Origin of the sequence: Laspinema sp. D2d, from assembly GCF_025370755.1 — a bacterium.
Taxonomy (GTDB): domain Bacteria; phylum Cyanobacteriota; class Cyanobacteriia; order Cyanobacteriales; family Laspinemataceae; genus Laspinema.
Genome location: NZ_JAMXFC010000035.1, coordinates 1 through 57671, shown reverse-complemented (window position 1 = coordinate 57671; position 57671 = coordinate 1). Strand labels below are relative to the sequence as shown.

The 57671-nt window shown below is 46.2% G+C and carries 38 protein-coding genes (1 of these 38 running past the window's edge); 28 read left to right on the top strand and 10 right to left on the bottom strand.

Features of this window, described 5'->3' with window-relative positions; all coding sequences use genetic code 11:
• Positions 1-2979, top strand: the 3' portion of a protein-coding gene (locus NG796_RS20415; RefSeq protein ID WP_261208858.1) for a PAS domain S-box protein. Its footprint begins 81 nt before the window's first position; only the last 2979 of its 3060 coding nucleotides appear in the window; its start codon lies beyond the left edge, outside the window; the stop codon is at positions 2977-2979.
• A gap of 231 nt (positions 2980-3210) precedes the next feature.
• A complete protein-coding gene (locus tag NG796_RS20410) occupies positions 3211-8664 on the top strand; it encodes an ATP-binding sensor histidine kinase (protein ID WP_261208854.1) in 5454 nt (1817 codons plus the stop codon).
• 6 nt (positions 8665-8670) lie between these two features.
• Here NG796_RS20410 and NG796_RS20405 read toward each other — a convergent pair whose 3' ends face one another.
• Positions 8671-9609, bottom strand: coding sequence for an ATP adenylyltransferase family protein (locus NG796_RS20405; protein ID WP_261208853.1), 939 nt, complete (start codon positions 9607-9609; stop codon positions 8671-8673).
• A gap of 184 nt (positions 9610-9793) precedes the next feature.
• Between NG796_RS20405 and NG796_RS20400 the strand changes: the two genes are divergently transcribed.
• The 6 genes from NG796_RS20400 (at position 9794) to NG796_RS20375 (ending at position 16471) form a co-directional block, all read left to right on the top strand.
• Positions 9794-11191 carry a DNA phosphorothioation system restriction enzyme gene (locus tag NG796_RS20400; protein WP_261208852.1) on the top strand — a complete coding sequence of 466 codons (1398 nt, stop codon included), beginning with the start codon at positions 9794-9796 and terminating at the stop codon, positions 11189-11191.
• 69 nt (positions 11192-11260) lie between these two features.
• Positions 11261-11554 carry a hypothetical protein gene (locus tag NG796_RS20395; protein WP_261208849.1) on the top strand — a complete coding sequence of 98 codons (294 nt, stop codon included), beginning with the start codon at positions 11261-11263 and terminating at the stop codon, positions 11552-11554.
• Entirely contained in the window at positions 11551-13623 is a 2073-nt protein-coding gene (locus tag NG796_RS20390; protein WP_261208847.1) for an AAA family ATPase, read from the top strand. The genes NG796_RS20395 and NG796_RS20390 overlap by 4 nt, the downstream gene beginning before the upstream one ends.
• 126 nt (positions 13624-13749) lie before the next feature.
• Positions 13750-14709 (top strand): hypothetical protein, encoded by a 960-nt coding sequence (locus NG796_RS20385; RefSeq protein ID WP_261208843.1) that lies wholly within the window; start codon positions 13750-13752, stop codon positions 14707-14709.
• Between the two features lie 227 nt (positions 14710-14936).
• On the top strand, positions 14937-15890 hold the full coding sequence (locus NG796_RS20380; protein WP_261208842.1) for a hypothetical protein: 954 nt from the start codon (positions 14937-14939) through the stop codon (positions 15888-15890).
• Between the two features lie 110 nt (positions 15891-16000).
• Entirely contained in the window at positions 16001-16471 is a 471-nt protein-coding gene (locus tag NG796_RS20375) for a DNA phosphorothioation-associated protein 4 (RefSeq protein ID WP_261208841.1), read from the top strand.
• A gap of 148 nt (positions 16472-16619) precedes the next feature.
• On the opposite strand, the gene aqpZ is transcribed toward NG796_RS20375, so the two are convergent.
• Positions 16620-17354 (bottom strand): aquaporin Z, encoded by a 735-nt coding sequence (aqpZ, locus tag NG796_RS20370; RefSeq protein ID WP_261208839.1) that lies wholly within the window; start codon positions 17352-17354, stop codon positions 16620-16622.
• A gap of 78 nt (positions 17355-17432) precedes the next feature.
• Positions 17433-19031, bottom strand: a complete 1599-nt coding sequence (locus NG796_RS20365; protein ID WP_261208835.1) for a DGQHR domain-containing protein — start codon at positions 19029-19031, stop codon at positions 17433-17435.
• 269 nt (positions 19032-19300) lie between these two features.
• Here NG796_RS20365 and dndB point away from each other — a divergent pair, with 269 nt between their 5' ends.
• Positions 19301-20368, top strand: coding sequence for a DNA sulfur modification protein DndB (dndB, locus tag NG796_RS20360; protein WP_261208834.1), 1068 nt, complete (start codon positions 19301-19303; stop codon positions 20366-20368).
• A 76-nt stretch (positions 20369-20444) separates the two neighbouring features.
• Here dndB and NG796_RS20355 read toward each other — a convergent pair whose 3' ends face one another.
• On the bottom strand, positions 20445-21620 hold the full coding sequence (locus tag NG796_RS20355) for a DNA sulfur modification protein DndB (protein WP_261208832.1): 1176 nt from the start codon (positions 21618-21620) through the stop codon (positions 20445-20447).
• 274 nt (positions 21621-21894) lie between these two features.
• Between NG796_RS20355 and dndC the strand changes: the two genes are divergently transcribed.
• The 6 genes from dndC (at position 21895) to NG796_RS20325 (ending at position 30297) form a co-directional block, all read left to right on the top strand.
• On the top strand, positions 21895-23523 hold the full coding sequence (gene dndC, locus NG796_RS20350) for a DNA phosphorothioation system sulfurtransferase DndC (RefSeq protein WP_261208831.1): 1629 nt from the start codon (positions 21895-21897) through the stop codon (positions 23521-23523).
• Positions 23524-23638: 115 nt separating this feature from the next.
• Positions 23639-25621, top strand: a complete 1983-nt coding sequence (gene dndD / locus NG796_RS20345) for a DNA sulfur modification protein DndD (RefSeq protein WP_261208829.1) — start codon at positions 23639-23641, stop codon at positions 25619-25621.
• A gap of 30 nt (positions 25622-25651) precedes the next feature.
• Positions 25652-26065 (top strand): DNA sulfur modification protein DndE, encoded by a 414-nt coding sequence (gene dndE, locus NG796_RS20340; RefSeq protein WP_261208820.1) that lies wholly within the window; start codon positions 25652-25654, stop codon positions 26063-26065.
• A 25-nt stretch (positions 26066-26090) separates the two neighbouring features.
• A complete protein-coding gene (locus NG796_RS20335) occupies positions 26091-26654 on the top strand; it encodes a DUF1499 domain-containing protein (protein ID WP_261208817.1) in 564 nt (187 codons plus the stop codon).
• Positions 26655-26772: 118 nt separating this feature from the next.
• The gene (locus NG796_RS20330; protein ID WP_261208815.1) at positions 26773-29724 is read left to right on the top strand and encodes a DNA phosphorothioation-associated putative methyltransferase; all 2952 of its coding nucleotides are present in this window, start codon (positions 26773-26775) and stop codon (positions 29722-29724) included.
• A 30-nt stretch (positions 29725-29754) separates the two neighbouring features.
• Positions 29755-30297, top strand: coding sequence for a Uma2 family endonuclease (locus tag NG796_RS20325; protein ID WP_261208813.1), 543 nt, complete (start codon positions 29755-29757; stop codon positions 30295-30297).
• 97 nt (positions 30298-30394) lie between these two features.
• Here NG796_RS20325 and NG796_RS20320 read toward each other — a convergent pair whose 3' ends face one another.
• Entirely contained in the window at positions 30395-30970 is a 576-nt protein-coding gene (locus tag NG796_RS20320) for a hypothetical protein (RefSeq protein ID WP_261208812.1), read from the bottom strand.
• Between the two features lie 270 nt (positions 30971-31240).
• Between NG796_RS20320 and NG796_RS20315 the strand changes: the two genes are divergently transcribed.
• Both NG796_RS20315 and NG796_RS20310 read left to right on the top strand, forming a co-directional pair.
• The gene (locus tag NG796_RS20315; RefSeq protein WP_261208888.1) at positions 31241-32689 is read left to right on the top strand and encodes a bifunctional orotidine-5'-phosphate decarboxylase/orotate phosphoribosyltransferase; all 1449 of its coding nucleotides are present in this window, start codon (positions 31241-31243) and stop codon (positions 32687-32689) included.
• 487 nt (positions 32690-33176) lie between these two features.
• The gene (locus NG796_RS20310) at positions 33177-35663 is read left to right on the top strand and encodes an ATP-binding protein (RefSeq protein WP_261208811.1); all 2487 of its coding nucleotides are present in this window, start codon (positions 33177-33179) and stop codon (positions 35661-35663) included.
• Positions 35664-35841: 178 nt separating this feature from the next.
• Here NG796_RS20310 and NG796_RS20305 read toward each other — a convergent pair whose 3' ends face one another.
• The gene (locus tag NG796_RS20305; protein ID WP_261208809.1) at positions 35842-37125 is read right to left on the bottom strand and encodes a phospholipase D-like domain-containing protein; all 1284 of its coding nucleotides are present in this window, start codon (positions 37123-37125) and stop codon (positions 35842-35844) included.
• Positions 37126-37369: 244 nt separating this feature from the next.
• On the opposite strand from NG796_RS20305, the gene NG796_RS20300 reads away from it, so the two are divergent.
• The gene (locus tag NG796_RS20300; protein WP_261208808.1) at positions 37370-37771 is read left to right on the top strand and encodes a hypothetical protein; all 402 of its coding nucleotides are present in this window, start codon (positions 37370-37372) and stop codon (positions 37769-37771) included.
• Between the two features lie 764 nt (positions 37772-38535).
• Here NG796_RS20300 and NG796_RS20295 read toward each other — a convergent pair.
• Positions 38536-41919 (bottom strand): ATP-binding protein, encoded by a 3384-nt coding sequence (locus tag NG796_RS20295; protein WP_261208807.1) that lies wholly within the window; start codon positions 41917-41919, stop codon positions 38536-38538.
• Positions 41920-42691: 772 nt separating this feature from the next.
• Here NG796_RS20295 and NG796_RS20290 point away from each other — a divergent pair.
• Positions 42692-43993, top strand: a complete 1302-nt coding sequence (locus tag NG796_RS20290; RefSeq protein ID WP_261208804.1) for a hypothetical protein — start codon at positions 42692-42694, stop codon at positions 43991-43993.
• A 414-nt stretch (positions 43994-44407) separates the two neighbouring features.
• Positions 44408-45409: a hypothetical protein gene (locus tag NG796_RS20285; protein ID WP_261208803.1), complete on the top strand. Its 1002-nt coding sequence runs from the start codon at positions 44408-44410 to the stop codon at positions 45407-45409.
• A 190-nt stretch (positions 45410-45599) separates the two neighbouring features.
• Here NG796_RS20285 and priA read toward each other — a convergent pair whose 3' ends face one another.
• Positions 45600-48176 (bottom strand): primosomal protein N', encoded by a 2577-nt coding sequence (gene priA / locus NG796_RS20280; RefSeq protein WP_261208887.1) that lies wholly within the window; start codon positions 48174-48176, stop codon positions 45600-45602.
• Between the two features lie 228 nt (positions 48177-48404).
• On the opposite strand from priA, the gene NG796_RS20275 reads away from it, so the two are divergent.
• The 4 genes from NG796_RS20275 to NG796_RS20260 all read left to right on the top strand — a co-directional run bounded on the left by NG796_RS20275 (position 48405) and on the right by NG796_RS20260 (position 53015).
• The gene (locus tag NG796_RS20275) at positions 48405-48920 is read left to right on the top strand and encodes a GUN4 domain-containing protein (RefSeq protein WP_261208801.1); all 516 of its coding nucleotides are present in this window, start codon (positions 48405-48407) and stop codon (positions 48918-48920) included.
• Positions 48921-48968: 48 nt separating this feature from the next.
• Positions 48969-49457 (top strand): GNAT family N-acetyltransferase, encoded by a 489-nt coding sequence (locus NG796_RS20270; protein WP_261208798.1) that lies wholly within the window; start codon positions 48969-48971, stop codon positions 49455-49457.
• A gap of 73 nt (positions 49458-49530) precedes the next feature.
• Positions 49531-50967 carry a cyclic-phosphate processing receiver domain-containing protein gene (locus NG796_RS20265; RefSeq protein ID WP_261208797.1) on the top strand — a complete coding sequence of 479 codons (1437 nt, stop codon included), beginning with the start codon at positions 49531-49533 and terminating at the stop codon, positions 50965-50967.
• A 476-nt stretch (positions 50968-51443) separates the two neighbouring features.
• A complete protein-coding gene (locus NG796_RS20260) occupies positions 51444-53015 on the top strand; it encodes a cell wall metabolism sensor histidine kinase WalK (protein WP_261208795.1) in 1572 nt (523 codons plus the stop codon).
• A 226-nt stretch (positions 53016-53241) separates the two neighbouring features.
• Here the strand turns inward: NG796_RS20260 and NG796_RS20255 are convergent, their stop codons facing one another.
• Both NG796_RS20255 and NG796_RS20250 read right to left on the bottom strand, forming a co-directional pair.
• Entirely contained in the window at positions 53242-53367 is a 126-nt protein-coding gene (locus tag NG796_RS20255; protein WP_261208794.1) for a photosystem II protein Y, read from the bottom strand.
• Between the two features lie 216 nt (positions 53368-53583).
• Entirely contained in the window at positions 53584-54141 is a 558-nt protein-coding gene (locus NG796_RS20250) for a gamma carbonic anhydrase family protein (RefSeq protein ID WP_261208790.1), read from the bottom strand.
• Between the two features lie 120 nt (positions 54142-54261).
• Between NG796_RS20250 and NG796_RS20245 the strand changes: the two genes are divergently transcribed.
• From NG796_RS20245 to map, 4 genes are all read left to right on the top strand, one after another.
• Positions 54262-54771 (top strand): TIGR02652 family protein, encoded by a 510-nt coding sequence (locus NG796_RS20245; protein WP_261208789.1) that lies wholly within the window; start codon positions 54262-54264, stop codon positions 54769-54771.
• Positions 54772-54791: 20 nt separating this feature from the next.
• The gene (locus tag NG796_RS20240; RefSeq protein WP_261208786.1) at positions 54792-55226 is read left to right on the top strand and encodes a VOC family protein; all 435 of its coding nucleotides are present in this window, start codon (positions 54792-54794) and stop codon (positions 55224-55226) included.
• Positions 55227-55531: 305 nt separating this feature from the next.
• Complete coding sequence (locus NG796_RS20235; protein ID WP_261208784.1) at positions 55532-56026, top strand: cupredoxin domain-containing protein; 495 nt, start codon at positions 55532-55534, stop codon at positions 56024-56026.
• A 175-nt stretch (positions 56027-56201) separates the two neighbouring features.
• Entirely contained in the window at positions 56202-57035 is an 834-nt protein-coding gene (gene map / locus NG796_RS20230) for a type I methionyl aminopeptidase (protein ID WP_261208782.1), read from the top strand.
• Positions 57036-57671: the final 636 nt, after the last annotated feature.

Genomic DNA, 57671 nt, shown 5'->3' with positions numbered 1-57671 from the left:
TTTCAGGTGAGCTTTAGTCAAGCCCCGGTGGGAATAGTGCAGTGTGGATTAGATGGTCAAATTTGGCAGGCGAATGAGAAGTTCTGCGAGATTGTCGGATACACTGAGGAGGAGTTGCGATCGCGCAGTTTTGAGGACCTGACCCACCCAGAAGACTTGAATAGAGAATTAGTCTGGGCCAAAAAATTAGTTAATGCCGAAATTGATACCTATTCTCTACAAAAGCGCTATTTGAGAAAGGACGGTGCGATCGCCCGCGTTTCCCTCCAAGTGAATGGGGTCCGGGATGGAAAAGGACGGGTGCACTCAGTCATGGGTTTTATCACAGAAATTACCGATCATCACCGTAAAATTGACCCGATCCCAGAGGAGGTGAGACAGGAGAAAGCCGAACGGGAACGCGCTGAAGCTGCGTTGCATGAATATGAAGCCCGCTTTGAACGGTTAGCAAAAACTTTACCGGGAATGGTTTATCAATACCGTCAGTACCTGAACCAAACTGAGGATAGTTTTACTTACGTTTCCCCCGCTTGTCGAGAGATTTATGAACTCGAACCTGAAGCGGTACTCGACAATTCTCAATTAATGTGGCAAATCATTCATCCGGAGGATAGTACAGAATTTGCTCGCTCTTTCATTAGCGCGGCTCAAACGGGGAAAGAATGGTATTATCAGTGGCGAATTATCACTCCTTCGGGAAAACTGAAATGGCTGCAAGGGGCGGCCAAAAAGTCACCTCAACCCGATGGGGCAATGTTATGGGATGGGATGGTTCTGGATATTACCGATCGCAAGTTGGCTGATGATTCAATGCGTCAACAGATCGAGATGTTAGACCAAGCCAATGACTCTATTCTCATTCGCGACTTAAACGACCATATTCAATATTGGAATCAAGGTGCTCAACGATTGTATGGATGGAGTCTCACTGAGGTTCTAGGACAATCTATTCATGAGTTGTTACACACAAGCTTTCCTCAACCGTTGTCGGAAATTATGGCAAGTTGTTTACGCCAAGGGCATTGGCGAGGAGAGTTGGTTCATCGGAAGCGAGATGGCACTCAAGTGGTGGTAGATAGTCGATGGAACTTGCAACGGGATGAACAGAATCATCCACGGGCTATTTTAGAAATTAACACGGATATCAGCGATCGCAAACAAGCAGAACAGGCTTTAAGAAATAGTGAAGCTCGTTTTAGAACCACCTTTGAACAAGCGGCAGTGGGGGTGGCTCATGTGGATTTTGAAGGCCGTTTTATTCGGATTAATCAACGGTTTTGTGATATTGTGGGGTATTCCAAAGCCGCAATGTTGGCTCTGACTTTTCAGGAAATTACCCATCCCGATGATTTAGATTTAGATTGGGAATTAGCCCAGCAAGTGAAGCAAGAGCAAATTACTCATTACTCCATTGAAAAGCGCTACATTCGTCAAGATAAGACCTGGATTTGGGTTAATTTAACTGTAGCAATGGAGCAGGAGGGGAGTTATTGGATCTCGGTGGTTGAAGATATCACCGATCGCAAGAAAGCTGAAGCAGCCCGTCTTAAAAGTGAGGCCAAACTTCGAGAAAAAGTCGCCCGCGAGGAACTACTCAATCGGCTGACTTCCCAAATCCGCAATTCCCTAGATTTGAATCAGATTTTGCAAACGGTGGTGACTGAACTACAGCGAGTTTTGAATCTGGACCGCTGTTACTTTTTATGGCATCAAACGGAACCTACTCCGGTTTGGTCTTGCATTCAAGAGGCTAAACGGCCCCATTTAGACAGTTTCTTGGGAGAATACCCGATTCTTGACCCTAACTCTTTGTATCGGAAATTGATAGCGGGAGAGATGGTGTGGTGCGATGATTTGGCCCAATCACCGGATCGGGAGTGGCATGATATTTATGTAGAACAAGGGTTTAGTGCGATTTTGTTAGTTCCCCTGCGAAAAAGTAATGGCAAGTTAGGGGTGATTTGTTGTGCCAATTCGGGCCAACCGCGTCCCTGGAAACTATCGGAACTTGACTTGTTAGAGGCGGTCCGGGACTGCATGGAAATTGCTATTTTTCAGGCGGAACTGTATAAAGAAGCAACGGCGCGATCGCAAGAACTGGAACAAACCCTCAAAGAACTCCAAAAAACTCAAACTCAACTGATTCAAAGTGAGAAAATGGCGAGTTTGGGCCAGTTGGTAGCTGGAATTGCTCACGAAATTAATAATCCAGTTAGCTTTATTTTTGGAAATATTGTTCATGCCAGAGAGTATCTGTCCGACTTGCTAGAAGTGGTGGAACTCTATGACCAAGAGTATCCGAATCCCGGACCCGAGATTATTGAAAAAGCAGATGAGGTAGACTTAGAATTTTTGAAGGAAGACTTTTCTAAACTTTTGGACTCGATGGAACAGGGGGCGATTCGCATCCGAGAAATTGTCACCTCTTTGCGGACGTTTTCCCGCTATGATGAAGCAGCGCTCAAAGATATAGAGATTCATTCGGGAATCGAAAGTACCTTAATGATTTTGAAAAATCGGTTAGACTTTCAAGGGAATCGTCCAGAAATTGAAGTAATTAAAGACTATGGAACTCTTCCCAAGGTGGAGTGTTTTGCCAGCGAAGTCAATCAGGTATTTATTAATATTTTGACTAATGCGATCGATGCTATTGAGGAAGCTTATCGTCAAGGTAATCGCCAGGAACCGGGCAAAATTTGGATTCAGACTCAGGTTCTACCCGGCGATCGCATTGCCATCCAGATTAAAGATAATGGCTGTGGCATTCCCGAAAATTCCCTCTCTCGCCTCTTTGACCCGTTTTTTACAACCAAACCCATCGGGAAAGGGACAGGGTTAGGATTGGCAACCAGCTATCAAATTACCGTGGATCGCCACAAAGGTAAACTTCAATGTACCTCCACCCTAGGGATAGGGACTGAATTTACCATTGAACTGCCGATTCACCAGGACCAATTTCACAAAGATGAAAAACGATAAAAGGTATGGATAAATATTAAATATCTCCCCCATCTCCCCTCTCTTCCCCATCTACCAATTCTCCCCCATCTACCAATTCTCCCCCATCTACCAATTTTCCCCTATTTTCCCCATCTCCCCCATCTGTCCTAAAAAAAATGGCAATCCTTGTTAATGGGCAGAGCAAGCGCGGTACAATAGAAGGAAAGCAGAACACTTAAAAAAAGTGTCAGGGACTGGAGAGACTTTATAATGCACGCGATCGCTGACTATTTGATCACCGAAAAAATACATGAAAGTGTTCACACCCTGGTGTACCGTGGATATCGGCCCGGGGATGACACCTCCGTTATGATTAAAATTCCTAATGCGGAATATCCGACGGTAGGGGAACTGGTTCGCTTGCGGAATCAATATGCGATCGCCAAAAATCTCAATGTTCCCGGAATTGTCAAACCCTTAAGCCTAGAACGCGATCGCAATGGATTGGCGCTGATCCTGGAAGATTTTGGCGGCATTTCTTTAAAAGATTATACCACATCTCATCCCCTTTCTATTTCTGATTTTCTCTCCATTGGGATCCAAATTGCGGATGCCTTAGATACTTTATATCAAAATCGCATTATTCACAAAGATATCAAGCCGGATAATATTTTAATTCACCCCCTCACCAAGCAGGTTAAGGTAACTGATTTTAGTATTTCTTCGCGGTTGCCAAAAGAATCCCTGACCTTGGTTAATCCCAATGCCTTAGAGGGGACCTTGGCTTATATTTCTCCGGAACAAACGGGGAGAATGAACCGATTAATTGATTATCGCACAGATTTTTATTCCTTGGGGGTAACATTTTATGAATTATTAACGGGAACGTTACCCTTTGCCTCGACGGATGCGATGGAATTAGTCCATTATCATATCGCCAAACAGCCGGTCCCCCCGAATCGAGTGGTTTCGGATATTCCCGAGGCGATCGCGGAAATTGTCATGAAATTGATGGCAAAAAATGCGGAAGGGAGATATCAAACAGCCCGGGGTTTAAAAGCAGATTTAGAAACCTGTTTAATGCAACTGCAAACTACCGGCAAGATTGAACCATTTGCCATTGCTCAAAAAGACCTGGCCGCGCGATTCCAAATTCCGGAAAAACTGTACGGACGAGAAGGGGAAATCGCACAGTTAATGGGTACGTTTGCATCCGTTGCTACCGGCCCTGCTCAACTGATGTTAGTGGCGGGATATTCCGGAATTGGAAAATCAGCATTAGTTCAAGAAGTCCATAAACCCATTCTGGCAAAACGGGGTTATTTTATTGCGGGAAAATTCGACCAGTTTAAGCGAAATATCCCCTTTGCTCCTCTGATTAAAGCGTTTCAAGATTTAATTCGCTACCACATTCTTACGGAAAGTCCCAAGGCGATCGCGACCTGGAAAAAACAACTCGCTGCCGCCCTAGAAAAACAAGGCCAGGTGCTCATTGAGGTGATTCCCGAACTGGAATTACTCTTGGGAAAACAACCGGCCCTTCCTGAACTTCCAGCGGCTGAATCCCAAAATCGATTTAATCGAATTTTTCAAAAATTTATTCGAGTATTTGCCAATGAACATCATCCCTTGGTGTTGTTTTTAGATGATTTACAATGGTCAGATATCGCGTCTTTAAAATTACTAGAGTTGCTGTTAAGCGACCGGGATTTACATCATGTATTAGTGATTGGGGCTTATCGGGATAACGAAGTGAGTCCGGTGCACCCCCTGATGTTGATGGTGAATCGCTTGCAACAAACTCAGGGGTTGGGGATTAATCGCATTGAAGTTCCCCCCCTGAAGCGTGAGGATTTGAATCACTTAGTGGCCGATGCTTTAAGTTGTCCTGAAACGCGATCGCAACCAATTTCCGAACTGGTGTTTCAAAAAACTGAAGGAAATCCTTTCTTTGTCACCCAGTTTTTAAAATCGCTTTATGAGGATCATTTATTAGAGTATGATGGCGATCGCGGGTATTGGCAGTGTGATCTCACCCAAGTTCGAGCCTTAGCGGTTTCCGAGAACATTGTAGAATTTATGGCAACGCAGTTGCAGCGGTTACCGGACTCAACCCAAACCGTTTTAACGTTAGCGGCTTGTATCGGACATCAATTCGACCTCGCTACCTTAGCGGTTGTATATGAGCATTCCCTCGGGGAAACCTCAGCGCAGTTGTGGGAAGCCCTGCAAGCGGGGGTAGTCATTCCGGTGAGTGAATTGTATAAATTCTTCCAATCAGATTCCGGGTCTGAGGGCGAAGAAATGAAGACGGAAGCCCCCACAGTCCAGTATAAATTTTTACACGATCGCGTCCAGCAAGCGGCTTATTCTCTGATTCCTGATCGTGAGAAACAAGCAACCCACCTCAAAATCGGACGGTTACTCTTAGAAAATATCCCCGCAGAAGCAGTTGAAGAAAAAGTCTTTGATTTAGTCAATCAATTAAATATCGCGGCTGATTTAATTGAGAGTGAATCAGAAAAATATCAATTAGCGGCGTTGAATCTGCAAGCGGGACATAAAGCCAAAGCGGCTACCGCTTACGAACCGGCATTACGGTATTTGGAAGCTGGGTTGGCTTTATTACATCCCATCAGTTGGGGCGATCGCTATGATTTAACCCTTAATCTTTATCTAGCCGCCGCAGAATCTGCTTATTTGAGTACCGAGTTTGAGCGCATGGAAGACCTCGCCCAAATTGTCCTCGAAAAAGCCGAAACTCTCCTGGATAAAATTCAAATTTATGAAGTCAAAATCCAAGCTTATACGGCGCAAAATAAACAACTCGACGCCTTGGCTACCGGGAGAGAAGCCCTGGCTTTATTAGGCGTTAACTTACCCGAACAACCCAGCTTTGAGCATATTCAAAATGGACTGGGAGAACTGTTTTCCCGATTAACGGATCAGCACATCGCAGCCTTAAATGAATTGCCCAAAATGAGCAATCCTGATAAAAAAGCGGCGATGCGAATTCTCAATAGTGCGATTGCCCCAGCCTATCAATCTGCCCCTTTATTATTGCCCTTGCTGGTTTTTGAAGAAGTTAAATTGTCTCTGGACTATGGCAATACCGAGGAATCGACTTATGCTTATGCCTGTTATGGATTAATTTTATGTGGCATTGTCGGAGATATTGAAACCGGCTATCAATTTGGTCAATTAGCCTTAACGGTGTTGGCGCAATTCGAGAATCAGAAACTTAAAGCCCGGACCATGATGGTGGTGAATAATAATGTCCGGTTGTGGAAGGAACCCCTCCACCACACGGTTCCCCCTTTACTGATAGCCTATGAGAGTGGACTGGAGACGGGAGATGTAGAATATGCCGTGTTATGTGCTTATAACTACTGCATTAATTCCTATTTTGCCGGGAAAGAATTGGGGCAGTTAGAAGCGGAAATGTCTTCTTACAGTCTGTTGATGGAAAAACTCAAGCAGACCAATACCCTCAACTATCAAAAAATGTACTGGCAGGTGGTGTCCCATTTAATTCGCGGGGCAGATCATCCAGAACATCTGGTGGGGGAACTTTATAATGAATTTACCATGTTACCCCTCCATGAACAAACTAGCGATCGCTACGCCTTATGTTGTTTATACCTGAATAAACTGATTCTCAGCTATCTATTCAGACAAAGTGAATCGGCCTTAAAAAATGCGGAGATCACCGCTAACTATTTAGATGGCTTGACCGCTGTTTACCCCTTACCCCTCTTCTATTTTTATGATTCTCTGGCTGCATTAGGAGTCTATGGAAATCGGCCTGAAGCAGAACAAGAAGTGCTAGGGAATAAGGTGGCGGCAAATCAAGAGAAGATGAAAAAATGGGCAGAATTTTCGCCTGATAATTTTCTGCATAAATATGAACTGGTGGAAGCGGAAAAAGCCCGACTAGCGGGGGACATTGCTGAGGCGATCGCCGGTTATGACCGGGCCATTCTCCACGCGCGAGAAAGCCAATATATTCAAGAAGAAGCCCTGGCTAATGAACTCGCTGGGGAATTTCATCTCCAGCGGGGAAGTCACCAAATTGCTCAGTTTTATTTAACGGAAGCCTACTATGGATATGTGCGTTGGTCAGCGAATGCTAAAGTAAAATTTTTAGAAAAAAAATATCCGTTAGTGTTAGCCCGAGTCACCCAACGTTCAGTCATTCGACCCTTTAGCATTCAAGAAACGATTTCCTCCTTTGGTACCACCAGTACCAGTATTAACCAAGACACTTCTGCCTTAGATATAACGACGGTGATGAAAGCTGCATTAGCGCTTTCTGAAGAACTGGTTTTGGATAAATTTTTAAATAAGTTAATGCGAGTCATCCTGGAAAATGCAGGGGCACAAACGGGGTTTTTAATTTTAGAAAAAGAGGGAAAACAAGTCATCCAGGCGGCGGGAAATATTGAAGAAGAAATTGTAACCACGACAATCCCATCGGTTGAAATTAGTTGCACAGGGGTTCCCCTAGAAGATTTCTCCTGTTTGCCCTTGACTATAATCCATTATGTGCATAGAACCGGGGAGGTTCTGGTTCTTAATAATGCCGCAGTTGAGTCAGTTTTTACGACCGATCCGTACATTACGGCGAAGAAACCTAAATCAATTCTGTGCTTCCCCATTACCTACCAAAGTCACACGGTAGCGATTTTATACTTAGAAAATAATCTCAGTACCGGCGTGTTTACCCATGATCGCCTGGAAGTTTTACAGTTACTGTCATCTCAGGCGGCTATTTCCCTAGAAAATGCCCGATTATACCAGAATTTACAACAGTCGCTTCAGGACTTGAAAGAAGCTCAATTACAACTGGTTCAGACGGAAAAAATGTCTACCCTGGGACAGTTAGTCGCTGGAGTCGCCCACGAAATTAACAATCCCCTCAGCTTCGTTGACGGCAATCTGAATATGTCCCTAGAATATGCAGAAGATTTACTTAACCATCTGCAACTCTATCAGCAATGCTATCCGGAACCTGTTGCCGATATCAAAAATCATGCCTTGGCGATCGATTTAGAATATTTGCAAGAAGATTTCCCAGAAATGCTGAGATCTATGAATGTGGGAACCGAACGGATCAAGGAAATTGTCAAATCTCTCAAGAATTTTTCCCGCAAAGACCCCGGAGTATTTCAAAAAACTGATATTCATGCGGGAATAGATAGTACCTTGTTGATTTTATCAAATCGCTTAAAAGCGACAGGTTCTAAACCTGCCATCACCGTAATCAAAGAGTATGGAAATCTCCCCTTAGTCCCTTGTTATCCGGGACAACTGAATCAGGTATTTATGAACTTGATTGCTAATGCGATCGATGCTTTAGAATCAGGGGTATCGAGTCATTTATCCCGGGTTACCAGTGGTTCATCGGAGGAGAATTCGCCTGTAGTTTCGCCGAAAGAACCCGAATCTAAAATTATTCGGATTCGGACTCAATTAAAAGATCAGGGCGTCGCCATTCACATTGCAGACAATGGATTGGGGATGAGTGAGGAAGTCCAGAAACAACTATTTCGGACCTTTTTTACCACGAAACCGGAAGGGAAAGGGACGGGACTGGGATTATCAATTAGTCATCAAATTATTGTGGATCGACATCATGGACAACTCCTCTGTACCTCCCAACCGGGGGAAGGCACAGAGTTTACTATTGAAATTCCGATTCGACATGAGAATCGAACGGTTTAATTCGGATTAAGACTGAGGCGATCGCCCGACAGTTTCTAATATTTTCAGGGGACCGACTTCTTTAAGACGCTGCATTTCCTGGGAATTGCGGACAAAAAGGGAACCGGCAAAGGCAAGAGAATTGATGGAAATAGATTCAAAATTTTCCTGCGATCGCGGGACAATCATCATCCAATCTCGGGTCATCAAAAGATTGTAAGGACCCGCTTGCTTCGGACTCATTTTCTCCGGTTTTAACCCTACCGTTGCTAACAGTTTTAAATAGGATTGGAGGGTGATTTGTGCCGCTGCCAAGGGATCGTTAAATAAGTCAGGTTCAAAAAAGGTAACGGCACAATCAAAGGGAAAGGCGGCGATCGTTCCTATCCCATCTACCACCGTCGCTGAGGCGATCGCCTCCTCCAAAGGAATTTTTGGTCCATCAGAGGCGATCGGTAGGGGGACTAATTGCAAATGTTTGTGTCTCTGACTCGCCCCCGCTTCCTTTCCGCCATTATAAAACCCTAACCCATCAAACTGCTGTAAACAGCCCCACATCGCCTCAAAATCGGCTAGAGTGAGTAACATTTCTTGGTCTTCAAACTCCCGTGTTACTAACAATAAATGATAGTCTACAACATTAAATTTATTTAATAAGCAAACATGAGTAGGGGAAATATCAGTGACAAACAAATCGCGGTCATAAGGTAAAAAAGGATTAAATTCTTGCCCTGATTTCCGAGTTTTATCCGCTTCGGATTGTTTCGCCTTCTGCTTGCGAACGAGATTCGACAAAATTCGCACTAAAAAGCGCATTCCCTGGGTTTCTAAAAACTCAGAATCGGTGGGAATCGATTGGAGTGCACCCGATTCTATGCCGTGTTTCGTACAGTGTTTCACCTTAAACCATAACGTATCGGGTTCTAGGGTGAGGCGGCCTTGCAACCTCGCTTTGTCCTCTATCATGATGGCAATGTGATGGATAGGATTACCGGATCTACTGTAGAACAGATTCCGACATTTGACTAGACTGACGCAGGTTGGGTTAATGCCTGGGGTGATGAATTTATCTATTTTATCAGAGTTGGAATAAAAAGTCCAGGATTTTAAGATAAAATAACAAATATTTTTTTAATCCAAAATTTGACGAATGAGTGCATCGAATCCTCCTCAAAAATCGGGACCCGGGGTTCCAACACTGCCGCCCAATTTGACCCTGCGATCGTATCAAAAACAGGCGATCGCCAGTTGGTTTGCAAACCAGGGACGAGGAACCCTGAAAATGGCAACAGGAAGCGGCAAAACCATCGCTGCCTTGGCGATCGCCAGCGAACTCTATCACCGCATTGGATTACAAGTATTGCTCATCCTCTGTCCCTACCGTCACCTGGTCAATCAGTGGGCGAGAGAATGTGAGGGATTCGGGTTGGCCCCGATTTTAGCTTTTGAAACTGTTTATACTTGGCAGAGTCAGCTTTCTACCCAACTTTACAACGTCAGTGCTAATCTCCAGCCTTTTCTCACAATTATTACCACCAATGCGACCCTAATGAGTGAGGGATTCCAATCTCAATTGCGCTACTTCCCCGAAAAAACCTTTATCATTGGGGATGAAGCGCACAACCTGGGGGCACCGCGTCTCGAAGAAAGTTTACCCCGACAAATTGGCTTACGATTAGCCCTTTCTGCCACCCCTGAACGCTATTTTGATGAGACTGGAACCCAGGGATTACTAGATTATTTCGGCCCCGTTATTCCCCCGGAATTGACCCTAGCTGATGCAATTCGAGCGGGGGCATTGGTACGGTATCTTTATTATCCGATTTTAGTAAATTTAACGGAATCGGAAGGCTATGCTTATTTGAAATTAACCAAGCGCATTGGCTGGATATTAAGCCATCAAGAAAAGATGGATCTTAATCATGATGATTTACGAGGATTAATCATGCAACGCACCCGGTTAGTTGGGTCAGCGAGTAATAAATTAAATGCTTTGCGGGAGTTAATGAAAACCCGCCTGCATACCAGCCATACCTTATTTTATTGTGGCGATGGGACCGTTGAGGAGTCTGGTTTTCGGGGCAGCGATCGCCAACTGGAAGCGGTATCCCACCTGCTGGGTTCGGAACTTGGGTATCGGATTAATACCTATACGGCTGACACTGCGATCGAGGAACGAGAAGAATTGCGACGGCAATTTGAAAGCGGAGAATTACAAGGATTAGTCGCAATTCGCTGTTTAGATGAAGGAGTAGATATCCCCGCCATTAAAACCGCTGTGATTCTCGCTTCTAGTGGCAATCCCCGCCAGTTTATCCAGCGTCGAGGCCGGATTTTACGACCCCATCCCAACAAGGATAGAGCGACTCTTTTTGATACCATTGTCATGCCTCCTAAACTCGATCGAGAAGCACTAGAAATCGAACGAAATATCTTAAAAAAAGAATTGCGCCGCTTTATAGAATTTGCCGATTTAGCCGACAATGCCGGGGAAGCGCGAATGCAATTACTCCAACTTCAGAAATCTTACGGATTATTAAGTCTTTGACAGTTGGGGGAAAGCCCGGTAAAATTAATGACAATTGGGTAACACTTCAATCGGGGAGGAAATCATCAAATGTACGCCAGTCACCCGCCAGAATCAGATACAACCGTGGAAGTCGCCTATCCTTCCGGGACAGTTCCTGTCAAAAAGCACCTCATTTTCGCGGAAAATCAGCCTGCCTATCACCCCAGCAATCGACCCCACGAGGAACTCCGTGATATCGAAGAACCGATCCTCAGTGCCTCTCCAGAAGTCCGCACCATTATTGAGCGCGTTTTGCAAGCGGAAAAAGATAAACTTTATATGAAAGCGCCCCGAAATATTAATGATGATATCCTCAAAATTGTTAAGGAAGCAATCCAATGAAATTGATTTCTCTCACGCTTTGTAACTTTCGCCAATTTTATGGGAGAACCCCCGAAATAGTTTTATCCCGAGGGTCGAATAATACTACCATTATTCATGGCAATAACGGGTCCGGTAAAACCACTTTAATGAATGCCTTTACTTGGGTTCTTTATGAACAATTTTCCGCTGCTTTTGCCGGACCCGATCGCCTCGTGAATAAACGCGCCATCACTGAAGCAAAACCCGGTGAACCTGTTGCCTGTTGGGTGCAATTAGTGTTTGAACATGACAGCAAGCGCTATCAAGCAAAACGCCTAATTCGCGCTTACAATACCTCCACGGGAATTACCCACGGGTCGAGTGAATTATTTATGACGATCGCCGGAGATGATGGCAGATGGTCTCCGCCTCCACCCCAACAACATCCCGATGATATCATTGGTCGAATTTTACCGGAAAGTTTACATCAATATTTCTTTTTTGATGGAGAACGGATTGAATATATCGTCCGTTCTGAGAAAAAAGCTGAAATTGCTGAAGCTACGAAGAAATTACTAGGATTAGAAGTTTTAAATCGGGCAATTCGTCACTTAGGCGAAACCCGCAAAAGCTTAGAAACGGAATTAAAAGCGATTGGCGACCCCCAAACCCAACAGTTATTAAAAGAAAAGGCAACCCGAGAGAAAGAGGGAACTCGCCTCCAGAAACGACAAACTGAAATCACCAAAGAGTTAGAAGCACAAGCACAACTGAAGAAAACCATCAGCGATCGCCTCTTGGAATTAGGCGGGGCGGAAGAATTGCAAAAGCGGCGCAAAAACCTAGAGGAACAAAATACTTCCATTCGCCACCAATTAAAACAAACTAAAGAAGCGTTAAAACGGGCTATTTCTAGTCAAGGTTATATCACTTTACTGGGAGAATTTACTAACGAATTTAGAACCTTCGTCAATGATTTACGGAACCGAGGGGAACTACCTGCTGGGATTAAACAACCCTTCGTTCAACAATTGCTCGATCGCCAACGTTGTATTTGTGGGGCCGAACTTAGTGAAGGCAATCCTGCCCGACAACTCGTGCGATCGTGGATGGATAAAGCAGGGATGGCAGACATTGAAGAAACTGCCATTCGCATGAGTACCCAAGTTGAGGTGATCGATAAACAAGTCCCCGACTTTTGGCAAGAAATGGACCGCCAACAGAAGGCGATTGAAGGATTTAGAACTGAACTTTCTGCCATAGAAAACCAGTTGGATGAAATCAAAGATAAGCTGCGAAGCTATCCCGATGAAAACATTCAAGAATTACAAAAACGCCTCGATGAAATTGAGCGAAAAATGAGTGAATTAGACCGAGAATTGGGTTCTAATCAAACTCAGATCGATAGCTTGCAAGGGGCAATAGACCGCTTAAATAAACAACTAGAAAAGCAGAAAACCAACGAAGAGAAACAAGAGTTAGCCAAAAAACGGATATTCGCCACTCAGGATGCGATCGACCGCTTAACCGAGGTGCGATCGCGCCTAGAAAACCAATTTAGATCCCAACTCGAACAGCGAGTGCAGGAAATTTTTAGCGAAATATCCTTTACCCCCTATCTTCCCAAACTCAGCGACAAATACGAACTCACCTTAATCGAAAATACGAGTGGATTTGAAGTCCCCGTTGCTGCCTCCACCGGCGAAAATCAAATCCTCAGTTTATCCTTCATTGGCGGCATTATCGATGGTGTTCGCGAGTGGAGTAAAAAGAACACCCTGATGGGACCGGATAGCAGTACCTTTCCCATCGTCATGGACTCCCCCTTTGGCAGTTTAGACGAAATTTATCGCCGCCAAATTGCCAAAATTCTGCCTCAACTTGCTAACCAACTCGTTGTTTTAGTGACCAAAACCCAATGGCGGGGAGAAGTCGCCCAAGAAATGAAACCTTACATCGGTAAAGAATATGTGCTTGTTTATAACTCTCCGAAACCCGATTGTGAAGAAGATTGGATTGAATTAAAAGGAATGCGCTACCCGTTAGTTAAGTTGAGTCCCAATGAATTTGAATATACCGAAGTGGTGGAGGTAGATGAAGCATTTTAAAAACCTGTAGCTTTTAACCCGGAACCAGAAACCGGGTTTCTTAACAAAATTCCTGCAATTTAGTCTAAACTTTGTTAAGAAACCCGGTTTCTACCCTAAAATAAAAGACCAAAAACTGCTTGACAAATGACTCGCTTTATTCATGACCAATTTGCCAAAGATTACTTAGAAGAATTACTGTCTCCATACGGCGAAGTCAAACCCTCCCGACGAGTCGCTGGAGAAGTCCGAGAAATTGATGTTTGGTTTGCACCTTCCCCCGAAGCGGATGCCAATCTTGCGGGATTAGGATTATTAGGACGATTCGCCCGGACCCCGGCAATCTTTGAACCCTTTCGCAACCCCGCAAACCCCGACGACATCTGTAATTGCCTCTTAAAATTGCTAGAAGTTCGGGGAGATTACCAACGAGAAGCGAACCGGAATCAGACTCGGATTCAAGAGTCTGACTTACCCAAATTATGGGTACTCACCCCGACGGCATCGGCCAACCTTTTAAATGGATTTAGAGCTATACTAGAACCAAATTGGTTGCCTGGGGTGTACTTGATGGGGGACTCTCTGAGAACAGCGATCGTGGTGATTCACCAACTACCCCGGACCGCAGAAACCCTCTGGTTGAGACTTCTAGGAAGGGGAACAGTCCAAAAGCAAGCGATCGATGAACTCGAAGCACTTCCACAGGATAACCCGTTTCGGGCGATCGCCTTAGAAATGCTTTACAACCTGCGGCAAAACTTACAAGTTAATCAAAGTACCGATGCAGAAGAACGGGAGTTAATTATGCGATTAGCACCACTTTATCAACAAGACCGAGAACAAGCAATCCGCGAAGGAGAAGAACGAGGAATTCAAGTTGGAGAACAGCGAGGAATTCAAATTGGAGAAGAACGAGGAATTCAGCAGGGACAGCGCCAATTAATAGAAAATTTCTTGCGGGTACGCTTTGGGGAATTAGATGAGGAACTTTTGACGTTGATTGACCCCTTATTAGCATTACATCCCGAAGAATTGAGCGCCCTAATGTTGCAATTAGCAACCCTATCTCGGGACGAATTATTAGGGACATTTTCTGAAAGGGACTAAATCTTTGATTCCCTGATTTGGGGGGAACATGAACTGCGATCGCCTTTTCATCAGGGGAACGCGATCGCCTTTCTCAACCCTCGATAACCGCCACCCGAATTAAATCATCTCCTGAGAACCCACCGAGGCGATCGCGCCAGATAGAGAAAACTGGCACAATCTTGCTGTAAGTTGACACAATTTAGGCTACAAGTATGTCTTAAGACCGCGTAAAATTTGATAACTCAATGAAAGCAGTACAAATCCTAGCAGGCATTTTAGTCGCCTTCACCCTACCCACTAGCGCCGAGTTGATGCCACCGGGGAGAGGGACCCGGATCCCGGAGTTCGGGGACACCTTCGAGGAAGTCGGGTGGAGTTATAACTTCAATAACCCTAAACTCCACAATCAATATCACAATCCCGGTTCCGGTTGGGTTGAAGTTATCCATGCACGGAATGATCCCACGAGTGTTTCTGTCAATGGCAGATGGATCGAGGGACCGACTCGGGGACATCCGGATATTGTCGAACAAGTCAGAACCCCACCAGGAGGCATCCCGGGAAGTCAATATTCCTTGCGTCTAAGAACTACAAATTCGGGTACTCCTAAGATTACCCAAGGGACAATTCAGCAAGACGATTTACTGAATATTATTCCCGGAAAAACAAACGGGGATATTCCTCTCGGTTCGGGGTTGAGTGTAGTGACCCGAATTTATTTACCTCCCTTGGATGCATGGCAGGATTTGAGTGGATATCATATTGGGTTTCGCGTTGGTGCCACGGGACGGAAACCGGATGGTCAATTGGCGAATTATTGGCCGGGAATTTGGATTTGGATGGACAAAGAAAGCAGTGGTCGTCGGACTTTTCGCTGGGTGGTTCGGGCGAATAATGAAGGCGTAGATATCAATGCCAGCGAACAAAAATTTACCAATACGGGATGGTGGACTTTGGGTATGGCGTTCAATCCCGATGGGTCAATTAGTTATTACGCCAGTCCAGGGGTTGATGATTTAACCCCCAGAGATTTACTGACTTTCCGCGCTGGTTCTCAATCTGTGGCGGCGACTTATACTCCTTATCAATTTAAGTTTGATAATCTGGACTATTTGTTCTTTTCTACGGGGAATACGGATGGTCAAAACTCTACAGAATTTATCATTGATGATGTGGGAGTGTATCGAGTTGCACCGTAAAAGGGTGAGTCTCTGACTCTGAAAATGCCTCCATTTATGCTAGATTAGCAGGATGGGGGCGTTGCTTCCAGAATCCTGTTCATGGTTCAATACAATACAGGCCGATCGCAATGGGTGCATATCGAATTAAGGTTGCCAAAGATAAAGCAGATTTAGTCACATCTTTAACTTCGTCGGATAACAAAACCGGCGTATTTCGCCACTTTACCGATGTGCTGGTTTTTGCTGCTGCCTTGGGTGCTAAACGCAAAAAACGAGTCCCCCTCGGCGCAATCTCCAAAACCGAACCGGGTCCAATAGACATCGATACTTTTGTGACTAAAGGGTATGACTTGGTGATTAAATTACTGGCGATCTCCGAAACCAAAGACTCTAAAATTATCGCCCCCAACGACCCCGATTGTGAAGAAATCCGCGCTCATATCTTTGAAGAATATGCCAACGGGGGTTTAGAAATCCTCCGAGAAGAGTTACGAGGTGCCGTAGACTATACCGAAAGAATCCTGCTCATTCTCCTCTCGGAACGATTCAAAAAAACGACCTCAGAACCCGATGATTTTGACCTCAGTCGATTTTTGTAAACCCCGTTGTTTTGAAGTTTATGTATAAAATTAGTGATTTTAAAAACTAGATTAGGTATTAAAAAACCCGCTCTAAATGAGCGGGTTTTTATTATATCACAAAAGCAAACACAAAAGCAAACACAAACACAAAAACTCACAAATTTAATTAGACCTTTAGTTTCATGCGCCGTAGTTTCACATCACCTACGAGGGTGGAATAGACAAGTCCAGCACAAGCGGCACCGGCAAGGGGTGCTAACAAGAATAACCAGAGTTGTGCCATCGCCCAACCCCCAACAAAGACGGCAGGTCCGATACTGCGTGCAGGATTGACTGAAAGATTAGTAACGGGAATGCCAATTAAATGAATCAGGGTCAATGCTAACCCGATCGCAACAGGTGCGAAACCTTGAGGAGCCCGGCGATCGGTTGCTCCCATAATCACAAACAAAAACATGAAAGTCAAGACAAATTCAGCCACCAAAGCGGCTAACATGGAATAACCACCGGGAGAATGTGCGCCATAACCATTTGCCGCAAATCCATCACTCAGGGTAAATCCAGGTTTACCACTGGCAATCAGATAAAGAATTCCCCCAGCAAAAATCCCCCCACCGATTTGCGCGCTGATATAAGGGACGAGCTCGCTCTTCGGAAACCGCTTCCCCACCCATAAACCCAGGGAAACCGCTGGATTCAAGTGACAACCCGAAATATGACCGATCGCGTATGCCATCGTCATCACCGTTAACCCAAATGCTAGGGACACTCCCAACAGTCCAATTCCCAAAGCATTGCTTGAATCGGGAAACGAGGCCGCAAGTACCGCACTGCCACATCCCCCAAAGACCAACCAGAACGTTCCAATGAACTCTGCAAGACACCGCTTAGTTATTGACATAATTTGCCCTTATTCCTGAATTAAGCAGAAATTATATCACCACTGGGGAGGGAAAGTGGTAACTTAGGGAACAATTCTTTACAAAACCTCCGGCAAACCCACCTCCTTCGGTTTCACAAATTTCCCGTCAAAACTAACTGCTTTCCCTTCAAAAGTCCGCGCATCCGCTAACGCCTTGCGTAGATTGGCGCGTTCATAATCATCCTCGATTCCCCCGAGAATATACACCAACAACTTCGCCGCTAAATCCCGACCCGAAACTAATACCCGCTTTTTACTCGGGTCATATAGAACCCCATACCAGAGGGAATGGGGATATTCCATCCCACTAAATCCCCCATCCACATCAAATTCCTGCAACTTTTCAACCAATTCTTTCAGAGAGAACCCTTTTTCAAATACTAAAATTCCCATTGCTTGCGCTAAGGCAACTTGTCCAATGGGACGAAACAGCAAATTCCCATCACCCCCGCCTTTTTCCTGACTAAACCGGCGCATTTCTGGGGTTTCTGTTCCGGAGTCAAGTTGTTGATAGCTGATTAAGGTGGATAATCCATCAAATAATGCCTCAAATTCCCGCAACCCTTCCTCTAGTTCATCGTCTTCGGGACGAATTGACACTAACCCTTTGTTATTCGCCGATCGCCACTGGGGAAATTTCGGGCCTAAGTAGCGTTCCGACATATCTTTAAGCGCCTGAAGCGTGGTTAATACCGTTGATTTCGCCGCTACAGTCGCACTGTCCCAATTCACCCGAGGATTGCGTTTCTTTTTATCTTTCAATAACGGATGAGTAACGGCAACTTTCCGCGCGATAATCGAAAATCCATCATCTTCATTTAAAACAGCAAGTTGTCCTTTACTCAGGTTAACAGCCATCAGGTTAACATGAACAAAGATAGACCGAACTCTTCGCCTTGCTTCGTCTCGGGTTTCTCCTTCCAAGACTGCGGGAATAAATTCTATCCCGATTCTTTCCGAGGCTAAATTTTGGAGGTGGGCCGATTCTACCTGATATTGTTGTTTTAAATCTTCGACGGTAATTGCCGCACCCACGGCCTTTTTATTTTTGTTGTACCGCTGGAGTCGTCCGGTTTTAATCAGTTCCATTAATCCTTGGACTCCCATCAGTCGATGTTGACCATCCAGAGCAAAAATTGCAACTTTTTCAGACAGTTCTAAAAGTCCGATGGTGTTGTCTTTGTCTAAGGAAATAAAGTCACAACTGGATTGACGCGATCGCCCGGTTTTATCCCACTCTGGCGCATCAGGATTATCCACCCAGGGCGGACTTTGCACCACCAACAAAGCAGGAAATTTATGGTTTTTTCTGGCGACTAAATACAAGGTTAAAGCTGCTTGGCGAGACCAATCCAAGGGACGTTGTAGCAGTTCGTCAATGGTTTCCCGGTCCCGGACGACATTATCGGTTTGAGGGTCATATTTTTTCTGAAAGAGTGGCAGTTGGGAGGCGAAACGAACCCGACTGCTTAACCATTCTAAGGTCACAGATCCAATAAATGCCTCGGTATTCCCCATCTGGGTTTTCTGAACCAGGAGGCGATCGCTGCGGGAGAGGTGGCGATCCAGCAATAGCGCCAATGCTTCGCGATCGCTATTTTCCTGTTCCAGGATTTTGCTGGCAAGGTCTGTTGCTGGATTCCGGGGAGGGTTCATGGGGACTTTCATCTCGATAGGCACATCCTTAAACATAGCAGGAAAGTTCCCAGACTGACTCATCTCTACTCAAAACCGAATATTTGCAAGGGTTTTGAGCTATTTTGCTAAAAAGCTGGTTTTTAAAAACTTTTTGTGCTTTACTAAAATAAAGCGATTAAATTCGGTCATTTTTAACACAGTTATGTTAATTTGTCAAGAGCCATCAGAAAAAAAAGGGGGGAGTTGCCGGTGGGATACTATCTACCGCACATACCGGGAGGGCGATCGTGCTAAATACGGCCTTTGAATATGTCTTACCTGTCATCCGAGGAATACAGGCAGGACGGGAATACTATGTGTCCATGTGTCCTCTGCGACTGCTGCCGAAACTGTTCCCTTTGGAACAGGGGGAAACGCCGCCAGAAAATCGGGCGAGGCGATCGCTCAATCGGACCCGAGTGCCACAGATTACCCAGTATATTTTAGATAATCCCCAGAGTTATACCCTCTCGGCGATTACGGCCTCTATTGATGCAGATATCACCTTTGAACCCCTGGGAACCGAGGCGGAAGGGCGAAAAGTCGGACGCTTGCGAGTGCCAATGGATGCGCGATTTACCATCAATGACGGCCAACATCGCCGGGTCGCCTTTGAATCGGCATTGAAGGAGAATCCGGACTTGGGATATGAAACCATTCCCCTGATTTTGTTTCTGGATGTGGGTTTGAAGCGATCGCAGCAAATCTTTAGTGACCTCAACCGCTACCCAGTGCGATCGGACCCTGCCTTAAATCTGCTGTATGACCATCGCGATCGCGCTGCCGCATTAGGGAGAGGAGTATATCAGCAAGTGGAGGTATTCCGCACCCTCACCGAAACCGAACGCAGTCATTTAAGCACCCGGTCTGGTAAACTCTTTATACTCCCCCATATTTGTCAGGCAACCTTGACATTATTGGCAGACCGGGAAGGGGAACCCCTAGAGGCACAAATCCAACAGGCAGTGGATTACTGGAATGCGGTCAGTCGGCAGATTCCAGATTGGCAATTGGTATTAGAACGAAAAGTCAGCGCCTTTGAGATGCGGCGAGATTACCTGCATACCCAGGCGATCGTCTTAATCGGACTAGGCGCAGTGGGTGCAACATTACTCCGGACCTATCCAGACACCTGGCGAGACCATTTGGACCCCTTACGGCAAGTCGATTGGTCGCGATCGAATTTAGACTGGGAAGGGAGGGTGATTTTCAAGGGTCAACTGTCCCCAGGGTCAACCAGCGTAATGCGGATGACTGCTTATCTGAAACAGCGCTTAAATTTGCCGTTAACGGAGGAAGAGAAGCGTTTGGAATAGTAGGAGGAATTCAGGAGGGAGCAATTCGGGAGCAATTCGGGCGATCGACTCCCTCCAACTTGCTAACCGGCCAATTTTACATCCATCCTAGATGAGTTTTTGCCCGATTTACAGCAATTCTTACTGCGCTTGAAACATAAGAAATTTTGTAGGGTTTGGCTGGATTTTTAGGCTTAGGATCGATTAATACCACATTGTCTTTCCATAAATGACTGTTTCTTGACCAATTTAGGAGGGCTAATTGCGATACTTGACTGGATTCAAAAGACATAGTATGTTGGTTGTAAGTGTAATAAAGCAATCGACCTAGAATATCCAAACCTACACTTATTCCCAAAACACAATTTTCTCGAAATTCTGCCACTTGTTCAATCGTTAAATCTTCAGGTTCGGTTTCATAGATATGCCGACTATGACTACATTCTGAAAAGAACTGGTTGAGGGTCTTAACTAAAGAATCTGATGCTTGATTTACATCATACTCTCTTAGTTCATTGTTTGGGTCGTTAGTAAATGCAGAACTAACCGCCCTAATTATGTAATTGTTTGTGTAAATCAATTTCTTTTTAAGAGCAGGAGAATTTTTAATCTTTTCCGTCTTGCCTCGAAACATGAAAACTTCATCGACAACTCGCTTAGTGATGCCGACCCGACCTTCAAATTCCCCAAACGATAACAGCAGCGATTTATCGAGTTGTTTCGTTTGCGCCATATCTCTAAAATCAGTTTGGCACTGGTTAAAATCTGGTTCTAAGACGAGAGTAATGGGGAAATCATTATCACCAATTACCTCGCCAAATTCACCCATAATCAAATCTTGGATTGCACTTTTACGATGTTGTCCATCGGTAATGTCCAACTTGACCCCCCGAGGAATGACGACTAAGCAAATCCCTCTCCCCAATTTAATGATATCAATCTTACTGGGATCGACATTTGCCGTTAGAGTTCCCAAAATCCAGGGTGTGCCTTTGTTGGCACGTTTGAGAATATACTCTTTGATTTCCTCGGCATGACCCTTAACTTCTGGGCGATTTTTACCCGAATCGGGATCATTGTCACTAGAGGGTTTTGCTTGGAGAAGCGTCGGCAAATCATCGGCAGGGACATTGATTTGGACCATCTGGCGCTTCCCCTGGCGGAAAATTAAACCAGGATAACACTTTTCGCGATGATGTTTGGCGAAATAGGGTTCAAGGAAGGGATCGAGGCGGGGGGAACTTTCTGTCTCAGGTAAGTGGTTGTCCATCATATAAAATCGTAAAAGTAGGGAGAACTGTCATCCGATGAGGAAATTGACCAGAGATCCACCCGAGTTGGTAACCTCGATTCAGGAGGGGACATCTCGGATAGATTAATACAAGTCTATTCACTCATTATAAAAGTAACTAGAGGGTGTAAAGCGTGAATAAAATATCTAAAACAAGCCAAAAATTGAGGATGCAAGTTGCATCCTTGAATTAAAAATAGTTCTAATTTTACCACAAGTCACTAGATTTAGCAAGATAGCAAGGAGTCTTCATCAAATGTCAGAACAATCGCAAATGTCATTATTCCCACCTCGCACTGTAGATGAATTAGTAGAGGACATAGAAAAACTAACTCAAGAAGTTCAAGCTTTATATTGTTTAGATGAAGTTCCCTGGATTGTGGGATATTCAGGTGGGAAAGACAGCACGGCAACATTACAGTTAATCTGGAATGCAGTCGCTCAACTTCCAATGGAAAAGCGAACCAAAACTATTCATGTAATTACGACAGACACGCTGGTTGAGAATCCCATCGTTGCTACTTGGGTTCGCAAATCACTCGACCGGATCAAAGAAGCAGCGATGGAACAAAAAATGCCATTTGAGCCACATCTGCTTCACCCAAAAGTTAAAGATACATTCTGGGTTTGTTTAATTGGAAAAGGCTATCCAGCACCTCGATCCCGCTTTCGCTGGTGTACAGATCGTTTAAAAATTCAGCCAGCTAACAACTTCATTCGTAGCATGGTTAGGGACAATGGAGAAGTCATTCTTGTTCTAGGTATGCGTAAGGCTGAAAGCGTCAGCCGTTCGGCAACCATGCAAAAACACGAAGAAAAAAGGGTGCGCGATCGCCTAAGTCCTAGATCAAGTTTGATTAATTCTTTAGTCTATACTCCTATCGAAGACTGGCGGAATGATGAAGTCTGGATTTATTTGAATCAATGGACAAATCCCTGGGGACAAAGCAATAAAGATTTATTTACGATGTATCGGGGTGCAACCGCAGACAATGAATGTCCCCTCGTCGTTGATACCAGTACCCCAAGTTGTGGGGATTCTCGCTTTGGTTGCTGGGTTTGTACCCTGGTCAATCAAGATAAATCCATGCAAGCGATGATCCAAAATGATGACGAAAAAGAATGGATGATGCCGCTATTGGAAATTCGCAATGAATTAGATATTCATGAAGATCACGATAAGCGAGACTTCCGTCGTATTTACGGAAAAGTTGAACTCTTTGAGCGCAATAATGAGGGGGAAATGACTGTCGTGCCTATTCCTGGACCTTATTTAAAAAAATGGCGAGAGCATTGGCTGAGAAAAGTTCTCTCGGCTCAAACTGGAGTCAGAAAAAATGGTCCCGAAGATATGCGGGATATCACCCTCATCACATTAGACGAACTCAGCGAAATTCGGAAAATTTGGCTAGAAGAAAAGCATGAATTTGATGATAGTTTGCCTAAGATTTATGAAGAAGAGACGGGGGAACCATTTGAGGACCCTCGTCCTGGCGCGGGTAATCAGTTGTGGGGAAGTGATGAGTGGGAGGTGTTAGATGAAATCTGCCAACCCGATACGATGCACTTGGAATTAATGTCGAAGTTGATTGGGACGGAGTACAAGTATCATACTAAATCCCGACGAACAGGTGTTTATGATGCGCTAGAAAAATGCTTTGAAAGTAGTTCGCGATCGCAGGAAGAAGCGATTGAAAATGCTCATTACAAGCGGGACCTTAAAACTGCTGCGAAAGAAGGGGATGTTTATGCGATTAAACAACTCAAAAATCGGGATATGAAACCCTCGGCGACTGATGGAGATGTTGCTGGGATTAAACAGTTAAGTTGGGGGACGATGAAATATCCCAGTATCAATTCTGATGATGATGATGTAGAGAATTAATCGAAAGAACCCCCCCTAACCCGATGGCGTTGCTAAGGGGGGGATTGAAAGAGACCCTTGCTAAGGGGGGAATTGAAATGTTGCCTACTGTTGACTTTATTACCGTGACTGTATCGTGATTTTTATTGAACTGGTTCTGCAAAATTTTGGTCCTTATATGGGACGACAGGTGATTGATTTACGTCCTCAAATTCATGGGGAAACCCGTCCAATTATCCTGTTTGGAGGGATGAATGGTGGGGGAAAAACTACCCTAATGGATGCCATTCGGTTAGCGCTTTATGGTCCTCGGGCTCAATGTTCGACCCGAGGTAATTTGAATTATAGTGATTTCCTGACACAGTGTGTAACTCGGGATTCGGATCCGGTGGAAAAAACTCGGATTGAGTTGGTGTTTGAGCATTTTGAAAATGATGCAGCAGTGGAGTTGCGGATTGTGCGCTATTGGGAAGCAAATCCGAAGGATGGTAAGGATACGTTAGGGATTTTGGAAGGAGATTGGCCGCGAACAGATTTGACGAATATTTGGGATGAATATATCGAGAATTTGTTGCCGTTGGGGATTTCTAATCTGTTTCTATTTGATGGGGAACAGGTGAAGGAACTGGCGGAACAGGAAACGCCGCCTCCGGTGGTGGTGGATGCGATTCAATCCCTGTTGGGGTTAGAGTTAGCGGAACGTTTATCCATAGATTTGGATATTTTGGTTCGACGAAAACAGAAGAAGCTGGCAAGTGCAAAGCAATTGGCAAGTTTGGAAGAGATTGAACAAAAATTGTCTAAATCTAACGAAGATTTGGAGGAGGCAAAGCAAGAGTTAGGCGGGTTACAAAATAAGTTAGAAAAGGCCCATGAACGGCAGCGGGATGCTTGGGATAAGTTTATTTCGGAAGGAGGAAAAATTGCAGCAGAACGGACTCAGTTAGAAAAGCAAAAGCGCAATTTAGAAGGAAGTTTGGAACAGATGCGCGAGTCTTTGGGGGAATTAGCTGGGGGGAGTTTACCCCTGGTTTTAATTCAACCTTTGCTGACTGAGGTGCAGGTTCAAGGGGAACAGGAGGCGAAGTCTTTTCAGGCCAAAATTGCGCGGGATGTGGTGAAGGAACGCAGCAGTCGTCTGGTAGAATATCTGGACAAATTGAAGTTGAAACCGCAACAGGTGGATAAGATTAAGTTTTTCCTGGAACAGGAGGATGAGGCACTCGATCGCGAAATTGGTTCGGAAGAGGATATCTGGTTATCGGCAGATGAGGAAACTCTGTCTTTGTTGGCGAATGTTTTGCGTCATGAACTGCCAAGTCAGGTAAAATTGGCCGGGGAAAAGTTGCAGTCTTTGGAATCATTGGAAGTAGAAATTACGTTCAATGAACGCCAATTGGCTTCTGCACCTTCTCCGGAGATTTATGAACAACTGGATGCGGCATTGAAGGCGGCACAAGCGGCAGTGGTGAAGGCGCAAGGGGACTATAATAATGGTCAGCAGCGATGCGATAAGTTAAGTAAAGATATTGAAGGGTTTAAGAAGGAACTGGCGGTGTACAGTGAAACGAGTATTGAACGCCAAAATGATGAGCATATTATTGAGTCATCGAAGAAGGTTCAGGAAACCCTGAAATTGTTTAAAGAAAGGTTGACCCTGCGGAAGTTAAATAAGTTAGAGGTGGAGGTAACGGATTGTTTCCGCTATCTGTTACATAAAGCGGATTTAGTCCATCGGATTGCGATTGATACGCAAAGTTTTGGATTGTCCCTGTACGACCCCGAGGGTAAACCTGTTCCAAAACATCGCCTTTCTGCCGGGGAAAAGCAGTTGTTAGCGATCGCCTTTTTGTGGGGATTAGCGCGAGTCTCGGGACGGCATCTCCCGGTGGCGATCGATACACCATTAGGACGGTTGGATTCTTCCCATCGGAATAATCTGATTGAACGCTATTTTCCATCAGCATCCCATCAAGTGATTCTGTTATCTACGGATACAGAAATTAGCAAAACTGAGTATGAACATCTCGTAGAACAAGAGGCGATCGCCAACAGCTATCTCCTCAAATATCAACCGGAAACCCGAAAAACTGTTGTAGAAAAAGGCTATTTCTGGTAAACTGTCACACCGATTTATTTTAAAGCATCAATGGAACCACCACTCGACCGAATTAAACTCTCTCAAACCGCTAAAGAACAACTTAGCAAACTCAAACGCTATACGAAAATAGACCAATGGAATATTTTATGCCGCTGGGCATTTTGTAAATCTTTATCTGAAACTTCTATCCCTTCTCCAGTGCCAATTCCCGCTGATAGTAACGTCGAAATGAGTTGGCGAGTCTTTGGCGGGGAAATGTCCGATATTTTAATTTTGGCATTGAAACAACGCTGTCACCAAGATGGATTGGGAACGGATAAAGAGACATTGGCAAATCAGTTTCGCTTGCATCTGCATCGCGGGATTGGGTATCTGGCAGGAGATCCGAATCTGAAGAAAATTGAGCATTTAATCGAGGTGGCGACTCAGGCAGGGGAGAAAGAATCCCAAGGGAAACGGTGAACCAGTAGTCAAATTTGCCGCTAGAATGGAAAGAACATTTTACATCAACCGCCGATTTATGTACAAGTTATCTGCTTTCAAAGTTCTCACGGTCTGTTTTTCGTTCACCTTGGCAATTTTGTTTTATTTGGCGGCAATTCCTGCGGCATTCGCTGCTGAGATTTCACCCAATGCGACGATTGCCAGTATGTTTTCCTTTTCCGGGGAACGTCCCGACAGTTTAGGAGTAAGTATGGGCAAATTATCCCCTTGTCCAACTTCTCCCAATTGTGTCTCTTCTCAAGCAGAAGAAACGGATAAAAAACATAAAGTTGAACCGTTACAATATAAGTCATCGGAGAAAAAAGCCTTTGCCCATCTCAAGGAGATTATTGAAGAGATGGATAATGCTAAGATTATTAAATCCGAGGCCCATTATTTGTATGCTGAATTTACCAGCGCTTTAATGGGATATGTGGATGATGTGGAATTTTTTCTGGATCGCAAGTCGGGAGTAATTCAAGTGCGATCGGCATCGCGGTTAGGACAATCGGATTTAGGGGTAAACCGGAAACGAATCGAAGACATTCGCAGTAAATTTAGCGCCTAGTTCTCCATCAGTTTCTGCTGTACTGGGGTAGCGGCGATAATTTTTTGGACTGGCGGCAGCCGTTTTGTGGTATGAACAAGGTGGGTCACGATCGCTGCTGAGTTACACCTCCTATCTTATGGATAAATCCAGTTTGCCGCTACCCCAAACCAAACTAAACCGTTTGGCATCGGTTCACCGCCATCTACCCCGTGCCCTGCGTCTCGCCGGAGAAGCGGGAATCCTGACTTCTGAAACCACGTTTTTGGACTATGGGGGAGATACTAATCACCATCCTGCGGATGTTGTTTATCTTGCCGATATCCTCAATGTAATCCAGTCCCCAGAAGAACGTCAGGATGTCTTGCAGGATGCTTGGAACTTGACCCACAATGTCTTAATTGTCGCTTCATCGGTCACTGTTTCTGAGGTCAATCAAGGAAAAATCGCCTACGGAAAAGAGGGCGTGATTCCCATGAATTCCGTTCATACTTATTATGAACAAGTAGAACTGAAAAGGGAACTGGACCGCATTTTGTCCGTAGAGGCAACACCGGCAGGATTGGGAGTTTATTTTATCTTTCGCAATCCGGCAGATGCTCAAATTTATCAGTTCAACCAAGGGCGATCGCGTTCCGTAATTCCTCCCCTCAACCCCGATGCTACCCCCTTAATTGAACAGGAAGAAATTATCACTCCGTTAATGGAGTTTATTGCGGAATGGGGACGGTTACCCAAAGTAAAAGAGTTATCCACCGGCCAAAAAATCGTTACAAAATTTGGCAGCTTAGAACAGGCATTTAATCAAATTAAAGAAGCAACTCCAAGTCAAATTTGGGACCAAATCCAGGAACAATGCCGTCAAGATGCCTTAATTTATATCGCCGGTCTAATTTGGGAAAAAAAGCACGTTCCCGCCTTATCGGAAGTTTCCCCCCAAATTGCCGCTAATTTTCGCGCGTTATTTGGCAATTGGACAACAGCAAAACAATTGGCCCAAAACTTGCTATCCCAATTAGAATCTCCGGATGCAGTTGCCACCGCTTGCCAAAATAGTCTCCTCGGAAAAAAGCTACCCGGTGCATTATATGTTCATATTTGGTCCCTAGAATCTTTAGACCCCATCCTCCGTTTATACGAGGCCATTACCCGTCGTCATTTAGGCCAAGTTGATGGCTCAACCTTAATTAAATTTAACCTGGATAAACCCATTATTTCTTATTTATTTTATCCCGAATTTGACACCGACCCGCATCCAGCATTAGAGGCCAGTCTACAGATTCATTTCCCCGAGGGCCGAATTCGCTATCGAGACTATCGCCAAGCAGATAATCCTCCCGTTCTCCACCGTAAAGAAACCTTTGTCACCCCGGATTATCCACTTTATGAACTATTTGAAACCCTCACCCGAGAAGAAGAAAAATTAGGACTTTTAAACAAGTCACGGGGGATTGGAACTCGCAATGGATGGTTAGACTATTTGGCCGCTGCGGGGGTCGAAATTCAAGGACATACGGTCATTGTCACCTCAGAACCTAAGACTACCTATGAACCCCTAAAAACCACCCCCAAAATCGAACGCCATCGCGCTGCAATTGTTCGTAATGCCATCTCTCGTCCAATGCGATTAGGATTAGAAGCGGGATTTTTTACCGAAGGAACGACCTTTTTTGATTATGGATGTGGTCATGGGGGAGATATTAAACGGATTGCCGAACAAGGATTTCCCAGTAGTGGTTGGGACCCCTATTATTCCCCAGATACTCCTTTGACTCCGGCAGATGTGGTGAATTTGGGTTATATCATTAATGTGATTGAAGATTTAGAAGAACGCCGACAAGCGCTGATTCAATCCTGGAAATTGACCCAAAAAGTGTTAATTGTGGCGTCTTTAGTCTTAGTAGATGATCGCAATAGTGGTCAGGTTGCCTATGGAGATGGGGTCATTACCCGCCGCCATACTTTTCAGAAATATTATGAACAGGAAGAACTAAAACAGTATATTGAAAGTGTTCTACAAGTCGAAGCAGTTCCCGTAGCATTGGGGATTTATTTTGTCTTTCGGGACCAACAATTGGCACAACGGATTCAAGCGCATCGGTTCCGCAGTCGGACTACAGTTCCTAAACTGCTGAAAAGTTTTGATGAATATCGGGAAATCCTGACGCCACTCATGGAATTTGCCAGCGATCGCGGCAGACTCCCAGTTCCCGGCGAACTCCCTCAAGAACCCCAAATTATCGCTGAATTTGGCAATTTGCGCCGCGCCTTTAAAGTGATTATGGAGTTCACCCATCCGGAAGAATGGGAAGCAATCACCGAAAAACGCCGCAAGGATATCCTGACTTATATTGCCGTCAGCAACTTATTAAAACGAGTCCAACTGTCTCATTTACCCTTAGAAATTCAAAATGATATCAAAGCGCTATTTCCCTCTTATCGGACTGCCTGCATCATGGCAGAACAACTGGTATTTAGTTTAAATGATATTGCATTAGTGGCCCGGAGTTGTCAAAATAGTCCCGTAGGATTGCTCAAACCCAACAGTTTCACGGTTCATATTTCCGCCTTAGAAACCCTCGAACCTTTGCTGAGAATTTATGAAGGCGTCGTTAGTCGAGCAATTGGGCGGATGGATGAGGCCACTTTAATTAAATTTAGCCTAAAAAAGCCAAAAATATCTTACTTATTTTACCCCAATTTTGACCAAGAAGCACATCCCCTCTTACATACCCAAATGGATATTGATTTAATCGATTTGCGGGTAATTTATCGGGACTATGACAAGGACGATAATCCGCCCATCCTCCATCGGAAATATGCCTGCTTAACTCCGGACTATCCCCAGTATGAAAAACTGGTAAAACTGACCCATCAAGAAGAAAATCGAGGATTGCTAGACCGACCCTGGGAGATTAAAACCCTCAAAAATTGGCAAAAAAGATTAGAAGAAAACTGTGCCGAAATTCGGGGAAATAGGGTGTATTGGCGCAAAGATTCTGACCCCTATCGCCTGAGAATCCTCAAAGCAGCAGCAGCACTGCGATCGCGCCAGAAAAAGCAAGTGCAACCTGAACCGGATTTAAGCTAAACTAAAATAAAGCAACAGCGAGGTTCAATCATGAGTTTAACAATTGCTGACTTGGAACAAGTTCAACTGGAACATCCCGAGTGGAACCTGGAATTAATTGATGGAGGGATTAAGGCAATGGGTCCATCTGACGATACCTCTAGCGAAATTGGTGCTCAATTTACCTTTTTGTTGAAACTGTGGGTCAATCCCCGCAGATTAGGACGAGTTTATGACTCTAGTGGGGGATTTATCCTCCCGAATACTGACTTACGGGCACCGGATGTATCCTTTGTTCTGGCGGACCGAATTAAGCGCAGTAATCGGGATTTTGTGCGTCTCGTTCCAGATTTGATGGTAGAGATTAAATCCAAAAGCGATCGCATTAATCCCCTCGCTGATAAAATCAAACTATTTTTAGCATTAGGAACCACCGTCGGCATTTTAGTTGACCCGGATAAAGAAACGGTCACCGTCTATCGTCCCACGGGAGAAACTACCGTATTAAAAACTGAAGAGACCTTAATCATTCCTGAGTTATTCCCCGGGTGGGAAATGCCAATTGCTGATTTATGGCCGCCCGTATTTGAGTAATAAAAGGGCTATTTTATCAGGCAATAAATCTCTATATATTAGCCCGCGCAGGCGGGCTTTGTTTCTGTAGCCACACCCTTAAGGGAAGGGTGCGGGTTTATTGAATCAATTTCGCCAACTCAACCCACTCCTCAATTCCTTTTTTAGTCGGCTGTTTCCCCCGAGTAAAAGTCCAAATATCCCGCTTTTTTTGCGGGCCATAACTAATATGAATGGGCCGATTTTCCCCATAAAAATAAAGGGAATCAAAGGGTAATTGATGCGTTAATATCCAATCCACTAAATCTGTAGTGGATAAATCCAGAATCAGAAAATCGCAGGAGGCCCCGAGACGCTGACAATAATACTTCCCCTTCTGATTCATTTCATGGGCCAAATGTTGGTCTAATTCCGGGGCTACGCGCCCATTTTTCTTCCCCGTTATAGGGTCTTTTTTCTCCAGATACCGCTTTAAATCTTTAGAACAAAATCCATAGGTTAACCGAAAGCGATCGGGTCCGAACTCATCGATAACGGGATCGACAATTGCCTCAATTAACGCCAAAATTGCCGGAATCGTTTCCTGGGGGTTGTTCGGAAAGGGATGAATCTGATCCTTGTAGGTTTGATAGGTTTGCGTACAGGTGCAAAATTCTTCTAGGGTGAGGTATTTGCCAATTTTTTCTCCAGTCATCGTGGCGATCGCTCATTAATGGTAAAATAAGCCAGAGTGAGGGCAACAACAGATTTCTTTGTTCCGACCTCATCCGTTCATTCCCTAAGTTATACTCCATTGATATCGTAAATCTCCGGTTTTAACAAGAATTCATCGGATGGGTGAATGGCAAATTGCTAATTTTAGACCGGGTTGGGCGACGATCGCCGTGGGTCATTTCCCCGGTGGGTAAAACCGGGGGCGGTGAGCAAAATTCGTGCAAAATCGATTCAATCTCCACCCACTATGATGAATTTTAGCGATAAATTACAAAGTGCGATCGACCGCAATAATAGCCTGCTATGTGTAGGACTTGACCCGGATCCCGAGGCACTTCCCTCCCGGTTCGGGACCCCGGATAACCCGGAGACTCTGATCGCGCGTTTGACGGATTGGCTGCATTTTATCATTGCCCAAACTGCTGAATTAGTTTGTGCCTACAAACCAACCCTCGGATTCTACACCGCTTTGGGGGCGGAGGGCTTAGATTTATTGCAGCAAATTTTACAAGCGATTCCCAGTTGCCTGCCGGTGATTTTAGATGCTAAACACTCGGATCTCAACAGTAGTACCGTATTTGCCCAGACAATTTTTGAACGGTGGCAAGTGGATGCAGTGACGCTGAGTCCCTATCCCGGGCAAGATTTAGCCGCCCCGTTTTTACTGTATCCCGATAAAGCCGTCTTTGTCCTCTGTCATACCTCCAATCCGGCGGCGCAAGTCTTGCAACATTATCCAAAAAAAGATGCGCCGTTGTACCTACAAATCGTCAAGGAAACCCGGACTTGGGGGACTCCAGAACAGGTGGCAGTCGAGGTGGGAACCAATACCCCGGAAGTCTTGAAGCAAGTCAGGTCTATTGCCCCAGAACGGCTGATTCTCGCCCGTAGTATCTGGTCCGAAGGAACGGTTTTAGCTAACATCCTCAAAGCCGGTTTAAACAGTCAAGGAGATGGCTTAATCCTGCCAGTTCCCCAAGATTTTTTAAGCAGTGAAAATGCCGGTTCCCTCATTTTAGGACTGCGAGAAACGATTAATCAAGTCCGAATTCGCATCCCATCGGAGGCACAAGCTTGTCCGGTGTGGTTTCCGGATATTCCGGCGACTGATGCTCATCCCCATACCGATTTAATTCTGCAACTCTATGATTTGGGGTGCATCATGTTTGGAGAATATGTCCAAGCATCTGGGGAAACTTTTCCCTATTATGTTGATTTGCGAACTATTATCTCAAATCCCCAAATTTTCGATAAAATTATTGGGGCTTATGCCGAGGTTTTAAACACCCTAACATTTGACCGGATTGCAGGAATTCCTTACGGGGCATTACCGACAGCAACAGGACTTTCTTTACGGTTGAATTATCCGATGATTTTTCCTCGGAAAGAAGTGAAAGCACATGGGACGCGGCGATTAGTGGAAGGTCATTTTAATCCCGGGGAAACCGTAGTGGTGGTAGATGATATTTTAATTAGTGGAAAAAGTGCCATGGAAGGGGCGCAAAAGCTCCAATCAACCGGATTAAAGGTGGAGGATATTGTAGTCTTTATTGACCATGAAAAAGGGGTGAAACAACGATTAAAAGTCAATGGATATCAAGCTCATTCGGTCTTGACCCTTTCGGAAATTGCTGAAACTCTTTATGATGCAAGACGCATCACCGATCGCCAATTTCAGTTTTTTAAAGATACCCATTAATTCCCCCCGGGAAACCCAGATTTTGCCCAAGGGCGATTTACTCTCTGTATAGTCGGGAAGGAACGATGGAGTTCCAGGCGTTAAGGGGGGATGACTGCCGCAACTCCCTGTACCGTAGCTGGAAAAGGGCGATCGCATCAGCAGCGATCGCCCCTTCTCACAATCTTGAGATGGGGGCGGGGGGCGGAAAGTGAGTGAGAGTTTGGGACTTTTATGAACCCTGAAATCTCCTCGCTTCCGAGGTTTTCTGGGTCAATTGGGACGTGCAAAACCCGGTAATTAAGAATTGTTACAAAACATTTTTTTTGGTCAAAAAGTAAACGATGAGTCAAGGGTTATGATAAAATTTTCAAAAAATATTCAGAAAAATAACTCGCTCAAATAAACGCTCCGCTTCACTACACCAAAAGGCCCTATTTCCTCCCTCTTTCAACCCAGTTGTCCTCAAACCCCGTCCTTGATTCACCTAGACAGTCGGAGAATTCAGATGATGAAGCCAGAAACCCTAAGTTGGGCAAACTACGAACGAGAACCGATTCAAAGTCCCGGTTTAATCCAACCTCATGGAGTCCTGTTCGTTCTTTCCAGAGAAATCAATATATTACAAGTTAGTAACAATACAGTTAAGTTTTTTGGACGCCCCCCGGAAACTTTTTTAGGCCAACCCTTAGCGAGGGTAATGGATGAAACTCAGGTTAATCTTATCCGAGAATCTATCACTTATCAGAATTTGGCAACTGTCAATCCTATCAACCTAACTATTCAGACTGACTGTAAAACTCTCTATTTTGATGGAATCATTCATCCCTCTCATCCCGATTGTTTTATTTTAGAACTCGAACCCACCCTTTCCCTAAAAACCGTGGGATTTTTAAGTTTTTATAAATTAGTAGAAGCGGCTGCATCAACGATTCAAAATTCCCAAAATTTTCAAGAACTCTGCCAATTTGTAGTCAAGGAAGTTAGAAATATTACCGGATTTGATCGGGTAATGCTCTATCGATTTGATCCTGCCGGACATGGGACCGTTTTGGCTGAGGAAAAGCTGGAGTCTATGAACAGTTGGTTAAACTTAAATTATCCAGCCGAAGATATTCCACCCCAAGCTAGACAACTCTATTCCCTTAATTTGCTCCGATTAATTGCTGATGTCAACTACAAACCTGTTGCAATTATTCCGACGATTAATCCCCTAGATAAAAGGCCCCTTGACTTGAGTCATTCAGTTCTTCGCAGTGTCTCCCCTTGTCATATCGAGTATCTTCAAAATATGAACGTTAGTGCATCTATGTCAATTTCGATTGTCAAAGAGGGAAAACTGTGGGGACTGGTTGCCTGCCATCATAACTCTCCTAAATATGTGTCTTATGAAGTAAGAAAAGCCTGCGAATTTTTTGGAAAGGTTATGGCATTGGAACTGCGGTCTAAAGAAGATGATAGCTACTATGAATATCGCCTGCAATTGCAATCAACTACGGCGAAATTAGTCGAATATATGTCAGGAGAGACTAATTTTATTGACGGATTATTAAATTATCAACCGAACTTACTGGATCTAGTGAGGGCGGATGGGGCGTTGATTTATTTTAAAGGGACTTGTTGTCCCCTGGGCAATACTCCCAATCCCGATCGCATTGAGCCGCTAATTCACTGGCTAGAACAACAGAACTTTTCCACGGTTTATCATACTGATTCCCTGGCAAGTGTTTATCCCGAAGCCGAATCTTATAAAGATATCGCCAGTGGATTGTTGGCGGTGGTCATTTCCCAAGAACCTAAGCATTATGTATTATGGTTTAGAACCGAGGTAATTGATCAAGTCAGTTGGGCGGGAGACCCCAATACTCCCTTTGAACTGTTACCGGGCAGAAATCCTCGACTGCATCCTCGAAAATCTTTTGAAGTGTGGCAAGAGAGTGTCAAATTAAAATCCTTACCCTGGAAACCCTGTGAAATTGATGCGGCATTAGACCTCAAAAATGCGATCATCACAATCGTTCTGCGGCAGGCAGATGAACTGGCTAAATTAAATTTAGCCTTGCAGAAATCTGAAGCGAAAACTCAAGAAAAAGCCAATCAGCTTGCCCAAGCCCTGCAAGAAATCCAGCGCACCCAGACCCAGTTAATTGAACAAGAAAAAATGTCAGAACTGGGGGAATTAATTGCTAGTATAGCCGCTGAAATTACGAATCCGATTAACTTTATCACGGGAAATCTGGCTCATGCTCAGGAGTATGCAGAGGATTTATTAAATCTATTGTATCTTTATCAACAGCACTATCCTGAACCCGTCCCGGAGATTTTAGAAACCATAGAATCAATTGACCTTGAATTTACCTCTCAAGATTTTTCCCACTTGATTGAATCGATGAAAGGGGGGGCGGAACGGATTCGAGATTTAGTTGATGCCTTGCGAAATTTCATGCGATTAAATGAATCGGAATTGAAGGCGGTGGATATTCATGAGGGAATTAATAGCACGTTATTGATTTTACAACATCGATTCAAAGGGAAAGGAGGTTCCCCGGGAATTCAAATTATCAAAGCTTATGGAAATCTGCCCGAGGTGGAGTGCTATCCCAGCCAACTCAATCAAGTGTTTATGAATCTGATATCCAATGCGATCGATGCGTTAGACTCCCACCCCAACCACCCGGGACAAAAAACCATTTTGATTCGCACCGAAGCCCTGGGAGGCGATCGCGTCTTAATTAGTATTGCTGATAACGGGGTGGGGATTAACCCCAGCCTTCAGGACAAAATCTTTGAGCCATTTTATACGACAAAATCTACGAAAAAATCCATCGGGGTTGGGTTGGCGATCGCCAAGGAAGTAGTCGTAGAGAAACATCAAGGTGAGATTCGCTATATTTCTGAACTATCCCAGGGGGCCGAGTTCATCCTGGAAATTCCCATCCAACAGACGTATCCGACCCCTCCTCAACCCTTGGATGTAGCCGGACCCCCTTCTTAGCACAATGTTTCTCCCTAATCCAGCATCGGTACAGTCCCGGGACGACAAACCAGGTTCAGTCCAGAAAATCCGGAGCAATTCCCAGCCAAACAGGTCTGTGACAGCCGGTTTCTGGTCCCGGGGATATAATTCCTATACCTACCCTCTAGGAAAGGGTCAAATTAGCGATTAAACCCCCTTACAGTTGCCATTCAAAGAAGCGAACGGTTTGCCCTACCATTCGCTGCCAGAGCGATCGCTTGCGCCACTGCTCCAAACTGGCTACTTTAGATTTAGAAAACCCCCGTTGAAAAATTTGCTCAACTTCTTTTAAAACATTCGGTTCGCCGGTGGAAAAATCTAATTCATCGTTATGAAAAAAGCTGCGGGGGTCAAAATTAGCACTTCCAGTCGTCATCCAGCGATCGTCAATCAATAATAGCTTGGCATGGGTCATACTCGGTTGATATTCATAGATCTCAATTCCGGCGGCCAACATCGGTCCATATCCTTCATAAGACGCATAATAAACCTTTTTTTTATCACTCACCGAACTGGTGGTGAGAATTTTGATATCCAATCCCCTCTTTTTGGCAGCAATCAGCAAATCCCGGGAATTAAGGTCCGGGAAAAAATAAGGACTTGCCAACCAAATGCGCTTTCTGGCTGCTAATAAATTGGTTTGAAATAAAGCTCGAATTGGGGAAAATCGGTAAGTAGGATTAAAGGAAGGAGTCACGAGGGTAATCGGCTTTTGGGCCGGGTCTTTTTTAAATATTTCTGGGCCGAGATCCGCGACTCCACTCGCATAAGTCCAATGTTGAACAAAGACGCCTTCTAATACGGTAACAATCTCTCCTTCCAGGCGAAATTCACAATCAAACCACGGTTCTTTTTCTCCGGAACCGGACTCCCCGTCCCAAAAATCAGAAATTCCCGCACCCCCAATATAGGCAAACCGACTATCAATAGCGAGTAATTTTCGGTGGGTTCTCCCGGCATAATCTGCCGGAGCTTTCCAGTCAAATGGATTGAAAAACAGCACCTTAACTCCGGCAGCTTTTAATCGGTTCCAATACTTGTTGGACATAGTTTTACTGCCGTAACTATCTACCAATAATTTAACGGTTACTCCCGCTGTTGCGCGTTCGGAAATTGCTGCGGCAAAGTCATTCGCCCGTCGTCCCGGGGTCATGAAAAAGGTTTCAAAATGGATAGAATTTTGGGCTTTGGCGATCGCATCGAGTCTGACTTGTTGAATGGTGGGTGAATCATTCCAAACATCGGTAATTAAAGCAGAGGTGATTAAAGAATTAGATAAGCTTGCTTGGGCGATCGCAAAGCGGGGTTCTCCCGGAGTCGGGGGATTTTTTACCTTGTATTCTACGCGATCGCGAAAGGTTCCGCGAATATACAACGAAATCACGAGAAGTATCGCCAATCCAATCATTGTCGCCAGAATCCATACCAGTACCGAATTCATTATTTCTCCTCGTCATTTTTCGGTCTAGCCTCACTTATGATAACACGCTTCCGCTAAGATTGCCGTGAGCTTCACCGTTTAGGGAGTGACTCGGATGGTTTTGAAAATTTTCAGTCTTCAGACTAGATGTCGCGTAGCCTCCGACCTTAATTCTCTCTCCCCTGGGGTTTCAGCGATCGCAAGCTTAAAAGTGAGTTTATCACATAGAGTAATTTCTCCTAATTATTGACGAAATTGATATTTTATGTCTCTATCTAAAGATAGAGTCACAACTTTTTATCCCAAGACAGAGACAATCCCGCCCATTTTATCCCCCAACTTAGGTCACAATATGAGTTGCATTCAACCCGGACAATGGATCAAAGTAACAGCCCTTTTTCTGGGGATTATATTGACTTGGACGGTGGCATTCCCCGCCCAAGCACTCGTCTGTCGAACCCTGGGCGATCGCTCAGTGTGTATTGTGCAAATTCAGCGCAGTGCAAAATATCATTGGGAATATCGAGTAGCCCTTCGCCTTGACGGCGTAGATCAACCCTTGGAACGCTATAACTGTCGCGATCGCATTCGAGTTCAAGGGAATGGAACGAGAGTTTCCTTTGAGCCAGATGGGGTGGGAGATCTGATTTGTCGATTGCTTAAATAGGGGGATTGCAGAATTGTAAAAAGCCACCTATTTTAATGCGTGTAAGGCTGCTTCTTTCTTTCCGTTTCATTAATTAGGAAATAATAGACTTCTAGTAAACTATCCGGATTGCTCCCCCCAACCCCCCTTAAAAAGGGGGGCTTTAGGGAGTAGTTTGCTCTTTATCTTGATGTTAGAGTCAGTGTTATGAATTAAGCTAAAAAATCCTTTCTTTATCTTCTCCCCCTTCCCTTCAAGCGAAGGAGGTTGGGGGGTTAGGTCAGTGTGGGTGATCGAGTAAACCGGATATTAGACTTCTTGCAAAATTCTTTAAAGCCCCCCAGCAAATAAACATTGATTCCTCTGGCTTCCCCCAGCAAATAAACATTGATTCCTCTGGCTTCCCCCTTCTTAAGGGGGACGGGAGGGGGATCGACCGGGGACGGGAGGGGGATAATCAGGGGGGTTGGGGGGATCAATTCGGATTTTTGTAAGAGGTCTATTAAAATCAGGCTAAAATTATGGTAAAATAATTTAGACTCGCCTATAAATGGGGATGTTACTATTTTTTTTCGGGCCATTTTGTCCCCATTTCCGTGAGGGCCGAGAACAGTAAATAGAGAATTAAAATCCCCATAGAGCCGATAAAAATCAGCCAATCGTGACTCATAAAAAACTTCCTGCTTTATAAAAAAGTGTGTACAAACTGGATGGGTAAATTGAAGGATGGAAGTTGAAGAAACTCCCTTAGCCCATATTCCCAGTTGGGGCAATTCATATACTGCCTACTGCGAGTCAGCCTCTGGAGAAGCTTGGAGCAATTGAGCGATCGCCTGAATGAACAAATCCGGCTCAATGGGTTTAGATAAATGTAACTGAAACCCGGCTAAAAGAGCTTGTTGCCGATCCAATTCACTGGCATAGGCGGTGAGAGCGATCGCCGGAATTTTGCCGCCCAGTTCAGGTGGAAATGAGCGCACCTGACGCATAAACATATAACCATCAATATCGGGCATTCCGATATCACAAACGAGCAGATCATAGAAGTTTTGATTTAAGGCAATGAGTGCCTCTGCCGCACTGGCACAGGAAGTCACTGTTGCCTGCGCTTCCTCCAAGGTAAAAGCGGCTAACTCCAGCAGATCCGGTTCATCATCCACCACCAGCACGCGCAGACCCTGTAAATTCTCCATCAGACTCAGGGGAGGGCGATCGCCCTCATCAGGAGTCGGTTCCACGGACATCAGGGGTAAATGAATCGTAAAGGTTGAGCCTAAGCCCTCACCGGGACTTTCAGCCATCACCGAACCCCCATGCTGTTCCACAATATACCGGACGATCGCCAATCCCAACCCTAAACCCCCAAAAGAGCGCGTCGTTCCGCCATCTTCCTGGCGAAAATATTCAAATACATAAGGCAGAAACTGGGGAGCAATACCTTTTCCCGTATCGTTAACTTGAATCTGAGCCATTGAATCCACCTTGCTTAAAATCACCTCAATTTGGCCATTAGCCGGGGTAAATTTCACCGCATTAGAGAGCAGATTCCACAACACTTGTTGGAGGCGAATCACATCACCGGCAACCGGACTCGCGGCGTTATCAAATCGAGTTTCGATATGAATCGATTTCGCCTCTGCTGCCAAACTAACAGTTTCTAGCGCCCCAGTGATTACCGAGATTAAATTAACAGGTTGGACATTCAGGGTTAATTTGCCCCGCAGAATCCGAGAAACATCGAGTAAATCCTCAATTAATTGAGTTTGTAACAGGGCATTACGCTCGATGGTTTCTAAAGCTTTATCAATCGTTTTTTGATCAAAGGTCCGAGAACGGAGCAACTTGGCCCAGCCTAAAATCGGATTGAGGGGCGATCGCAATTCATGAGAGAGGACCGCCAAAAATTCATCCTTAATCCGGTTAGCCGATTCCGCATCTTCTCTCGCCGATCGTTCGCGCTTGAGGAGTTGTTCGCGCTCCCGTTCCATTTGTTTGCGCTGGGTCAAATCCAGGACAAATGCGATCGCCTTATCCTCCGTTTCTTCTAACCGGGCTGCCCCCAATAATACCGGAACCCGACGACCATCAGCCCGGATACATTCCATTTCAAAAGGAGTAAATGCCCCGGTTTCTTGTAACTCCTGAGTGATGCGGCGATCGCCCTCAAAATATTCGGGAGGGGCAATTTTCAGCCAATGAATGTTACCCGAAGCTAAATCAGCGCGAGTATAGCCCATCATTTGCAGAAATTCATCATTAGCTTCGAGTACGGGCCCTTCAATTTCTACGACGATCGCCCCAATAATATTCGATTCCACCAAGCGACGAAATTTCGCCTCACTTTGCCGTAACTCCGCCTCAGCGCGATCGCGTTCTTGGGTGCGGCGAACCAGGCGATCGCGCATCGTCCCAAACACTAAAGATAAATTTGCCAGTTCCGTAATATTGCTAGTCGGTAGAGGCGCTTGGGAATTGCCCTTGCCTAACTCTTGTGCCGCAAACGCCAGAGTTCTGAGGGGATGGGTCAAGCGGTGAGAGAGGAACCCCCCGATCGCCAGGGAAGCCGTTGCCACCGCCAACAGCACCACAAAATCCCGTTCCCGTCTAACATTTAAGGTCCCTAACACTTCCTCTGCCGGACGTTCCACAATCGCACCCCAGCCAAAATCTGGGACTCGGGCATAGCCGACCAATTCGCGGATGGGTCCATTCCAGTAGCTTAGTTTTCCCAAGGAAATGGAACTCTCCAAAAGGGCAGCTACTGGAGGCACATCGGCGAAGTTCGCGAAGGAATTAACCAACTGGACATTAGGATGAGCAATCACCCGGCCTTTTTTATCAACCAGATAAGCTTTGAGACTCGTATCCGACGCCATCCGGCCCAGTTGTGCCATAATCCGAGACGAGGCGATCGAACCCGCTACAGCCCCAGCAAATTCTCCCTGAGAATTTTTAATTGGCACTAGAAAAAATGCCACCGGCAAATTCACCGTTCTACCCACCTGGAAATTGAGAATCGGTTGAACCGTGAGTCGGACCTCTTGAAAAGAAGCCATTTCCTGAATCGAAGGACCGAGGGGACGGTTATCGCTGCGGGCCACCTCTTGACCATTCGCATTAAAGGTACTTAATACCTGAATATCCGGATAAGCCCCATGAACAACCTGGAGGAGAGCCTGCTGTTGTTTCGGGTCCATTTCTGCCAATCCGGGGTGATTCCCCAAAGCAACCATCGCCGAACGATGCAGGTTGATATAGGTGGCGATATCTTGCGAGAGAGCAACCGCCAGGGACTGCTGAACCGTCAGCGCATGATCGATGATAGCTTGCTCTTGGGGAAGAGATACCAGGGTTGTTAAAGAGACCAGAGGTAAGGTCACAATGCCAATGGAAGCTACGGCAACTCGGGTTTGTAACGAAAGAGGATCCAGTCGGTTCAGGCGCTTGCCGATCCAGGGGAGGAATGCCAAAGCTGTTCCCAATCCCGCATAGGAGAGCACCCCATTCCACAGAGTAAAGCCCAATCCTAGAATCCAGGTCCAAAGGAAGGTCCCCGCGAAGACATGAACCAATTGAAACAGCCACCGAGGGACTTTCGGGTAAAGCTGAACCCCCAAAAGACTCGCGCCGATCGCTAAATAGAGGAGGGCGTAGGGGAGTCGGTACGAAGGCAGCACCGGGGATAAGGATGCCTGTAATTTTGGATTCAACAGGGTGAGGAACAACAGGGCTTCAATCACCATTCTCAATCCCATTGCTACCGCAAACAGGTCGATCGCCAGGGCCTTCTCCTCCTTCTGCCGATCTCGACCCGCAGGGTCAGGGTGTAAAAAAGGGGCGATCGCCAGCGCCAATCCCAAGATCAACGGCCCCACCACCCCGATCAATTTGCCCACAGAAGCATATCCGATGCCAATCTGGAACAACACCACCCCCGCCATCAAATGAGCGCAGAGGATACTCCACCGCAGGGGTAGCAAGGTCGCTACCCCGATCAACCCAGCGCCTACCATCACTTGCAACGCCCCCAACCCAGTCACATAAGGCTGAAACGGGGCAAAAATATCGCTGGCGACTTTGTGTGGCAACATCAGCATCAATGTGCCCCGGACGGCAAGATAAATGCCAATAAACCATTGAAGCGTATCAATCCGGATAGGGCGTTTCATCAAGTTCTTCTAGTCAACGGTGAATGATGGAACCCAGGGCATCAGGTGAATCGCCAGTTTGGGAGCAGGTCAATCGAATCCGGCCAAATTTTTCTGGGGTATTGACTTATGATTTTAGCATGGACAGCAGAGGCGAGACTTGGGACTCCACCCTTCTATGACCCGGGGATCAGTTGAGATCCCAAGGAGAAAAAACCCAGTTTCTGACCCGAGATAACGCTCCTGATCCGCAGAGATTTTGTCAAGAAATCGGGCTTTTAACTCTGACTAGACGGACTCGCCTGGGGTAGCTGAGAATTTCTACAATTTTTCGGGTCTAATAGGCCATCCATCTACAATGCCCCCTCCCTGAGCCATCTCTGGATGCACCCCACTTTACCCAGTTGGAACCCACACCTGATTGTGATGAGTACCTCATGAGTCCGTAACTCTAAAGCGACCCTCAACAAATTTGACAAGAAATCCCAAGCTGAAAACCTTATTTTGGGGGAGAATCGGCTTGAAAAATCGCGGATTTAGTGATTCAAATTAATTCATTCAATGATAGATTTCTATACCCCGTAGGGTGGATTTTAGCATTTTGACGGAAGTATTAGGATTAAATTTAGATAAAATTCACAGAAATTGCCCGAAGAATTTTGTAAGCCCAGATAGGAGACAGATTTTGTAAAATTTCTTTTTTGTGGTATTTTTGACTTTAGTTTATTATTAATAATCATTTGAAAACCTGATAAAATTTCAAAAAATTTGTTTAAAAAAGGTTGGAATACTCATGCAAACTTATTTAAGTTACCCTCAACTCTTTTTATTTGCTTATGACCGACAGATTCCCAGTTCTGAAGAGGGAAATGGGAAAGAGTGGGATGCTTTACGCGATCGCCTGCAAATTCAGCGGGAGGCAAATCAACCCGGCGATCGGGATTATCTGTTTCAGAACCCAGATGGACAAGGGTTTTACCTCCGCTATGGCGTAGGAGATACCCAGAGTCTGATGGTGGCATTGATGCCTCATTCTGACGAAACTTCCCAAATTACCCTCTTATCTCGCTTTCGCCAAACTCTTGATGTTTCTGCCAATTTAGGCAAAACTTGGCTAATTTTAGGCTATGTCAACAGTCGCTCCGATTCCGCTCATTTTCAAGCGGCTCACGCCGCCTATCAAGGGTTTTATCCCTCAAAAGCTGTTCCAGCTTTTCATCCTAGTAAATTGCTGAATTGTTCCTTATATGAAGTCCGGGAATCTCCCCAAGATGGGAAGAATCCTGACCCCGAACTTGAAGTCATTTTAATTTGTATTTGTCCCTCCAAATCTGCTTTAAAGCGAGTCACTGACTTATATGCCGAGTGGTTGTGGTTATTTCTTCATCGCCATGAAATTGGGTCAGCTTATCGCAATAGCCAACGCATCAAAACCGCATTAGAAGAACAAGGCATTTTCAGACCTAGTTCAATTTTATCCGAACTTCCCCAACTCCTACCCGCGTCCTGGGAAAACCTTCAAAATTTACCGAATCTCCAATCCCAATGGTCTCAAAATCGGCTCATTTTAGCGCACCATCACGCGGGATTGACCGGATTAGAAACCCAACGCGAGGCGTTAACTACCTCTTTAAGAAATTATGAGAAACGCTTAAACCGGATTCAAGAGCAACTCAAGGATGAAATTGCAACCAGTGACTTGAAAGTTTGGGTTGAATTTAGAGATTATATCGCCCCCCAATATCAAGCAGAACTCGAACAACAATGGCGGGGATTTAAAATGGGATTACAGAGACAAGAACAATCTTTAAAAGACATCGCAGTAGTGCTGAAACGCGCTCAACAGCAAGAACGCGATCGCCGGTTGGAAAATGCGATCGCCGCTGCTGCAATGGGAGTCGGGACAAGCACTGCATCGGCCATTTCTGGGACTGAGGCAATATCCAAACTATCGCTATCCGAATCCCCCAGTGAAGTCACCCCAACTCAGATGGGATTCAATTATGGATTAGTCTTGTTCGTGAGTCTTTTCCTAGGAATTCTGTTTGCAGGGGTGAGTTGGATGGGATTAAATCGCTGGCGATCGCCGCGTTGAACCTCCCCTCAATTTTCCCACCGCACTTTTCATACCAGGGATTCAAGGTAAATCTATCGGAAGGAAGAGGTCAACGGTCCCCATCACCCAATTAGTCCTAACTGACAGGAATGCTTAGGCGATCGCAGTAATCCTCCCCCCTGAATTCTCTTGGGAATTCCTAAAAAAAATCCTCAGACTCTTCTGACGCCTCCATCCCCAGTGATCGCATGATCAAAAATATGCCTACAGAGGATTGGCAACCCCTCTTTTGATGTCTTACTCTAAAACAAGACTAACCCAGTTTTCATCCCTTAGATTCCCGAGTCTCCAACCTATATTTTCAGTGGTGCATTCCCCTGTAATGAGAACGGGTTCTCAGTCCAATTAACAAGCGACCCTAAATTACTCAGTCAATCTCAACAAAACATAACCATGCAACCTGTTAATCTCTCTAAAATAGTTTTGGCAAGTGCCTGTACCTTGAGTGTCGTCACTGTGCCTTTATTCAATCTCCCCAGTTTTGCGCAAACCTCACCCGATGGCATGGGAACGACTTCCCCCACTGCACCAGCGGGGACTGATCCCGAGGGAACCACCGATTTGGAGAATACTGACCCTTCTTATACCGATACTGACCCTTATACTACGGATCCTGAGGGTCTAACCACCCCCGAAACAACGGACCCAGAAGGAACCACGGATTTTGAGACCACCGATCCTGAGACCACCGACCCTTATACCACAACACCGGAGGGCACTCCACCCCCGGGAACGTTTGAGTCTGATCCCACTCAAACCGATGACACTCTCACCCCAGGTACAACTCCCGAGACAACCACTCCCGGTACAACTCCGAGTATGACAACTCCACCCGGGACAACCACTCCTGATACAACTCCGAGTATGACAACTCCCGGGACAACCACTCCAGGTACAACTCCAGGGATGACTCCCGGGACGACCAGTCCAGGGATGATGTCTCCTGGTACAACTCCAGGGACGACTCCGGGGACGACCAGTCCGGGGATGATGTCTCCTGGTACAACTCCAGGGACGACTACCAGTCCCGGGATGATGTCTCCCAGTACAACCCCAACTCCACAGACAACTCCCGGTACAACTCCTAGCACAACTCCCGGCACAACTCCGGGAACTACACTGATTGTACCGCCTGCAACGACCACACCGGGTACAACCACACCGCGTACAACCACACCGGGTACAACGACAACTCCCGGTAGTACCACCATTATCGAGCGTACCAATACCGAAACAACGACAACCCCAAGGACAACCCGTTCGGCAACTCAAACGGTCCGAACCCGCGATCGCGCTAAGAATTGGGGACTGTTGGGGTTACCGGGTCTGATCGGTTTAGCGGGTCTAGCAAATGCGTGGCGTCGTAATCGCCGACCTGCAGTCCCCATTCGGTAAACGCCCATAGAATTAACCTCTGAAGTTATTTCCCCCGTTCGTCGTAACGACTTCAGTCATTAATTCCCCTTCAAAGAGAAAATGCTGTTCAGGACGGATTAACCGGACTTGATATAACCGCTTTATCCTTTGGATAGAAGAAACGACTGAAGTTGTTATGATAAACAGGTAGAAGAAACGACTTCAGTCGTTAATTCAAATTCAAGGGATCGACATCGATCGCCAAACTAATGTCTCGGGGACAGCGCGATCGCAACTCCTCCAACATCGGCAACTCCACCCGGATATTGGGAGGGAATTTAAGTAGGATTTGCCACCGATAGCGATCGGCAACCCGCAAAATCGGTGCCGGTGCCGGTCCCAACAACTCATATCCTCGGGTGAGATAGGCATCCGGTCCCCCGAGTACCTGCGCTAACTCCACCGCCGTATCCTCCACCGTCCAATCATCCCTCCCCGAAATTCTTAACAAAATCAACCGTCCATAAGGGGGATAACTCAACGCCTCTCGCTGTTCCAACTCCTGTTGGATAAAACTGTGATACTCCTGATTTCGCACCGCCTGAATGACCGGATGTTCTGGGGAATAGGTTTGTAAAATTGCCCGTCCCGGTTCATCTCCTCGACCCGCACGACCCGCCACCTGAGTTAACATTTGAAAGGCGCGTTCCGATGCTCTAAAATCCGCTAAATTTAATAACCCATCCGCTGCCACCACCCCAACTAAGGTCACTTGCGGTAAATCTAACCCTTTCGTCAGCATTTGGGTTCCCAACAAAATATCCGCTTCCCCCGTGGCAAACTGAGACAATAAGATTCGATGTGCGTCTTTCGTGCGAGTTGTATCACTATCAAATCGAATCACGCGCAACTCAGGAAACTCCCGCGCCAATTCCTGCATAACTCGCTGAGTGCCACTGCCAAAGCGCCGAAAATAGGGAGAATCACAGTCAGGACAGCGTTCCGGGGGGCGACTGGTATAACTGCAATAATGACAGCGCAGAAATTCCGTCCCGCCTTCTTGAAATTGATGATAGGACAGGGAAACATCGCAATGGGGACATTCCATCACATACCCGCAACTGCGACAAGAAACAAAGGTACTATGTCCCCGCCGATGGATAAATAATATCCCTTGTCGTCCAGTTTCTCGGAGGGTACTTAACTCTTGTTGCAGGGATTCGCTAAATAGGGAACGGTTTCCTTTGCGTAATTCCTGGCGCATATCCACGACTTCCACCGGCGGCATGGGTCGAGATTCGATGCGTTCAGGTAAGCGTAGATAATGAGTGCGATCGCCCTCAGTGGGATTAAGCGCAATCTCTACCCAAGTTTCCAAAGAAGGGGTTGCCGAACCGAGAATCAGGGGACAATTGGATAATTCCGCCCGCCATTGGGCGACAGTCCGGGCGTGATAAGTAGGTGCAGGGTGGTCTTGTTTATAACTGTCGTCGTATTCTTCATCGAGGATAATGAGGCCGAGCTTGGGTAAAGGTGCGAAAATGGCCGATCGCGTTCCGATCGCAATTTGAGGGGTGTCTGTGAGCATTTGTCGCCAAGTGTCGTACCGTTCACCCTGGGATAGCGCACTATGATAAACCACCACTTTATCCCCAAATCTCGCTTGGAAGCGATCGCACAGTTGCGGCGTTAAACCAATTTCCGGGACCAGCACGATCGCCGATTTTCCTTGTGCTAAAACTGGGGCGATCGCCTGTAAATATACCTCTGTTTTCCCCGAACCTGTCACCCCATGCAGCAACACTCGGGCATATCCGTCGATCTGATTAATCCCATCTAATGCCTGTTGCTGATAAGAATTCAAAACTTTAGGCACATCAGGCGTCTGGGTGGGTTGCGTTTGCGATCGCAATGCTTCGCGATCGTAGATTTCCACACACCCTTTTTCCACCAACTTTTTCACCACTCCCGAACTTGTCTGACAGATTTTCAGCAACTCCGTCATCCATAGTTCCCCACCCCGTCGCCTAAGCACTTGTAGCACTTCTCGCTGACGCTTGCTCAAATCTGGGGGAAAAGAACTAGCGATCAAGGTAACCGCTTGTTGCAGTTTCGGCGCAGGGCGATCGCCTGCCTCATAGTAACTTTCCACCCATCCGCGTTTTTTTAACTCTTTTAACCCCGAATTTGCTCCCGGTTTAACTTTATTACGAATATATTGTAAGGTATAATTTCCCGTTCCCGAAGATTGCAACAGGTCGAGGATTTTTTGGGCGGAAATGGTTTTTAGAAATTCTTTTCCCCCTGCGGGAACTTGCGCTGTCAGGCGGATTCGGTGTTGCGATCGGGCAAATAATCCCGGAGGCATCGCCGCCCGAATCACTCGCACTAAGGGAGTATAATAGTAATCCGCCACCCGTTCCAGCAGTTGCCAATAGTTGCGGGCAAAAAATCCAGAAACTACCACATCTTCAATCTCTTTAACCTTACTCTCGGGCAAATCAGCGGGTAATTGATCCGTAAACCGGATGGCGATCGCCCCTAACTGTTGTGATCCAAATGGCACACTGAGAATATCCCCCGGTTGCACTGTTAACCCCGACGGCACTCGATAGGTAAATAATTTTAGGGGTTCTTCATCCAGAGGGGTCTCAGAAGCGGGAGAGTCTACCAACACCTCGATCCAACGCCCTGAAGGTTCCGGGTTTGTCCCTGGTGTCTCCCCGATCGCATCATAACCGCCCCCCGGTTCCGCAACCAGGTGGGCGATCGGCGCTAAATCTTCCCAGGGGATATCGTATTGCATCATTGACTCACACCAGTTATGCTACCCAATTGTAGCGGGTCTTGATCCAGAAATCCAGCCGTTTCGTTTCATTGTAAGATAATAAACACCCCCAAGTCTATTGCCAAATTCCATCCCTTCCCCTGAACCTTCCTCTGTTGTCGTTTAAATCATGAATCAACCCGTCCCCTTGTGTTTTTCTCCCTTCATCCTGTGCGGTCCATTGCCTCTCCCCGTTGCCGGATAATAATGCCAGATTCTCTGATTATTGGGACAGTCAATTATACGCAACTGCGGGACTTTTTAAACGCGGGGGAATGGGAACGTGGCGATCGCGAAACCGGGCGCATTCTATTAGAAATTACCCAAACCTTGCGAGGTGGGGATTCCCTTTCCAAAGCCGATATTCAATGGCTAACCCGTTTGGATTATCTCACAGAAGATGATAGTTTGAACATTCCTTGTGCCGACCTGTGCCTGATTGATCACCTGTGGATGGACTCTAGCGAGGGTCACTTTGGATTCACAATCCAGTCCCAGATTTGGCAGCAACAGCAGCAGGATTATGCTCAATTTGCCCAAACCGTCGGATGGGCAGTTTCAGGGGGAATAGAATGGCGCAGTTATGCGGAGTTAATCTTTGATTTAAGCGCACCGCCGGGACATTTACCCGCCCAACCATTCTACACCGAGGAGGGCTTAGGGGTGGGATGGGCGGGAAATTTAGCATCCCGCTTGGATGACTGTCAAGAACCGGATTTTTGAACCCATTTCCCTGGGGATATAATAATACCACAATACTCTCCCGGGATTATGTCTGAAATTTGCTCTGAAATCCGAATTCGCTCTGCCACTGCGGATGATGTGGCGGTACTCTTTGAGTTAATTTGTGCCCTCGCTGCCTATGAAAAGCTATCCGATGCGGTTACCGGCAATCCCCAGGCACTACATGAGCATTTGTTTGGCGATCGCCCCTACGCGGAAGCATTGATTGCGGAATATTCTGGCACCGTTGTTGGATTTGCCCTATTTTTCTATAATTATTCTACATTTCTAACCCAGCCCGGTCTATACTTAGAAGATCTGTTTGTATTACCTGACTATCGCCGTAGAGGGATTGGCAAATCCCTGATTGAGGAACTGGCAAAATTGGCGGTGGATCGCGGTTGTGGACGGATGGAATGGTCGGTATTGGATTGGAATGAACCGGCGATCGCCTTCTATCGTCGCCTAGGGGCCGAAATTCTCCCCGACTGGCGCATCTGTCGTCTGACGGGAGAGGCCCTGGTTAACAGAGGGTGAGGCCCCTGATAGGTTAGACCCCCTACGGGGGAATACTCCCTATAATGGAAAATCAATTGAGGGGAGGGTGGGGATGCATGAAATCATTGCAATTTTAGAAGATGATCCGGGGCGCATTCAGGCAATGGAAAAGCGTCTCAAAGAGTCATTTCCTGACTATGCGGCAATTTTTTTTAATAATGCCCCAGATATTATTGCCTGGTTAAAAAGACACTTACATGAGTGCCTTTTGCTCAGTCTTGACCATGATTTGGGCCCCAGTTGGGAACGCAGCGGCCAACTTTTTGATCCGGGAATTGGTCGCGAGGTGGTAGATTACTTGATCACACAATTGCCCCAATGTCCAGTAATTCTCCATACCTCAAATGGGGATGCCGAAATCGGGATGGAAATGGCGTTGAAGGGTGCAAATTGGCACTGTGAAAGGGTCATCCCCTCTCACTCCTTAGAAGCGATCGATTCTTGGGATTGGATTGATTCAGATTGGGCCGATACCCTGAAACGGTTAATCCAATCGAGGGCTAAACATAGCTCTAATTCTAGTGAGGAACGCCTCCCAGATAAGCCACCGCAACGCGACCCTCAGACCGTACCTTCATCGCGGATGATTATTATCTTAGATGATACCCCAGACGCCCAAAATTTAATCAGCGATCGCCTCGGTGAAGTCTTTCCCGGTTGGTCCTGTGGGTTTTTCAAGAATTCTTTAGAATTAATGGCTTGGGTGTCGCGCAATACCCCCCAATTTAACCGCCTGAGTCGAGCTAAAAATATTGTAATATTAGATAATAGTAAAAAACGAATTGACCGAATGCGCCATCACCTCGAACAAAAGTTTCCCGGGGAATATGTATTATGTTTTGATAATGCTCCGGAGCTTTTGTCTTGGTTAAAAGTCCATTTAGAAAAATGTCTATTAATCAGCTTGGATTATAATCTGGGTCAAAGCTGGACCCTGCAAGAAAAAGTTTTTGATCCAGGGAATGGCCGAGAAATCGTTGATTATTTGGCGACGCAACAGCCCCGATGTCCGCTAATTTTTCATACTTCAAATAAAGAAGCAGAAATTGGCATGGAAATGGAATTAATAGACACTCATTGGATTTTCGAGCGGGTGACGGCTTCCCCCGATTTAAAATGGATCGAAAAAGCCTGGTTACCCCTGGTGAGTTTACTGTTAAAACCCATTGAACATACCCAACTGACTGAATCTGATATTCCCTCCACTCATGCCCGTTGGGAATTATTTAATCATTTTGCTTTAAGTTTCAATGGCTATGAATCTTGGGAGTCGGTAGAGGAATGCGTAGAAATAGGCCATCGCTGTGCTAAAGATTACCAAAAAAAGCAGATTCTGCCGCAGTCATTCCAAGAACTTCGCACCGCCTTATTGATAGCGAGAAACCGTTGGCGACGGTGTAATATGGAACCCGATGATGAAGGCATGAGTTACATTCAGGCGATCGCTCAACGCCTCCGAGACAAAGTGCGCGCCCACCATCAGGAGTGAGTGACAACCCAACCGGGAATTTTTACCCCAATGGGTCAGTTAACTCCAGCGATTTTAGGGTAAACTTGAACCTTGAATTACCCAGTTTTGTTATTCCCCGCCTCGCTTCGGGGATAAAGTGGAACTAAAATTAGTCCTTTCGAGGTTGAACCCTTAACCTTCCTTTTGGGGCAACTTAAGAACAACGGAGTTCCCTAGAGCGTCCCCCTTGACAGATACCCTGTCCGTTTTAGCGATCGCCTCAATCTCCTGCCTTTTTCCTTGCTATTCTGAACCCCGCGATCAACTCATCCTTTTCCCCCTTACGGTTACTGCCCAGAAAGAGTTGTTGAGTCAAAGGTCCCGCTATGAATTCCTCCTGGATTCCCTAAAATTTCTTAAACTGGGGATAGGCGGAAGACTGCCAATCTTAAGATTTGATTAAAAAAGCAGCCCTTAATAGGGTCTAGCTCTACAATGGAAGGTTATAGGGAATTATGGCGTCCCCATCTAAAGTAAAAGCATATCTTGCTCATTGGCTGCAATTAGGCAAAAGCGTCTTGATGAGAAACGGAGGGCTAGACCGCAAACCGACAGAAACCATTGCAGGGGAGTCCTACAGTCAGGAGTTTGAACAATTATGGTTCGAGGTACAAGCGCCAGAGTCAGGGCATTGTTATCTAACAGGAACCGAGGAAACCGTCGCCGAGCTCATGACATCAGAATGGGAAATTGTGGACTGCCCTCGATGTTCCATGCCTCACCCCCTAAGAACGAGAGGAATGCCCCCTATGTCCTGTCCTTGTAACGACCTACCAAACTGGCCGAATCAGGACATTCCCGCACCGCGATCGCCCGTAAGCAACCGGACCGAACTCCAAAGCATTCGCGATCGCCTCGAACACATGGCACTTCGAGCCGATTTGTATGCCTTCACTATTGGCACCCAACCGGCGGATTATCCGCCACCGGATCAAGCCCTCGCCTGGTTGCGCCATCAGAACGAATTAATCTTAAACTCCGCTGGAGAGGGAATTTGTGGATTGGATGAGCAAATGAAGCTCACCTTTTTAAATCCGGCTGCCGAAAGAATGTTAGGTTATGAACCTGCCGAGGCGATCGGTCATCCGGTCCAACTCTTGCTTAGAATGACCCCTAATCCTCACCCCTCCCCTTTAAAAGGGGAATTTCCCATTGATGAAACCCTCAAACAAGGCAACGTCAAATTTATTACCGATGGCGTCTTTTGGCGCAAAGACGGCACCTGTTTTCCGGTAGAATATATTAGCGCCCCCCTGCGCCAAAAAGGGGAAATAGTCGGGGTTGTCTTAACCTTCAAAGACATCACTGAGCGGATTGAAATCGAACGGATGAAAGATGAGTTTATCTCCATCGTCAGCCATGAACTTCGGACCCCACTCACCTCAATTCGGGGTTCCCTGGGTCTATTAGCCAGTGGGGTCCTGGCGAACCAACCCGAAAAATCCCAACGAATGCTCTCCATTGCCTTAGAGAACTCCGACCGGCTTTTACGTCTGCTCAATGATATTCTGGATATGGAACGCATGGCTTCGGGAAAAGAGGCGATCGTCAAACAGCCTTGTCATGCGGGAGAACTCATGCAACGCGGGGCAGATTCCATACAGGCCCTAGCTGAAGATGCCTTGGTTTCGATTGTAGTTGAGCCAGCAGAGGTCGTCTTATCCGCTGATGCCGATCGCCTGATCCAAGTCTTTACCAATCTCCTGAGCAATGCCATCAAATTTTCCCCTCCAGGCTCCACCGTCTGGTTGAAAGCATCCGTGCAATCCACCCATATCCTGTTCCAGGTCAAAGATTGTGGACGCGGCATTCCCCCAGAACGGTTAGAAAAGATTTTCGAGCGATTTCAACAGGTGGATAGTTCCGACTCCCGTGCTCATGGAGGGACCGGCTTAGGTCTAACCATTTGTGAAAAAATTGTCCAACAGCATGGCGGGCAGATTTGGGCCGAAAGTACCTTGGGTCAAGGCAGTACCTTTTCATTTACCATTGAGCTACCCGCACCTACCCCCCAGCCTGACGTTTAAGGCGATCGCCACAAGAAAAAAGCCCCCAAACCTTAGCTCAGTGGCCTGGGTTCAGGTGCTTTTAGATTAGTTTTGTGTTTGCGTTTGCGTGATTGGCAGTCCAAGCTGCTGGGTCGAAATGACCGCTGAACCCCTCTTCAAGTTCCACAAGGACTCCCGCAAGCTCAAGGGAAAAAACGACTCCGCAAGAGGGAAGTATCCACCCCGGTTCCCCGGGTGAAACCGATTAGGCTTGTTTGTTCAAAAAGTTTTGGATCTGGGCGATCGCCACTTTACCAACATTGAACAGCGCCCAACTTCCAGCGCCAATGATGGGTAACAGAACAATGAGTATGCGCCAGTCAAAATCCATAGTGAATTCCCCTTTTCTTTAAATTCTTAACTTATTTTCTGAGTTCTACTGACATTTTGCAATCAATTGGCTCACTTGAACAACCCTTTTCACCGATTCTGCTCAAATTAGCCCAGGAAACCCTCAGACCCCTCAAAACTCAGGCATGGACCCTAGCCCATCCCCAGTAGAGGCGACCAAGCGAATCGCCTCTACATTATTTAGAGGGACAAAGCCCTAGGAATCCGCCACCCTAAAGCCCAGATCCGTCCCCTTACCCGCATGAACCAACGCCAACTGCTCATAGCGCCTTGCGTGTTCAATCAATTCCGCAGCTTCTGCTTCCGACAAAGTACGCAGGGGTTTAGCCGGAATACCCACCACCAGAGTATAAGGCGGAACATCCTTCGTGACCACTGCCCCAGCCCCCACTATACTCCCGGTTCCCACTCGCACCCCATCCATCACCACCGCACCAATCCCCACCAAACAGCCCCGTTCAATATAGGCCCCATGCACTACCGCCCGATGACCCACGGTTACAAACTCTGCTAAAACCGTCAGCTTTCCCGGATCTCCATGTAAAACCGCCCCATCTTGAATGTTGCTACTCGCGCCAATGATAATTTTTTCCACATCAGCGCGCACCACGGCACCATACCAGATACTCGCCCCGGGACCCACCTCCACCCAGCCCATCACTGTTGCATTCGGCGCAACAAAAGCCGCCGCAGACAGATCCGGCACCGGCCAATAATTCGAGGAAACCCTGAGAGGTTGATTGAGATTTGTCACAATTGAGCTTGCCTTATTTAAGGAATCGCCATAAATTGTAAGCAATACCCAGGTCTCCCTCGCTATAATAAAGCCAAAATCCCTGGCGCACCTAACCCAAGCAAGTTGGCCCCCAATAGCATGATCAATTTAGCTTCGCAGTATCCTATCTTCGGCCCAGAGATTCAGTGTCCCCACTGTCGTCAGACAATTCCCGCACTGACTCTGACGGATACTTATTTGTGTCAGCGTCATGGTGCATTTGAGGCCAACCCAACCACCGGGGAACTGATTCACCTCCAGTCTGGACGGCATTGGCGTCAGTGGAATAATGAGTGGTATCGGCAACATACCCATCCTGATGGGATTCGCTTTGAAATCCATGAAGCCCTCGATCGCCTCTACACTCAAGGGTATCGGGCTACTCAAGTCATTATTGCCCAACGCTATCAGAACCTAATTGGTTCCTACCTAGAACGCAGTTCCCCTTGGCGGGGTCAACCGGATTCAGCAAAACTGCGACTCTATGGCTTACCTGTGGAATTCAGCCCCGAGGCAGCGGTGGAACCCTGTTGGGAAGTGATTAATTTTGAGCTGGAAAAGGAACCGGGGGTTCCCATCCGCTATCCTTATTTCCGATTGTTTGAGTAACTCCATCTAAGGCAGGGAAGATGCACCATGTTTCGATCCGGACTGCAAATATTCATCGGGCGATCGCCTTCTATTCCCTCCTCGGATTTACAGTTTGTGAACGATTTACCGCAGGCATTACCCTCGCCTGTTGGATGGAAGGTTTAAATGGGCGCATTGAACTAATTCAAATTCCCGAACCCCGCCCCACCGCTGATGCCTTTGGAGATGAGCATTACACTGGCTATTATCATCTCTCCTTTGACCTGACCGACTCCACCCCAGATCTACCCAGTTGGTTAGAACAGTTACAACAGCAGGTTTTGGACGCCACCAAGTCCAACCCTGACTTATCCCCCTTAAAAGTATTGCTGGAACCCACTCAACAACAAATCGGCGATCGCCTCTACGAAGTCACCTTCATTGCCGATACCGATGGACTTCCGTTGGAATTTATCCGAGTTTTAAAATCCTAACAGGGAGATGGGGGAGGGTAGGGGAGATAGGGGAGATAGGGGAGATAGGGGAGATAGGGGAGATAGGGGAGATGGGGAGGGTAGGGGAGATAGGGGAGATAGGGGAGATAGGGGAGATAGGGGAGATAGGGGAGATAGGGGAGATAGGGGAGATAGGGGAAGCCGAATTTCCCCAATCCTCCCCACCCTCCCCATCTCCCCCATCCTCCCCATCTCCCCCTCCTCCCCATCTGCCCCACCCTCCCCACCCATTCCCCCGGGATGATACATTCGGTAAGGAAACGTTCGCAATTTTCCTCAAAACTATGACTGTCCTCCCCATCATGCGATCGCCTTTAAAGCTATTCCCGCGTCTATTCTTTCCAACCCTGTTCTCTGTGCTGCTCAGTCTAGCCCTTGGATTCGGTTGGTTGGGGTCCCCGGTTCTGGCGGCTCAATCTGCCACTGAAATTAAAGTCAGTTTGGGCAATTCAGCTAATGAGCTAAAGTTTTTTCCCGATCGCCTCGATTTTGTGGCCGGAAAGCAATATAAATTAGTCCTAGACAATCCCAGTCCCCAAAAACATTATTTCACCGCTAAAGATTTTGCTGATGCCAGTTGGACTAGCAAAGTTGAAGCGGGAAAGGTGGAAATTAAAGGGGCGATTCACGAACTTGAACTGAAACCCACTGCTGAGGCGGAATGGATCTTAACCCCCCTCAAACCGGGGACCTATCAGTTGCGCTGCACAATTCCCGGTCATACTGAAGCGGGTATGACGGGTATGATTACCATCTCGGCGGGACCGCAATCGGTATAAAGCACTAGAACGGCTAAAGGGTCAGTCGAGACCCTTTACCCTAGAACCTTCTGGGGAATTGGTGAATAATCTGTTAACTTAGATAAAGATTCCTAGATGCACAAGGGCGATCGCCGACTGGCGCAACGCTTCTTCTTATTTATTGATGTCCATATCCTAGTTACTTATCCCATAGATGAACATTCTTTCTAATCTACTGCCTCAGCCCGTCAGTCAATCGCGTGCCAAAAAACAGCAACGCCGGGGGATTGAACTCAAGTCGAACCGTGAAATCGATATCATGCGTCAAGCCTCCAAAATTGTCGCTACGGTCCTGAAAGAAATTTCCGAAACCGTCGAACCAGGAATGACTACTGCTGACTTGGATGCTTATGCGGAAAAACGCATTCGGGAAATGGGGGCCACTCCGAGTTTTAAGGGGTATCATGGATTTCCCGCTTCGATTTGCGCCAGTGTTAATCAAGAAGTCGTGCATGGAATTCCGAATAAAAAAAAGGTACTCTGTCTTGGAGATGTCCTCAAGGTTGATACCGGCGCTTATTTTGAAGGATTTCATGGGGATTCTTGCATCACGATCGCTGTGGGTGGGGAAACCTCTCCCCAGGCGGCACACTTGATTCGGGCGGCAGAAGAATCGCTTTATAAGGGCATTGAGCAAGTGAAGGCGGGGAATTATCTGCTGGATATTGCCGGTGCGATCGAGGATTGTGTGAAGGCGAATGGGTTTAGTGTGGTGGAAGATTTCACGGGTCATGGTGTGGGTCGAAATCTTCATGAAGAACCCTCGGTGTTTAATTTCCGGACTCGGGAGATGCCCAATGTCAAACTGCGTGCAGGGATGACGTTGGCGATCGAGCCCATTGTCAACCAGGGTTCCCGCCATACCAAGATTCTATCGGATAAATGGACAGCGGTGACGGTGGATAATTCCTTGTCGGCTCAGTTTGAGCATACGGTTTTGGTGACTGAGCAAGGTTATGAGATTTTAACCGATCGCACCAAGGTATAGTTCTTCGGTTAGACTTGCCTCCTCCAGTCGGATGGAGGCTATTTTTTTTGGGCGATCGCGCCTTACCCCCCGGGATGGCACACAGAAAAGCGCTTTTTTACAACCTCCTGCTTCACCACAAATGCACAACTAGAAGCCGGAGTTTTGGCCTAAATTGGGTGTAAATCCAGCAAAAATTTTATCAAAAAACCCGGGTTGTCTTCCCGTTCCTGTACCCCAGTCCTTGATTGATCCAACCCTTCAAAAATAGGGGATCACTTGTTCCTTGGACCGATCGCCTTTTGGGGTGGTTTCTGGTTCGACCCGCCAGCATTGATACAGGATTAAATCCTAGGGACAAAAAACTAGGTTTCTATCCTCCTGACAGTTGCTGCGGGTTACAAATTGTGTCAAAAAACCGGGTAGTCTTTCTCTTACTGTATCCCCGGACTCCCGTGACTACATTCGCGGTTAATGTTTAACTCTCTTTAAACCCCTCTGAAGATTAACGAAATTGTAAATACAGATACGGCTGGGAAAAATATGATTGAGTAGGTTATAGTATGATGACGTCTGTCTTAACTGGAGTTTAGACTAAGCCAGTGACACGAAAGCAATAAAGAGGGGAGCCCGACTTGCATCTAGGCTCCCCTTGGC

Coding starts and splice junctions, on each gene's coding strand:
- NG796_RS20260 (WP_261208795.1), top strand. CDS start 51,444: ATGGCGTCCCCATCTAAAGTAAAAGCATATCTTGCTCATTGGCTGCAA.
- NG796_RS20355 (WP_261208832.1), bottom strand. CDS start 21,620: ATGATGGACAACCACTTACCTGAGACAGAAAGTTCCCCCCGCCTCGAT.
- NG796_RS20325 (WP_261208813.1), top strand. CDS start 29,755: ATGAGTTTAACAATTGCTGACTTGGAACAAGTTCAACTGGAACATCCC.
- NG796_RS20245 (WP_261208789.1), top strand. CDS start 54,262: ATGATCAATTTAGCTTCGCAGTATCCTATCTTCGGCCCAGAGATTCAG.
- NG796_RS20255 (WP_261208794.1), bottom strand. CDS start 53,367: ATGGATTTTGACTGGCGCATACTCATTGTTCTGTTACCCATCATTGGC.
- NG796_RS20330 (WP_261208815.1), top strand. CDS start 26,773: ATGGATAAATCCAGTTTGCCGCTACCCCAAACCAAACTAAACCGTTTG.
- NG796_RS20285 (WP_261208803.1), top strand. CDS start 44,408: ATGCAACCTGTTAATCTCTCTAAAATAGTTTTGGCAAGTGCCTGTACC.
- NG796_RS20320 (WP_261208812.1), bottom strand. CDS start 30,970: ATGACTGGAGAAAAAATTGGCAAATACCTCACCCTAGAAGAATTTTGC.
- NG796_RS20410 (WP_261208854.1), top strand. CDS start 3,211: ATGCACGCGATCGCTGACTATTTGATCACCGAAAAAATACATGAAAGT.
- NG796_RS20375 (WP_261208841.1), top strand. CDS start 16,001: ATGGGTGCATATCGAATTAAGGTTGCCAAAGATAAAGCAGATTTAGTC.
- NG796_RS20265 (WP_261208797.1), top strand. CDS start 49,531: ATGCATGAAATCATTGCAATTTTAGAAGATGATCCGGGGCGCATTCAG.
- NG796_RS20365 (WP_261208835.1), bottom strand. CDS start 19,031: ATGAACCCTCCCCGGAATCCAGCAACAGACCTTGCCAGCAAAATCCTG.
- NG796_RS20300 (WP_261208808.1), top strand. CDS start 37,370: ATGTCTCTATCTAAAGATAGAGTCACAACTTTTTATCCCAAGACAGAG.
- priA (WP_261208887.1), bottom strand. CDS start 48,176: ATGCAATACGATATCCCCTGGGAAGATTTAGCGCCGATCGCCCACCTG.
- NG796_RS20405 (WP_261208853.1), bottom strand. CDS start 9,609: ATGATAGAGGACAAAGCGAGGTTGCAAGGCCGCCTCACCCTAGAACCC.
- NG796_RS20315 (WP_261208888.1), top strand. CDS start 31,241: ATGAATTTTAGCGATAAATTACAAAGTGCGATCGACCGCAATAATAGC.
- NG796_RS20385 (WP_261208843.1), top strand. CDS start 13,750: ATGACTCGCTTTATTCATGACCAATTTGCCAAAGATTACTTAGAAGAA.
- NG796_RS20240 (WP_261208786.1), top strand. CDS start 54,792: ATGCACCATGTTTCGATCCGGACTGCAAATATTCATCGGGCGATCGCC.
- NG796_RS20270 (WP_261208798.1), top strand. CDS start 48,969: ATGTCTGAAATTTGCTCTGAAATCCGAATTCGCTCTGCCACTGCGGAT.
- NG796_RS20305 (WP_261208809.1), bottom strand. CDS start 37,125: ATGAATTCGGTACTGGTATGGATTCTGGCGACAATGATTGGATTGGCG.
- NG796_RS20335 (WP_261208817.1), top strand. CDS start 26,091: ATGGAAAGAACATTTTACATCAACCGCCGATTTATGTACAAGTTATCT.
- map (WP_261208782.1), top strand. CDS start 56,202: ATGAACATTCTTTCTAATCTACTGCCTCAGCCCGTCAGTCAATCGCGT.
- NG796_RS20290 (WP_261208804.1), top strand. CDS start 42,692: ATGCAAACTTATTTAAGTTACCCTCAACTCTTTTTATTTGCTTATGAC.
- NG796_RS20295 (WP_261208807.1), bottom strand. CDS start 41,919: ATGAAACGCCCTATCCGGATTGATACGCTTCAATGGTTTATTGGCATT.
- dndE (WP_261208820.1), top strand. CDS start 25,652: ATGGAACCACCACTCGACCGAATTAAACTCTCTCAAACCGCTAAAGAA.
- aqpZ (WP_261208839.1), bottom strand. CDS start 17,354: ATGTCAATAACTAAGCGGTGTCTTGCAGAGTTCATTGGAACGTTCTGG.
- NG796_RS20395 (WP_261208849.1), top strand. CDS start 11,261: ATGTACGCCAGTCACCCGCCAGAATCAGATACAACCGTGGAAGTCGCC.
- NG796_RS20275 (WP_261208801.1), top strand. CDS start 48,405: ATGCCAGATTCTCTGATTATTGGGACAGTCAATTATACGCAACTGCGG.
- NG796_RS20390 (WP_261208847.1), top strand. CDS start 11,551: ATGAAATTGATTTCTCTCACGCTTTGTAACTTTCGCCAATTTTATGGG.
- NG796_RS20400 (WP_261208852.1), top strand. CDS start 9,794: ATGAGTGCATCGAATCCTCCTCAAAAATCGGGACCCGGGGTTCCAACA.
- NG796_RS20380 (WP_261208842.1), top strand. CDS start 14,937: ATGAAAGCAGTACAAATCCTAGCAGGCATTTTAGTCGCCTTCACCCTA.
- NG796_RS20310 (WP_261208811.1), top strand. CDS start 33,177: ATGATGAAGCCAGAAACCCTAAGTTGGGCAAACTACGAACGAGAACCG.
- NG796_RS20235 (WP_261208784.1), top strand. CDS start 55,532: ATGACTGTCCTCCCCATCATGCGATCGCCTTTAAAGCTATTCCCGCGT.
- dndC (WP_261208831.1), top strand. CDS start 21,895: ATGTCAGAACAATCGCAAATGTCATTATTCCCACCTCGCACTGTAGAT.